The organism is Marinomonas sp. AWM4_232 (assembly GCF_056158325.1).
In genome coordinates, this window is record NZ_JBSWTA010000001.1 from 4,009,344 (window position 1) to 4,066,512 (window position 57,169).

60 protein-coding genes, 2 pseudogenes and 1 riboswitch (1 of these 63 running past the window's edge) are annotated in these 57,169 nt (G+C 44.9%); of the genes and pseudogenes, 20 read left to right on the plus strand and 42 right to left on the minus strand.

What is annotated here, in order from left to right; genetic code table 11:
• Window positions 1-12: 12 nt before the first annotated feature.
• From ACXAC1_RS18995 to rsmI, 12 genes and pseudogenes are all read right to left on the minus strand, one after another.
• Window positions 13-654: a hypothetical protein gene (locus tag ACXAC1_RS18995; protein ID WP_475063570.1), complete on the minus strand. Its 642-nt coding sequence runs from the start codon at window positions 652-654 to the stop codon at window positions 13-15.
• Between the two features lie 135 nt (window positions 655-789).
• Window positions 790-1,374 (minus strand): HNH endonuclease, encoded by a 585-nt coding sequence (locus ACXAC1_RS19000; protein WP_475063572.1) that lies wholly within the window; start codon window positions 1,372-1,374, stop codon window positions 790-792.
• 112 nt (window positions 1,375-1,486) lie between these two features.
• Window positions 1,487-2,125 (minus strand): LysE family translocator, encoded by a 639-nt coding sequence (locus ACXAC1_RS19005; protein WP_475063574.1) that lies wholly within the window; start codon window positions 2,123-2,125, stop codon window positions 1,487-1,489.
• Between the two features lie 9 nt (window positions 2,126-2,134).
• Complete coding sequence (locus ACXAC1_RS19010; RefSeq protein ID WP_475063575.1) at window positions 2,135-3,049, minus strand: hypothetical protein; 915 nt, start codon at window positions 3,047-3,049, stop codon at window positions 2,135-2,137.
• The gene (locus ACXAC1_RS19015) at window positions 3,046-3,930 is read right to left on the minus strand and encodes an ion channel (RefSeq protein WP_475063577.1); all 885 of its coding nucleotides are present in this window, start codon (window positions 3,928-3,930) and stop codon (window positions 3,046-3,048) included. The genes ACXAC1_RS19010 and ACXAC1_RS19015 overlap by 4 nt, the downstream gene beginning before the upstream one ends.
• Before the next feature lie 321 nt (window positions 3,931-4,251).
• Window positions 4,252-4,374 (minus strand): annotated as a pseudogene (locus ACXAC1_RS19020) (IS91 family transposase); the annotation flags it as partial.
• A gap of 598 nt (window positions 4,375-4,972) precedes the next feature.
• Window positions 4,973-6,130 (minus strand): 2-iminoacetate synthase ThiH, encoded by a 1,158-nt coding sequence (gene thiH / locus ACXAC1_RS19025; protein ID WP_475063579.1) that lies wholly within the window; start codon window positions 6,128-6,130, stop codon window positions 4,973-4,975.
• Window positions 6,127-6,900, minus strand: a complete 774-nt coding sequence (locus tag ACXAC1_RS19030; RefSeq protein WP_475063580.1) for a thiazole synthase — start codon at window positions 6,898-6,900, stop codon at window positions 6,127-6,129. Before ACXAC1_RS19030 ends, thiH begins: the two co-directional genes overlap by 4 nt.
• A 1-nt stretch (window position 6,901) precedes the next feature.
• Entirely contained in the window at window positions 6,902-7,099 is a 198-nt protein-coding gene (gene thiS / locus ACXAC1_RS19035) for a sulfur carrier protein ThiS (RefSeq protein WP_475063582.1), read from the minus strand.
• Window positions 7,080-8,234: a thiamine phosphate synthase gene (gene thiE / locus ACXAC1_RS19040; protein ID WP_475063584.1), complete on the minus strand. Its 1,155-nt coding sequence runs from the start codon at window positions 8,232-8,234 to the stop codon at window positions 7,080-7,082. The genes thiS and thiE overlap by 20 nt, the downstream gene beginning before the upstream one ends.
• Complete coding sequence (thiC, locus tag ACXAC1_RS19045) at window positions 8,235-10,226, minus strand: phosphomethylpyrimidine synthase ThiC (protein WP_475063586.1); 1,992 nt, start codon at window positions 10,224-10,226, stop codon at window positions 8,235-8,237.
• Window positions 10,227-10,360: 134 nt separating this feature from the next.
• Window positions 10,361-10,465: riboswitch (TPP riboswitch) on the minus strand.
• A 63-nt stretch (window positions 10,466-10,528) separates the two neighbouring features.
• Window positions 10,529-11,383, minus strand: a complete 855-nt coding sequence (gene rsmI / locus ACXAC1_RS19050) for a 16S rRNA (cytidine(1402)-2'-O)-methyltransferase (protein WP_475063587.1) — start codon at window positions 11,381-11,383, stop codon at window positions 10,529-10,531.
• Window positions 11,384-11,418: 35 nt separating this feature from the next.
• On the opposite strand from rsmI, the gene ACXAC1_RS19055 reads away from it, so the two are divergent.
• The 3 genes from ACXAC1_RS19055 to ACXAC1_RS19065 are packed head-to-tail and all read left to right on the plus strand — an operon-like array spanning window position 11,419 to window position 14,201.
• On the plus strand, window positions 11,419-13,254 hold the full coding sequence (locus tag ACXAC1_RS19055) for a penicillin-binding protein activator (RefSeq protein WP_475063588.1): 1,836 nt from the start codon (window positions 11,419-11,421) through the stop codon (window positions 13,252-13,254).
• The gene (locus tag ACXAC1_RS19060; protein ID WP_228191357.1) at window positions 13,214-13,597 is read left to right on the plus strand and encodes a YraN family protein; all 384 of its coding nucleotides are present in this window, start codon (window positions 13,214-13,216) and stop codon (window positions 13,595-13,597) included. The genes ACXAC1_RS19055 and ACXAC1_RS19060 overlap by 41 nt, the downstream gene beginning before the upstream one ends.
• 10 nt (window positions 13,598-13,607) lie before the next feature.
• On the plus strand, window positions 13,608-14,201 hold the full coding sequence (locus ACXAC1_RS19065) for an SIS domain-containing protein (RefSeq protein WP_475063590.1): 594 nt from the start codon (window positions 13,608-13,610) through the stop codon (window positions 14,199-14,201).
• 1 nt (window position 14,202) lies between these two features.
• Here the strand turns inward: ACXAC1_RS19065 and ACXAC1_RS19070 are convergent, their stop codons facing one another.
• From ACXAC1_RS19070 to zapE, 8 genes are all read right to left on the minus strand, one after another.
• Window positions 14,203-14,589, minus strand: a complete 387-nt coding sequence (locus tag ACXAC1_RS19070) for a ClpXP protease specificity-enhancing factor (RefSeq protein ID WP_133559996.1) — start codon at window positions 14,587-14,589, stop codon at window positions 14,203-14,205.
• Between the two features lie 60 nt (window positions 14,590-14,649).
• Complete coding sequence (locus ACXAC1_RS19075; RefSeq protein ID WP_475063591.1) at window positions 14,650-15,282, minus strand: glutathione S-transferase N-terminal domain-containing protein; 633 nt, start codon at window positions 15,280-15,282, stop codon at window positions 14,650-14,652.
• A gap of 119 nt (window positions 15,283-15,401) precedes the next feature.
• Window positions 15,402-16,184 (minus strand): cytochrome c1, encoded by a 783-nt coding sequence (locus tag ACXAC1_RS19080; RefSeq protein WP_475063593.1) that lies wholly within the window; start codon window positions 16,182-16,184, stop codon window positions 15,402-15,404.
• Between the two features lie 2 nt (window positions 16,185-16,186).
• Entirely contained in the window at window positions 16,187-17,422 is a 1,236-nt protein-coding gene (locus ACXAC1_RS19085; RefSeq protein ID WP_228191361.1) for a cytochrome b, read from the minus strand.
• Window positions 17,422-18,018, minus strand: a complete 597-nt coding sequence (gene petA / locus ACXAC1_RS19090) for a ubiquinol-cytochrome c reductase iron-sulfur subunit (RefSeq protein WP_133559999.1) — start codon at window positions 18,016-18,018, stop codon at window positions 17,422-17,424. The genes ACXAC1_RS19085 and petA overlap by 1 nt, the downstream gene beginning before the upstream one ends.
• Before the next feature lie 200 nt (window positions 18,019-18,218).
• The gene (gene rpsI, locus ACXAC1_RS19095) at window positions 18,219-18,611 is read right to left on the minus strand and encodes a 30S ribosomal protein S9 (RefSeq protein WP_133560000.1); all 393 of its coding nucleotides are present in this window, start codon (window positions 18,609-18,611) and stop codon (window positions 18,219-18,221) included.
• A 15-nt stretch (window positions 18,612-18,626) separates the two neighbouring features.
• Entirely contained in the window at window positions 18,627-19,055 is a 429-nt protein-coding gene (gene rplM / locus ACXAC1_RS19100) for a 50S ribosomal protein L13 (RefSeq protein WP_055462233.1), read from the minus strand.
• A gap of 156 nt (window positions 19,056-19,211) precedes the next feature.
• Window positions 19,212-20,321, minus strand: a complete 1,110-nt coding sequence (zapE, locus tag ACXAC1_RS19105) for a cell division protein ZapE (protein ID WP_475063594.1) — start codon at window positions 20,319-20,321, stop codon at window positions 19,212-19,214.
• Window positions 20,322-20,452: 131 nt separating this feature from the next.
• Here zapE and ACXAC1_RS19110 point away from each other — a divergent pair, with 131 nt between their 5' ends.
• Window positions 20,453-20,899: a Z-ring associated ZapG family protein gene (locus ACXAC1_RS19110; protein WP_475063596.1), complete on the plus strand. Its 447-nt coding sequence runs from the start codon at window positions 20,453-20,455 to the stop codon at window positions 20,897-20,899.
• An 81-nt stretch (window positions 20,900-20,980) separates the two neighbouring features.
• On the opposite strand, the gene ACXAC1_RS19115 is transcribed toward ACXAC1_RS19110, so the two are convergent.
• Window positions 20,981-21,742, minus strand: a complete 762-nt coding sequence (locus ACXAC1_RS19115; protein WP_475063598.1) for a Nif3-like dinuclear metal center hexameric protein — start codon at window positions 21,740-21,742, stop codon at window positions 20,981-20,983.
• On the opposite strand from ACXAC1_RS19115, the gene ACXAC1_RS19120 reads away from it, so the two are divergent.
• Window positions 21,741-22,808 (plus strand): S1C family serine protease, encoded by a 1,068-nt coding sequence (locus ACXAC1_RS19120; RefSeq protein WP_475063600.1) that lies wholly within the window; start codon window positions 21,741-21,743, stop codon window positions 22,806-22,808. The two genes, ACXAC1_RS19115 and ACXAC1_RS19120, sit on opposite strands and share 2 nt — an antisense overlap.
• On the opposite strand, the gene ACXAC1_RS19125 is transcribed toward ACXAC1_RS19120, so the two are convergent.
• From ACXAC1_RS19125 to ACXAC1_RS19170, 10 genes are all read right to left on the minus strand, one after another.
• A complete protein-coding gene (locus ACXAC1_RS19125; RefSeq protein WP_475063602.1) occupies window positions 22,805-23,344 on the minus strand; it encodes an SRPBCC family protein in 540 nt (179 codons plus the stop codon). The genes ACXAC1_RS19120 and ACXAC1_RS19125 overlap by 4 nt on opposite strands.
• 9 nt (window positions 23,345-23,353) lie before the next feature.
• Window positions 23,354-24,664, minus strand: a complete 1,311-nt coding sequence (hisD, locus tag ACXAC1_RS19130; protein ID WP_475063603.1) for a histidinol dehydrogenase — start codon at window positions 24,662-24,664, stop codon at window positions 23,354-23,356.
• A gap of 6 nt (window positions 24,665-24,670) precedes the next feature.
• On the minus strand, window positions 24,671-25,309 hold the full coding sequence (hisG, locus tag ACXAC1_RS19135; RefSeq protein ID WP_475063605.1) for an ATP phosphoribosyltransferase: 639 nt from the start codon (window positions 25,307-25,309) through the stop codon (window positions 24,671-24,673).
• Window position 25,310: 1 nt separating this feature from the next.
• Window positions 25,311-26,573 (minus strand): UDP-N-acetylglucosamine 1-carboxyvinyltransferase, encoded by a 1,263-nt coding sequence (murA, locus tag ACXAC1_RS19140; protein ID WP_475063607.1) that lies wholly within the window; start codon window positions 26,571-26,573, stop codon window positions 25,311-25,313.
• A gap of 18 nt (window positions 26,574-26,591) precedes the next feature.
• Window positions 26,592-26,828: a BolA family protein gene (locus ACXAC1_RS19145; RefSeq protein ID WP_133560009.1), complete on the minus strand. Its 237-nt coding sequence runs from the start codon at window positions 26,826-26,828 to the stop codon at window positions 26,592-26,594.
• 110 nt (window positions 26,829-26,938) lie between these two features.
• Window positions 26,939-27,211 carry an STAS domain-containing protein gene (locus tag ACXAC1_RS19150; protein WP_475063609.1) on the minus strand — a complete coding sequence of 91 codons (273 nt, stop codon included), beginning with the start codon at window positions 27,209-27,211 and terminating at the stop codon, window positions 26,939-26,941.
• 1 nt (window position 27,212) lies between these two features.
• Window positions 27,213-27,836: an MlaC/ttg2D family ABC transporter substrate-binding protein gene (locus tag ACXAC1_RS19155; RefSeq protein ID WP_475063610.1), complete on the minus strand. Its 624-nt coding sequence runs from the start codon at window positions 27,834-27,836 to the stop codon at window positions 27,213-27,215.
• Window positions 27,836-28,297 (minus strand): outer membrane lipid asymmetry maintenance protein MlaD, encoded by a 462-nt coding sequence (gene mlaD / locus ACXAC1_RS19160; RefSeq protein ID WP_475063612.1) that lies wholly within the window; start codon window positions 28,295-28,297, stop codon window positions 27,836-27,838. The genes ACXAC1_RS19155 and mlaD overlap by 1 nt, the downstream gene beginning before the upstream one ends.
• Window positions 28,298-28,299: 2 nt before the next feature.
• Complete coding sequence (mlaE, locus tag ACXAC1_RS19165) at window positions 28,300-29,079, minus strand: lipid asymmetry maintenance ABC transporter permease subunit MlaE (protein WP_475063614.1); 780 nt, start codon at window positions 29,077-29,079, stop codon at window positions 28,300-28,302.
• Window positions 29,079-29,873 carry an ABC transporter ATP-binding protein gene (locus ACXAC1_RS19170; protein WP_475063616.1) on the minus strand — a complete coding sequence of 265 codons (795 nt, stop codon included), beginning with the start codon at window positions 29,871-29,873 and terminating at the stop codon, window positions 29,079-29,081. The genes mlaE and ACXAC1_RS19170 overlap by 1 nt, the downstream gene beginning before the upstream one ends.
• 164 nt (window positions 29,874-30,037) lie before the next feature.
• On the opposite strand from ACXAC1_RS19170, the gene ACXAC1_RS19175 reads away from it, so the two are divergent.
• The 9 genes and pseudogenes from ACXAC1_RS19175 (at window position 30,038) to yjgA (ending at window position 37,008) form a co-directional block, all read left to right on the plus strand.
• Window positions 30,038-30,994 (plus strand): calcium/sodium antiporter, encoded by a 957-nt coding sequence (locus tag ACXAC1_RS19175; RefSeq protein ID WP_475063617.1) that lies wholly within the window; start codon window positions 30,038-30,040, stop codon window positions 30,992-30,994.
• 3 nt (window positions 30,995-30,997) lie between these two features.
• Complete coding sequence (gene lptC, locus ACXAC1_RS19180) at window positions 30,998-31,576, plus strand: LPS export ABC transporter periplasmic protein LptC (RefSeq protein WP_475063619.1); 579 nt, start codon at window positions 30,998-31,000, stop codon at window positions 31,574-31,576.
• A complete protein-coding gene (gene lptA / locus ACXAC1_RS19185) occupies window positions 31,560-32,075 on the plus strand; it encodes a lipopolysaccharide transport periplasmic protein LptA (RefSeq protein ID WP_475063621.1) in 516 nt (171 codons plus the stop codon). The genes lptC and lptA overlap by 17 nt, the downstream gene beginning before the upstream one ends.
• Before the next feature lie 4 nt (window positions 32,076-32,079).
• Entirely contained in the window at window positions 32,080-32,805 is a 726-nt protein-coding gene (gene lptB / locus ACXAC1_RS19190) for an LPS export ABC transporter ATP-binding protein (RefSeq protein ID WP_475063623.1), read from the plus strand.
• Window positions 32,806-32,882: 77 nt separating this feature from the next.
• Window positions 32,883-34,367, plus strand: coding sequence for an RNA polymerase factor sigma-54 (locus ACXAC1_RS19195; RefSeq protein WP_475063625.1), 1,485 nt, complete (start codon window positions 32,883-32,885; stop codon window positions 34,365-34,367).
• Window positions 34,368-34,379: 12 nt separating this feature from the next.
• Window positions 34,380-34,829 carry a PTS sugar transporter subunit IIA gene (locus ACXAC1_RS19200; RefSeq protein ID WP_475063627.1) on the plus strand — a complete coding sequence of 150 codons (450 nt, stop codon included), beginning with the start codon at window positions 34,380-34,382 and terminating at the stop codon, window positions 34,827-34,829.
• 10 nt (window positions 34,830-34,839) lie between these two features.
• Window positions 34,840-35,109 carry an HPr family phosphocarrier protein gene (locus ACXAC1_RS19205; RefSeq protein ID WP_133560021.1) on the plus strand — a complete coding sequence of 90 codons (270 nt, stop codon included), beginning with the start codon at window positions 34,840-34,842 and terminating at the stop codon, window positions 35,107-35,109.
• A 4-nt stretch (window positions 35,110-35,113) separates the two neighbouring features.
• Window positions 35,114-36,465, plus strand: a pseudogene (mgtE, locus tag ACXAC1_RS19210) (magnesium transporter).
• A gap of 12 nt (window positions 36,466-36,477) precedes the next feature.
• Entirely contained in the window at window positions 36,478-37,008 is a 531-nt protein-coding gene (gene yjgA, locus ACXAC1_RS19215) for a ribosome biogenesis factor YjgA (protein WP_475063629.1), read from the plus strand.
• Between the two features lie 8 nt (window positions 37,009-37,016).
• Here yjgA and ACXAC1_RS19220 read toward each other — a convergent pair whose 3' ends face one another.
• The 7 genes from ACXAC1_RS19220 to ACXAC1_RS19250 are packed head-to-tail and all read right to left on the minus strand — an operon-like array spanning window position 37,017 to window position 46,119.
• Entirely contained in the window at window positions 37,017-37,850 is an 834-nt protein-coding gene (locus ACXAC1_RS19220; RefSeq protein ID WP_475063631.1) for a carbon-nitrogen hydrolase family protein, read from the minus strand.
• 7 nt (window positions 37,851-37,857) lie between these two features.
• Window positions 37,858-41,688 (minus strand): YhdP family phospholipid transporter, encoded by a 3,831-nt coding sequence (locus tag ACXAC1_RS19225; protein WP_475063633.1) that lies wholly within the window; start codon window positions 41,686-41,688, stop codon window positions 37,858-37,860.
• 13 nt (window positions 41,689-41,701) lie between these two features.
• Entirely contained in the window at window positions 41,702-43,156 is a 1,455-nt protein-coding gene (gene rng, locus ACXAC1_RS19230; RefSeq protein ID WP_475063635.1) for a ribonuclease G, read from the minus strand.
• A complete protein-coding gene (locus ACXAC1_RS19235; RefSeq protein WP_475063637.1) occupies window positions 43,149-43,742 on the minus strand; it encodes a Maf family protein in 594 nt (197 codons plus the stop codon). Before ACXAC1_RS19235 ends, rng begins: the two co-directional genes overlap by 8 nt.
• A gap of 8 nt (window positions 43,743-43,750) precedes the next feature.
• On the minus strand, window positions 43,751-44,224 hold the full coding sequence (gene mreD, locus ACXAC1_RS19240; RefSeq protein WP_475063639.1) for a rod shape-determining protein MreD: 474 nt from the start codon (window positions 44,222-44,224) through the stop codon (window positions 43,751-43,753).
• A complete protein-coding gene (gene mreC, locus ACXAC1_RS19245; protein WP_475063641.1) occupies window positions 44,221-45,039 on the minus strand; it encodes a rod shape-determining protein MreC in 819 nt (272 codons plus the stop codon). Before mreC ends, mreD begins: the two co-directional genes overlap by 4 nt.
• A gap of 36 nt (window positions 45,040-45,075) precedes the next feature.
• Window positions 45,076-46,119: a rod shape-determining protein gene (locus ACXAC1_RS19250; RefSeq protein WP_475063643.1), complete on the minus strand. Its 1,044-nt coding sequence runs from the start codon at window positions 46,117-46,119 to the stop codon at window positions 45,076-45,078.
• A gap of 240 nt (window positions 46,120-46,359) precedes the next feature.
• Here ACXAC1_RS19250 and gatC point away from each other — a divergent pair, with 240 nt between their 5' ends.
• From gatC to gatB, 3 genes are read left to right on the plus strand one after another with little or no spacing between them, the layout of a single operon-like run.
• A complete protein-coding gene (gatC, locus tag ACXAC1_RS19255) occupies window positions 46,360-46,647 on the plus strand; it encodes an Asp-tRNA(Asn)/Glu-tRNA(Gln) amidotransferase subunit GatC (RefSeq protein ID WP_199460820.1) in 288 nt (95 codons plus the stop codon).
• A gap of 12 nt (window positions 46,648-46,659) precedes the next feature.
• On the plus strand, window positions 46,660-48,120 hold the full coding sequence (gene gatA, locus ACXAC1_RS19260; protein WP_475063645.1) for an Asp-tRNA(Asn)/Glu-tRNA(Gln) amidotransferase subunit GatA: 1,461 nt from the start codon (window positions 46,660-46,662) through the stop codon (window positions 48,118-48,120).
• Window positions 48,121-48,122: 2 nt separating this feature from the next.
• Window positions 48,123-49,568, plus strand: coding sequence for an Asp-tRNA(Asn)/Glu-tRNA(Gln) amidotransferase subunit GatB (gene gatB, locus ACXAC1_RS19265; RefSeq protein WP_475063647.1), 1,446 nt, complete (start codon window positions 48,123-48,125; stop codon window positions 49,566-49,568).
• A gap of 60 nt (window positions 49,569-49,628) precedes the next feature.
• On the opposite strand, the gene ACXAC1_RS19270 is transcribed toward gatB, so the two are convergent.
• Window positions 49,629-50,873, minus strand: coding sequence for a GGDEF domain-containing response regulator (locus ACXAC1_RS19270; protein WP_475063649.1), 1,245 nt, complete (start codon window positions 50,871-50,873; stop codon window positions 49,629-49,631).
• A gap of 100 nt (window positions 50,874-50,973) precedes the next feature.
• On the opposite strand from ACXAC1_RS19270, the gene ACXAC1_RS19275 reads away from it, so the two are divergent.
• Window positions 50,974-51,246 (plus strand): YkgJ family cysteine cluster protein, encoded by a 273-nt coding sequence (locus ACXAC1_RS19275; RefSeq protein ID WP_475063651.1) that lies wholly within the window; start codon window positions 50,974-50,976, stop codon window positions 51,244-51,246.
• 85 nt (window positions 51,247-51,331) lie between these two features.
• On the opposite strand, the gene rlmM is transcribed toward ACXAC1_RS19275, so the two are convergent.
• Genes rlmM through ACXAC1_RS19290 form a run of 3 tightly spaced genes read right to left on the minus strand, consistent with a single transcriptional unit; the run spans window position 51,332 to window position 54,185 of the window.
• The gene (gene rlmM / locus ACXAC1_RS19280; RefSeq protein WP_475063653.1) at window positions 51,332-52,384 is read right to left on the minus strand and encodes a 23S rRNA (cytidine(2498)-2'-O)-methyltransferase RlmM; all 1,053 of its coding nucleotides are present in this window, start codon (window positions 52,382-52,384) and stop codon (window positions 51,332-51,334) included.
• Window positions 52,385-52,389: 5 nt separating this feature from the next.
• The gene (locus ACXAC1_RS19285; protein WP_475063864.1) at window positions 52,390-53,079 is read right to left on the minus strand and encodes a pseudouridine synthase; all 690 of its coding nucleotides are present in this window, start codon (window positions 53,077-53,079) and stop codon (window positions 52,390-52,392) included.
• Window positions 53,079-54,185: a GGDEF domain-containing protein gene (locus tag ACXAC1_RS19290; RefSeq protein ID WP_475063655.1), complete on the minus strand. Its 1,107-nt coding sequence runs from the start codon at window positions 54,183-54,185 to the stop codon at window positions 53,079-53,081. Before ACXAC1_RS19290 ends, ACXAC1_RS19285 begins: the two co-directional genes overlap by 1 nt.
• A gap of 450 nt (window positions 54,186-54,635) precedes the next feature.
• On the opposite strand from ACXAC1_RS19290, the gene ACXAC1_RS19295 reads away from it, so the two are divergent.
• Together ACXAC1_RS19295 and ACXAC1_RS19300 are read left to right on the plus strand one after the other, a co-directional pair.
• The gene (locus ACXAC1_RS19295) at window positions 54,636-56,195 is read left to right on the plus strand and encodes an ABC transporter ATP-binding protein (protein ID WP_475063657.1); all 1,560 of its coding nucleotides are present in this window, start codon (window positions 54,636-54,638) and stop codon (window positions 56,193-56,195) included.
• On the plus strand, window positions 56,192-57,169 hold the 5' portion of the coding sequence (locus ACXAC1_RS19300; protein WP_475063659.1) for an ABC transporter permease. It continues 90 nt past the right edge of the window; only the first 978 of its 1,068 coding nucleotides appear in the window; the start codon lies at window positions 56,192-56,194; its stop codon lies off the right edge, out of view. The genes ACXAC1_RS19295 and ACXAC1_RS19300 overlap by 4 nt, the downstream gene beginning before the upstream one ends.

Genomic DNA, 57,169 nt, shown 5'->3' on the forward strand with positions numbered 1-57,169 from the left:
TATTTTCATCACCTACCATTTGATAATTAGTGGCAACTCTGGGCGAAAGTCTTTGGATAACCCGCTACTACCAGCATCTAAAGTCATCACTATTAGATGCTCGCTTCCAAGCTCGACCTGAAGCCTGTCTGTACTTTGTAGCGCACGTAGTGTTTCTGAAGCCTCTCCTCGCAGGACAGATAGTTGAACATTGCTAATAGTTTTGAATTTTCCTACTTTTTTCTTTTTGCTAACTGGGTCAATAAAAGGCACATAAATGCATAACGGCTCTTCCAATATTTCAGAATTATTTCCAATAAGAAATGCATTTGGAGGCTCAAAATAATCTGGTTGATATTTCCAACCGCTAAATGGTATGTCAACATTAGTGCCACTTGTACGAGTTAGAATAATTCCAAATGGCGATGCTTCGCTTTTTTTGATTCTCTCTTGAAATCTCAGGTTTTTAGCCGGGCCATTTTCGGATTCTTCACTATCACGAACATATAGAATTTCGAGCATTCCATTCGAAAACTCAAAGCGTCTATTTGAAGTTCCTTGGCCTTTGTGGTCTCGACTAAAACCCTCGTTCAACCCCATAGATACTAAAAGATCACCAGCTTCTCTAGGCTTATCAGTGAGTATAAAAAAATGGTCTAGCTCTAGGTTCAGCACTCAAATCTCCTGAGAATATAACGCCCTGTTAAGGTGTGAGCAACACAATACCAATGCCGCCGCATACCACCTTAAACACTAAACACAACGCATAGCAAAAATGCCAAGCGTTGCGAATCACCCTTAAACAGTTTGTTAGCCAAAATGCTTTTTGCGATGACAATTTGGACATAGAGCTTCTGCATTTTCCACAGAGTCTTCACCCCCTTTGGAAAGAAATACCTTATGATGAACCTCTAAGTAGGGCGTTCCATCTTTGGAGCGTATAAAAGGAGCTCGCTCACCACAACACTCACAGTTACCTTTTGCTCGTTCAAGAACCTCCGCTACAACATCAGGGTTTCTAACAAACTCTGCTTGATACGTCAGTCTCATGGTAGGCTTTTTCTCTGCCACATTTAGCCTTTTTTGACGCTTAGCTGTGTCAGATAAAGAAGATATCACCTGATCATAAAACGAGTTTCTGGCTTCTTTCTGTTCTTTGATACTAATAAACTCCACCGGAAGCTTTTTGAGAACAGCTTTCATCTGGTTTGTTGTGTATGTTGCCGGTGGACAATTAGCAGCCAGTGCAAATGTATATTTTAATGGATATAGCTCTCCGGAGATTAGTAAGAACCAATCAACTCGATTTAGGGTCTGCGTCCAGGGGCGAATATTGGCTTTATACTTTTCAGTACCAACTAAAAGCTGTTTCATTGTTATTGCTGGTGCTGTCATTATGCCTCCTTTTGGTTAACGCTAAGCTAGCGGGCAGTGACGTAGCGGCATAATGGCGAAGCGCCGCTGCGTTACTGTCCCAGTGACCGAAGGGAACGTGTTAAGCGCCTTGTTAGCTGCTTCGCATTAACGCCAATTTAGCCCCGAAACCAATAAAGACAACACCAGTAATTGAATTTAACCACGCTTTGAACTTTCGATTATTTGCAGCTGTTTTTACTCGTGATAATGCCAGCACCATGATAGAGAACCAAATAAGATTGACTAAGGAGTGCGCTGTGACAAGAGCGTAAGCGCTAAATGCAGTACCTTCTAATGAAATGAATTGAGGAAAGGCAGCAAGATAAAACATGGACACTTTTGGATTAAGAGCGTTTGTTATAAAGCCTTCCAAGAATGCATTGTGGATAGAAACCTTATTTTGATTCTGTGAAAATAGCTCTAATGGTGGATCAGCAGGCTGGTTAAAAGCACTTCTAATTGATTTGATACCTATCCAGATTAGGTAAGCGGCACCTAGCAATTTGAATACAGTGAAAGCGATTGCTGATTGGACCAAAAGAATCGAAATGCCGAATATGGATAGCGAGCCGTGTAAATAAAATGCCGCCACGAAGCCTGCAACGTTTGCAAACCCAGCCTTTTGGCCCGAAAGAGCAACGGTTTTAGCTACGAGGAAGCCATTGGGGCCAGGTGATATGACAAGCAGTGTTGCAACCGCGATGAATGTGATGATGTTGTTTAATTCCATATTTTCTCCTTAAAAAATGCGACGCATTTGGCTATCCGCGTTGACGCACTTGTTAGCCTCATTTCTAAATTCGTTGAGATATGAAGACAATAACTTTTTGCCTTTCATAGATGTACTGGAGTAGTGATTTGGATTCATAATCATATTTAAAACGTGGCGTTCATGGGTACTTTCGCATCTAACGTCTGGGCACATGATTCTGAGAGATTCCACATAACGCAATAATTCATAAGTTGACACAAATTCATCAATCGTTTTGTCAAATAGGTATGTTCTAACAGACAGTTGTTCGACAGAAGGAATAGAAATTATTCTTTGCAAGACGTCACGCCACGCAGAAAGAATTGTGTCAACCTTGGTTCCAGTAGCTCCTCCGCTTCTGTAAATGGATTTACACTTTCTAAGTGAGAGAAACGTTTCTGCCTCAGCCTTCTCTAAAAGAAACTCTTTTTCTATTTCGCGAGACAGCTGGATTACATTAAATATAACTCGCCCCTTTCTTGCGAAGTACTTAATAAAGTAATCCCTTGACAGTACGAATAGGTAGTCTGCGAGCCACCAAGAGGCCCCATAACCAATAGGGCTGCCCAGAGCATTAATAAGGCTTTGTCTAGAGCGCTCCATTTCTTCTAGAGGTGGGGGAACTAAATCGCATTTGGAAATAAATTCAATAAAAGCTCCACCCCTATCGTACATCACCTTTGACTCGAGCTTTAAATGTTGAAGGAACAACGAACCATGCAACCTCATAGATTCAAGCTGACGTGGCGTATAAACAGAAACACTATACCCACGATCAGTATACTGAATTATGGAATTTTTCTTATTTTCCGGCTTGCAAATAACAAGCAAATCCTTGTCGCTTTGTCCGTCACTACCGCCAGACACCTGAGATCCAAACAATACTACAGATAGAATGCTCACGCTCTTATCACCCTAGAACTTATCGATGTAAGAAACAGTGAAATGACTACTATTCCCAATGTAACCTCACCGGCAACAACAAGTTTACCAAGTTGTGTGGTTGGGGATATGTCACCATAACCAAGAGTCGTTAGAGTGACCAAGGTGAAATATACAGAATCGATAAATGAACATATAACGCCGCCACCGAAAAACTCCATTCGGAATGTGTAATTTATGCCGGACAATAATAAGACAATAGAAACAAATGTAAGCAGTACTCTGTATAACTTCAGACCATAACCAGAAGTTAGAAAATCAAAAACGTGAATTAGCTTTTTCAACATGAATGTGGGCAAATTAATCCTCTTGCGTCTTAATTGCGAATTGAGGTGCGCATTTTCTGCTCGATGCATCATGTAAAGGCTCTGTTTTGCCCTGTCTGGCTGCCTTTCATTGTTTAGGTTTTTATATAGACTATGGTATAGGTTAGCCGCTATATTTGTATCTGCCTTTAGATCAAAATTTTTCTTAAAGTAAGCTGGGTCAATAAGGGTTCGTTCAAATTGGGACTTATTGGTGTTTGTGTCGATAAATGTGCAGTCGATAAACTCACAGTCAATGAATTTAGAGCTGAGCAGCAAGCAACCATCGAAAACGCAATACACAAAGCTGACATTACGAAATTCAGTATCCTTAAATGATACGTTTTTATATGTTTTTTTCTTCTGCTTCAGAATCTTTGATGGATCCGGATTGAAATGTTCTGGGAAATACAGAACATCTTCAAAAAAACCATGATCCGGATCCTCTTGATCCAAAAACTCCTCTTTATTCAGAAATTCATCAAGAGAGTTCGTTCTAGTAGGTGTTCCAGAAATTGAAAACTTATTTGCGGCCATTATTTATGCTTGCTTTGATTCTCGTTTAAAAGGCTAACAATTAAGGGTTATACGGCAGCGTAGCTGCGGCTATAACCCACTGTTGAACGGCCGCGTTGTCTATATAGGGGATTTGCTTTTTTCATGGTGGGACTTCCCTGTTAAATAACTCGCTAAAACCAAAGATCCTCTGGTCTATTCCGCATCAGATCGTCTTTGATCGCCGATATATTGGTTCTTAATGTACCCATTTGTAGCGTGATTTCACCAGAGAGGCAAGCGATTCCCTCAGGCCTTATGACCTGATCTGTGTTTACACTCTGATCTCACTATGTGCTAACTCTAACTGCCATTGTCCCATGGTAGCATGACGCGAGGCTGTTCCGTCACGTTACTCTCAGTGACGTCACCAAGATAAGTAACAGTACGTTCTCCACAAGCAGGGCAAGAGCAACTTGATTCCGAACTATTGCGATCAGATGAAAAATTCACGAGATTTAGGCTTGGCGATTTACCTCATAAATGCAGGTTTGGTCGCGGGTACAACCCGCTCCTACAAAATAGATATTAGCAACGTTCCATGTGTTTGATTCGCGCTGACGTTCGAAGGGAGGAACGACCTGAGATTTGCGCAAGCGAATTGAATTACATGGAATGGGGCCGCGAAGTGGTTTCCGTGTGCCGAAGCGGAGATTTAGTAACCTAGAATTACCCCCTAGTTTGCAGGTTGCTCCCTCGCGCAGCGAGGTCGTACAAGAGTTCAAAGCTGTCGTTTTCGAACTATTGGGGGCAGATAAAAATTCACGAAATTTAAGCTTGGCGATTTACCTCATAAATGCAGGTTTGGTCGCGGGTACAACCCGCTCCTACAAAGTGTAGTTTCCTTAGCAACGTTCCGTGTGTTTGTTTCGCGCTGACGTTCGAAGGGAGGAACGACCTGAGATTTGCGCAAGCGAATTGAATACATGGAATGAAGCAGCGAAGCAGATTATGAGCTCCGAAACTGAGATTTAGCAGCCCAGAGTATGCCTAGGCTGCGGATTTTTCCCTCGCGCAGGGAAGCTTACATGTTTAGGGAGATGTCCCAGTCTTTCCAGACGACTTCGCGGCCTTGGGCGCGGATGGCGTTGGCGATTTCGGTGACGCTGCGTTCGTCGCTGATTTCAAATTGCTCTAGGGCTTCTTTGGCGTCATCGGCGTAGCCGCCCGGTTGAGTTTTCGATTCTGCGCTCATGGTGGTGAAGCCCATGCGTGCGGCGTGGTTACGAAACTCCGCCGACTCTCGGGTGGAAAGGCTCATTTCCAAGTCCGCATCAAAGAGTCGCCATGCGGCGATAAGTTGCACTAGTTCGAGATCGGAGATCACGGATTTCGGTACGATGCCACCAGCACAGGGGCGAATGCGCGGGAATGCAACGCTAAAACGTGAACGCCAGTAGCGTTTTTGCAGGTGTCTTAGATGGTGCGCCATCATGATGGAGTCGGTGCGCCAGTCGTCCAAACCAAGTAAAACGCCTAAGCCGATTTTATGGACCTTGGCTTGGCCGATACGATCCGGTGCGTCTAAGCGGTAGTTAAAGTCAGACTTGTTACCCCGTAAATGATGCTCAAGGTAGGTACTACGTCGGTAGGTTTCTTGGTAGACCAAGACGCCATCGAGGCCGAGTTCTTTGAGTTGCGCATACTCTTCCATTTCCAATGGCTGCACTTCCATGGAAAGCTGGCTAAAAGCGGGCTTAAACAATGGCAACATGCGCTCGAAGTAAGGCATGGAGACTTTTTTGGTTTCGCCCGTCACCAGCAAGATATGGTCAAAACCCTTTTTCTTGATGGCGTCGATTTCTCGTTCAATCTGCGCTTCGTTCAAGGTTAAGCGCTTGATGGCATTGCTCATGGAAAAGCCGCAGTAGGTGCATTCGTTGGCGCAGGTATTAGACAAATACAAAGGCGCAAACAAGCTGACTGTCTTACCAAAACGCTGCAACGTCAGGCGTTCACTCTCTGCTACCATCTCATTGATAAATGGCTTGGCGGCTGGGGAGATCAAGGCGGCAAAGTCATTGATATCACGCTTAGGTTTGGCCAGTGCTCGACGCACGTCTGCTTCGGTGGCGTTTTGATGCTGAGCGGTAATGGCGTCCCAATTTAGCGCTTCGAGTTGTGCGCTAAATTGGCCTTCGACCGCTGGGCTTTGATGCAAGACTCGTATGGCGCCACTCATACCAGCTCCTTGAGGAACTCGGTGAAAGGACTAGACGCTTCGGCGGTATGTTGCACTTTACCCGTACCCGATTCATAGGCCGTTCGCCCTGCTTCCACCGCCAGTTTAAAGGCTTTACCCATCATTTCAGGATGGCTAGCAACCGCCATGGCGGTGTTAACCAAGACCGCATCCGCGCCGGCTTCTAACGCAGCGGCAGCATGAGACGGTGCGCCAATGCCCGCATCAACAATCACAGGCACAGTGCTTTGCTCAATAATGATGTCGAGGAAGGGTTTAGAGGCCAAACCTTGGTTCGAGCCAATCGGTGCACCTAGTGGCATCACACATTGTGCGCCCACTTCTTCTAGGCGTTTGCACAGTACTGGGTCCGCATGAATATAAGGCATCACCACAAAGCCTTGGCGCACTAGCTCTTCGACCGCTTTAAGGGTCTCAATTGGATCTGGCATTAGGTAACGTTGATCTGGGTGGATTTCCACTTTGACCCAATTCGTCTCTAAGGCTTCTCGGGCCAATTGGGCAGCGTAGATAGCTTCTTTAGCATCGCGAGCACCAGAAGTGTTTGGCAATAGCTTTACACCCAGTTTTTGCAATGGCTTTAGAATATTGTCAGAGCCGGCTTTTAAATCCATACGGCGCAAGGACAAGGTGGTCATTTCACTGCCACTTGCCAAGATGGAAGCAATCATCTGCTCTTGGTTGGCGTATTTGCCCGTACCGGTAAATAAGCGTGATGAAAAGGTATGACCTGCAATCGTTAATGACATATTAACCTCCTGCAATGGATTCAAAGATATCGATACGGTCGTTGTCTTTTAATAGGCAATCCGACCACAGACTGCGTGGCACCACTTGTTGATTCACTGCCACCGCGACCCGCTGTTCAGTACTGACATAGCTTTCTAGTAAAGCGGATAAAGTGCTGTGCTCAGACTGAACTGGCTCATCATTCACATACAGTTGCATCAACTTCTCCTTGTACATCATTGAGCACCGCCTTTAGCAAAGATTGTGTTGCGGTTTTTGGATCGTCCGCACGGGTAATCGCGGTCACCAAGGCGATGGAATCCACGCCTGTGGCTTTTACTTTTGGCAAGCGTTCCGCATTGATACCACCGATGGCCACTGTTGGGTAAGCACCATTGATCAGCTCAACATATTGGCCTAAACGGGTTAAACCTTGTGGCTGAGACGGCATATCCTTAGTCACAGTTGGAAAAATGTGACCAAGGGCGATGTAGCTTGGCTTGAGGTTAAAGGCACGCATGATTTCAAAATAACCATGAGTGCTTATGCCAAGACGTAAGCCGGCCTGCTGGATCGCCGAAAGATCCGCCACTTCAATGTCTTCTTGCCCCAAATGCACACCGTAAGCGCCCAGTTCAATAGCCAGTTGCCAATAGTCATTGATAAAGACTTGCGCGCCATGTTGCTCGCCTAAGGCGATGGCTTGTTGGATCTTTTTCCTCAGATCCTTGTCGTCAGCATCTTTGATACGCAATTGCGTAGTGGTCACACCCTGTTCTAATACCAAGGCCAACCATTCCACGGTATCTACCACTGGGTAGAGGGTAAACAGCTCTTTGCGAATGGGGCTAAACTCAGCCTCGCCAGCGATCACATGGTCATCGGCGAAGCTGGTGCGTGGGAACCAAGTACGATCTTCCGGCCAACCCGCCCCCGCAGCACGGGCTTGTTGTGTTAACCATGCGAGCGCCAAGGTCATGGCATCTAAATGTTCGTAGCCTTGCTCAATAAAACACGCCAACGCCACGGCAAGATCGTTTTGGTTTATCTTGGTCAGTTTATCAGCTTGAAAATGGGCAATACGCTGACCTGGCAGCTGAACCGTAATCTGATTATTTAGGCATTGGGCCTGATAGATATTGCTTTCTGCCTCGAGCTTACGAACAAACTGCCAAGTTTCCATTGTTGTTTTCAGCGTTAATTCGCCGTGGAGCAGTTCAATACAGCACTGATTCTGAGTTTCATCGGTTGTGGAGTGAAACACTCGACACCCAAGGTGTTGAGTGTTATCCAAAACAGATGATTTAAACCCAGCGTCACGAAACGCTATTTGTTTAACATCTGTTGAGATCATCTATTTTTCACTCACTAATTCTTGTTGCTCTAGCTTTTCGGCAGCCAGCTTATCAGTGGTTAACTTGTCTGTGGTCAAATAGACATCACTGCCTAGCTCTTTGAACTGCTCAGACATCTGCTGCATACCCTCTTCTGCCGTTACGTCCACCGCTTCGATCTTCTCAAGGCCTGCGGCGTAGTCACGTACTTCTTGAGTGATCTTCATCGAACAGAATTTCGGACCACACATCGAGCAGAAGTGAGCCACTTTACCGGACGCTTGTGGCAAGGTTTCATCGTGGTAAGAACGTGCTGTTTCTGGGTCTAGAGACAGGTTGAATTGATCTTCCCAACGGAATTCAAAACGTGCTTTAGACAAGGCATTATCACGCACTTGTGCGCCTGGATGACCTTTGGCCAAGTCCGCCGCATGGGCCGCGATCTTGTAAGTGATCAGACCTTGCTTCACGTCTTCTTTGTTCGGCAGACCCAAATGCTCTTTTGGTGTGACGTAACATAGCATGGCACAGCCGTACCAACCGATTTGCGCGGCACCGATACCAGAGGTGAAGTGGTCATAGCCGGGGGCGATGTCTTGCGTCAATGGGCCTAAGGTGTAGAACGGCGCTTCGTGGCAGTGCTCAAGTTGCAGATCCATGTTTTCTTTGATCAATTGCATTGGCACGTGTCCTGGCCCTTCGATCATCACCTGAACATCGTAGTCCCATGCAATCTTCGTTAGTTCACCAAGGGTACGCAGCTCCGACAGTTGTGCTTCGTCGTTGGCATCCATGATCGAGCCTGGACGTAGTCCGTCACCTAGCGAAAGAGCCACATCATAGGCAGCACAGATTTCACAAATTTCTTTGAAACGTGTGTAAAGGAAGTTTTCTGTATGGTGCGCAAGACACCATTTCGCCATGATGGAACCGCCACGAGAGACAATTCCCGTTAGGCGTTTCGCTGTCATTGGCACGTAGCGTAGCAAGACACCACAGTGGATGGTGAAGTAATCCACGCCCTGCTCAGCCTGCTCGATCAAGGTATCGCGGAACACTTCCCAGTTTAGGTCTTCGGCAACACCATCTACTTTTTCAAGAGCTTGGTAAATCGGTACCGTACCGATTGGTACGGGCGAGTTACGTAGGATCCATTCACGGGTTTCGTGGATGTTTTTGCCAGTCGACAAGTCCATCACGGTGTCTGCGCCCCAGCGCGTTGACCAGACCAATTTCTCCACTTCTTCTTCGATAGAAGACGTCACCGCCGAGTTACCAATATTGGCATTCACCTTCACTAGGAAGTTACGGCCAATGATCATAGGCTCAGTTTCTGGGTGGTTGATGTTGTTAGGGATGATGGCGCGACCTTCTGCCACTTCTTTACGCACGAATTCAGGGGTAATTTCAGTTTGCAGGTTAGCACCAAAGCTGTGGCCCGGGTGCTGTTTTAGCAAAAGCTCAGATTTGATCGCCTGTAGGTTTTGGTTCTCACGGATGGCGATGTATTCCATCTCTGGCGTAATGATGCCTTGGCGCGCGTAGTGCATTTGCGTGACACATTGACCCGCTTTAGCTTTACGCACTTTTGGTAGGTGCTTAAAGCGCAATTCGTCTAGCTCATTATTGGCTAAACGCTCTTGAGCGAAGTTTGAGCTGGCGCTTTCTAGCACTTCAGTATCGTTACGGGCTTCGATCCATTGTTTACGTAATGCTTTTAGACCCACATGAACGTCAATGTTTTCTGCAGGATCGGCGTATGGCCCCGCAGTATCGTAAACATAGATTGGCTCGTTTGGCTCAAAAGTCAGATTGTTAGGGTCCGAGCCAATAGGCGTATCGGTTAAATTAATCTGACGCATGGGCACCTGGATCGATGCATCGGAGCCTTGTACGTAAATACGTTCGGAGGATGGAAAAGGAGTAGCTTGCAAAGACTCGATAAACGCTTTGGCTTCTAGACGGGCAATTTCACGAGTTTTCTTATTAGGTTTTGCAGGTGTAGTCGACATTAGCAGATTCCCATTATTGTATGTTTGGAAAAAATGCTTGTCAGGAGGTCACGTACTTCCACGTACGCGCGGCTGTTTTAAGACCTATTGCCCTTTGTGGACTAGGTTAAAACAACGCAATTTTAGCAGAAAAGAAATGATGCTTTCTTGTTCCCTTCGCAGGTATTAGCCTGATCAGGTTCTGCGGATCCCGCATTAAAATGCGATCTCAGCCAATTAAGGCACTCCGACAAGTTGCACATCAGTATACGCGTTTGTTTGCTTCTGTAAACAAACAAAGATTGAATGATTGGTTAGTAAAATTACGCTTCGTTCATCGCAAGCGCTTGCTTGTACAAAGCGTTTTTCTTCTCACCAGTGATCTCAGCAGCCAATGCTGCCGCTTGTTTTACAGGCAATTCTTTGAGCAATATTTTTAAAATTTTAAGAGCCTCGCTGTTGTCTTCTTCCTGTGCAGGCAAAGACACCATCATCACGAACTCACCACGAGTTTGGTTGCTATCGTCTTGTAAAATACGCTTAATTTCTGAAACTGAGCCTGATATAAATGTTTCAAAAGTCTTGGTTAATTCACGTGCCAAGGCCACTTGAGCTTGCTCACCCCAAACCGCTTCGAGGTCTTCTAAACAGTCCAAAATACGATGGGTAGATTCATAGAAAACCACGGTACCAAGACTTGGCATCCAGCTCGACATTTCGTCGCGACGAGATTTACTTTTTGCTGGCAAAAAGCCGACAAAGCTAAAACGGTCTGTTGGTAATCCTGATGCACACAGTGCGGTAATCAATGCAGATGGGCCTGGAACAGGCACAACTTTGTGCCCTTCTTGACGTAAAAAGTTCACCACATGATAACCAGGATCAGAGATCAATGGCGTGCCCGCATCAGAGATCAAGGCCACGTTTTTACCGTCACTTAACAAGGAAGCAATGTAGGACGCCTTATCGCGCTCATTGTGGTCATGTAGAGCAAACAGCTTTGTATCGATACCAAAATGATTCATCAAACGTTTGCTATGACGGGTGTCCTCTGCAGCGATAAAGTCAACTTCTTGTAAAACTCGTTTTGCACGATCCGTAAAATCGTCCAGATTACCGATTGGGGTCGCTACAATGTAGAAGGTTCCTCTCACATCATTATCAGACTGTGTTACCATGATTCCTCTTTAATAGGCTTAAGTATTGCGTGCATATGAGTTTGTTTAGATCCCGTATCATACCACTTTCCTTGGTGACATTGTCTCTAATTGGTTGTGGCGCCATTGAAACATCCATGCCTGATCAAGGCTCAACTAAAACCGTTGCTGAGCAGTCAGGGGATTTATCCGATTATCAATATGCGATAGCGCAAGCTCAGGCACAAAGTTCGCCTCAGGCGGCCGCGCCATTTTATTTTGCCGCAGCGAAAGCGCTTTTCTTAGACGAACAGTACCTTGAAGCGAGATCATTGCTTGAAGGCCACGTTATTTCCATTAGTAACTCAAGCCAGTTTGAAGGCATGCTACTAATGAGTGATATTGCATTGGCATTAGATACACCTTTGCTGGCATTACAGATGCTTGGTCAGGCTTCACAGCTAAGTGCAGCGCAGCGACTAGAAAACAACACTGAGCTATTACGACATCGTGCGCGCGTGATGGCTTCATTGGATAATTGGCCCAATGCAGTGAAGGACTACATGCAATTAAGCCTTCAGTTACCTGTGGATGCACAGCTAAACAATCAAGAAGAGCTTTGGTTTGCGATTCAAAACTTAACCGACAATGAAGTAACTTATCTTCAGGTGAGTAGCAATTTACCGCTACTAGATGGATGGTTAAACGTTTCTAATATCTTACGTGATCAATCCATGACCGTTGAACAGCAAGTCCAAGCCTTCAAGCACTGGCAATCTGCTCATGCAAGCCATCCCGCTGCAATCAATCCGCCACGAGATTTCCAAATAATGGCTTCCTTAGAAGACCATATGCCGAGCTCTGTTGCGGTATTACTGCCAATGAGTAAAGAATTAAAAGTTGCTTCAGAAGCTATTTTAGACGGTCTCTTGCAACAATATTATGCCAACGCTGAAGTGCAGCCAGCTCTACATCTTATTGATACCGACCGTTACGCCAATTTCGCTGATGCCTACGCAGCAGCAAGTTCTACTGGTGCGGAGACCATTATCGGCCCCTTACGCAAACAGAATGTTAGTCAGTTACCACATTTAGTGACCGACATCCCCACCGTTGCACTGAACCAACTTGAAATTAATACCCTGACGCCGAACCTTTACCACTTTTCATTAAATGTTAAAGACGATATTCGTGAGCTCATCGCATTCGCCAAAAAAGAAGGGGCAGAAAACTCCGCCATTCTTACAACCCAGCCTACTTGGGCACTACGTCAAGGCGATCAATTTAAAGGGATTGCGCAGCAACAAGGTCTGCCAGTATTAACTTCTCTCTCCTATGAAGACACTCCGACAGGGCGTGCAAATGCTGTGAAGCAGTTGCTACAAGTGGATGAAAGTGAGGCGCGAATTCGCCGTATACGCCAGTGGACAAATCAAGATATCGAGTCCACACCTCGTGCCCGCCAAGATTTAGATTATGTGTACTATGTCGGTAAGCTTGAAGATGCAAAGCAGATTCGCCCATTGCTCAACTTTTACTTTGCTGACGACATTCCAATGCTGGCTTCGCAAACCATTCATGATCGTTCACCCAGCTCAACGACCAAAAACGAAGATATTGAGCGTATTGTGTTCAGTGAGCTGCCTGCCATCCTAGAACAACAAAGCAGAGGTGGAAGCAGTCAACCTCTAGTCCTACAAAGGCTGACAGCACTGGGGAATGACAGTTACTTGATTGCTAAGCGACTGGCATTATTCACTAATGTTCGGTCTGCTAAAGTATCTGCTAAGACAGGTATTATCACCCTAGAAAATAATGGCATGTTCAACCGTCGACCAAATATTGTGACGTATAAGCAAGGAGCGCTTATCGATGCTAAGGAAAGTTATTTCACCCACAAAGAAACAGAGTGATGGCGCTAAAGCTGAGCGACTTGCAGAGCAATTCCTCGTTCAGCAAGGCTACCAACTTATTGATAGAAATGTTCACTGCCGCGCGGGCGAGCTGGATTTGATAATGCGATCCCCTTGCAGACAGAGCATTGTATTTATTGAAGTCAGATACAGAGCTAGCAAAGCACGTGGCAGCGCCAGCGAAACAATTACAAGACAGAAATTTCAGCGCTGTTTAAAATCAGCTGAATTCTGGTTAATGAAACACAACTTGCAACAAAGCCAATACCAAATAGATGTGATTGCTATAGATGGGGAGCTTTCCCAAAGCAACATTCATTGGCTGCAGGCAGTACAGGTATAAGCAGTTATTTATGGATTATCAAGAAGCGATCTATACGCAATTTGCGCAAAGTTTTGAGTCACAGCAATATGCACTGGAAACCTTACCAGCACACATAGAGCATGCAGCCATAGTGCTATTTAATAGCATTGCTAATGGCGGAAAAGTGGTTGCGGTTGGCAATGGGACTGGTTCGTACATTTCTCAGTATTTTAGCACGCTGCTACTTGATCGAATGGATCGTGAACGTCCAGGCCTGCCAGCCGTGTCACTGACCAGTAACGGCAACGCCCTGTTAGCCATTACGCACAATGACAGCTATCACGACGTATTCTCGAAACAGATCACTGCGATCGGCAACCCTGGCGACGTATTATTTGTCGTCGCAAACAAAGGCAATACTTCGCCTATTATTCAGGCCATTCAAGCTGCCCATGAGCGCAAAATGAGCATTGTCGCATTAACGACACCGGATGCTAAAAATGTGTCTGCGCTGACTTCACAAGATGATACCGAGATTAAAATCAACTTAACGGGTACATCTCGAGTCCAAGAATGCCAAACAACTGTTGTCCACACATTAGTAGACTTACTTGAACGCCAGTTGTTTGGCTATGAAGATTAATCTACTTCACGACTTTTAACGTGAAACCTTTTTGTGGTGGCTCTGGTGGCGTTGGTTCAGGCTCTGGAGTCACTTCAAAGGTTTCAGGTGGGAATACCATTCCGTCATTATTTTCCTTCGCATATAACGCTATCGCTGCTGCCATTGGCACAAAAACCTGCATTGGCTTACCGCTAAAGCGCGCTTCAAATGACACCCCTTGCTTATCAATATGTAGATGCCTAACCGCACTCATACTGATGTTCAAGACAATTTGACCATCATTAACAAATTCTCTTGGCACCACAGCACCTTCAAAGTCTGCGTCTACCAATAAATACGGCGTTAAGTCGTTGTCTGCGATCCACTCATATGTCGCATTAAGTAGATATGAACGTTTCGGAATCATTCTTTGCACTCCTGAAAATAAAAAGGGGCTTCACGCCCCTTTTGAAAACTTGATGTGCCGTTAGTCTAGGCGCATTTCCTGTTCTGCTTCTGACAGACTTTCTTTGAAAGACTCACGATCAAAAACCAGATCCATATACTTGTACAAGCCCGGCGCTTGCGCTTTTTCGATATCTACGCCCAATACCGGAAGACGCCACAAGATCGGAGCCAAGCAACAATCAACGATCGTGAACTCTTCACTCATGAAGTAAGGTTTCTCTTCGAAGATTGGCGATACACTGATTAAGCTTTCACGCAGCTCTTTCTGCGCGCTTTCAACCGCATCACGATCTTTACTCGTCAAAATCGTGTCGACCAAACCAGCCCAGTCACGCTGAATACGATACATGTACAAACGACTGTCTGCACGTGCGACAGGGTATACAGGTAACAACGGAGGATGAGGGAAACGCTCATCTAAATACTCCATCATTACATTTGGCTCATAAAGCACCAACTCACGATCAACCAATGCTGGCAACTCATTGTAAGGGTTGATATCTGCCAATTCCTCTGGCTTGTTGAAAGGATCAACATCAATAATATCTACGGTTACCGCTTTTTCAGCCAAAACGATTCGTACGCGATGGCTGTAGTGATCTTCTCCATCAGAGAAGAACGTCATTGAAGAGCGCTTTGCAATAACACCCATGTATAACCCCTATTCAATAAACAACGAAAACCCCATTAAGGGGTTAACTTAACAAACTACGATGTAAATGTCCCTCTTGAAGGAGGGACATTTTGGGCAAAACAACAATCACTTTGTGTTTAGTGAATTTCGCGCCAGTATTCTTTGTTCAATAGGTATGCAAAGATACCAAATAGAACGATGAATAATAACACTTTTATTCCTAAGGATTCAGCCTGTAAACGACTTGGCTCCCCCATATACACTAAGAAATTGGTAACATCGTAAGCAACTTGATCAAACTCTTCTTCTGAAAGTTGACCTTCTGTTTTCTGCACCACGACATTACATTGTTCTTCTGTCAAAATATCGCCAGTTAGTGTATCAAATTTTGGCTTACCATGCTCGTCCATCGCAGGCGCTTGTGCACAAGTCATATGACGAACTCCTTGTAGGTGTTCTAAGACGTTTGGCATCCCAACACTCGGGAACACCGTATTGTTGACACCCCAAGGACGTGTTTTATCTTCGTAAAAAGACTTCAAGTAGGTATAAACCCAATCATGACCACGCAGGCGAGCTTCAAGCGTCAAGTCTGGCGGCGTTGCACCAAACCACTCTTTGGCATCTTTTGCATCCATCGCATTATCCATTAGGTCACCAATTTTCTTACCCGAAGGCAATAAGTTGGCTTCGAATAAATCCGCCGGAATACCCAAATCCGTTGCAGCTCGCTCATATCGTGCATAGCCCATTTCGTGACAGCCAGCACAATAGTTTGAGTAAACCTGCATCCCTCGTTGTAAAGAAGCTTTATCGTGTAAATCTGGCGCCATATGCTCTAGGTGAACAGCTGAACCACCTGATGCGAAGGTCATCGCTGAGGCAAATACTAACGCCGCAGTTGCGAAAATCTTTTTCATGCTTACACCCTCTCCGGCACTGGTTTTGTACTTTCCCACTTGGTATAGAAAGGCATCAAGATGAAGTACAAGAAGTAAACCACTGATGCAATCTGTGCCACCGTTGTTCGACCTTCAGTAGAAGGCAATACACCGAGTACACCGAGCACAACAAAACTGATACAGAAAAGAACTAACGCAACCTTACTCATCCAGCCTTTGTAGCGCATAGATTTTACTGGACTACGATCTAACCAAGGCAATACAAACAGGATAGCGATTGCCCCCCCCATCGCCACAACCCCCCAGAATTTCGCATCCAAGCCAAACAATGGGTATGTCACCGCACGAAGAATCGCATAGAACGGCGTGAAGTACCAAACTGGCGCAATATGCTCTGGAGTTTTCAGCGGGTTAGCCGCCTCAAAGTTTGGTTTTTCTAAGAAGTAACCACCCATCTCTGGGAAGAAGAAAATCACTCCACAGAAGACAAATAGAAACACTGCAACACCCACGATATCGTGCACTGTGTAGTACGGATGGAACGGAATGCCATCAAGAGGAATGCCGTTTTCATCTTTGTGCTTCTTAATATCCACACCTTTCGGGTTATTTGAACCCACATGGTGCAGAGCCAATAAATGCAGCACTACCAAGGCCACTAATACCAACGGCAAAGCAATGACATGAAGTGAGAAGAAGCGGTTTAGCGTAATGCCTGAAATCAAGTAATCACCACGTACCCACTGCGCCAGATCTGGACCAATCATCGGGATCGCACTAAACAATGAAATAATTACCTGTGCACCCCAGTAGGACATTTGCCCCCATGGTAATAAGTAGCCCATGAATGCTTCAGCCATTAGAGCCAAGTAGATCGCCATACCGAACAACCAAACTAGCTCGCGTGGCTTCTGGTATGATCCGTACAGCAAACCACGAAACATATGCAGATACACAACAACAAAGAACGCAGAAGCGCCAGTTGAGTGCATATAACGAATTAGCCAGCCATACTCCACATCACGCATGATGTATTCAACAGAAGCAAATGCCCCTTCAGCTGATGGGTTATAACTCATGGTCAACCAAACACCGGTTAGTAGCTGATTCACCAAAACTAGTAGTGACAACACACCAAAAAGATAGAGAACATTTAAGTTCTTTGGTGCGTAGTATTTGCTCATGTGTTTTTCAAACGCTTGTGTAACAGGAAGTCGCGCATCCACCCAAGCCATGAAATCTTTCATAACAGCCATTATGCGTTACCCCCAGCGTCAACACCGACTTCGATAACCGTATCACTAATAAACCGATGTGGTGGCACGACCAAATTAGTCGGTGCCGGCACACCTTTGTATACACGACCAGCAAGGTCAAAGCGTGAACCATGGCATGGGCAGTTGAAGCCCCCTAACCATTTATCACCTAAATCTTCAGGAGCAACTTCTGGGCGGTAGGTTGGTGAGCAACCCAAGTGAGTACAGATCCCAAGTAGGACTGCAAATTCAGGATTGATTGAGCGGAACTCATTTTGAGCATACTCTGGCTGCTGCTCCACTGCAGAGGCTGGATCTGCTAATTGATCACTCAGCTTGGACAGATCGGCTATGTTTTGCTCAGTTCGACGCACCACCCATACAGGTTGGCCACGCCACTCAACGATCATTTGCTGACCTACTTCTAACTTACTAATATCGGCCTTCACCGGTGCACCAGCTGCTTTTGCTTTGGCACTTGGATTCCATGAGGCAACAAAAGGCGTTGCAATTCCCACTGCTCCCACCGCTCCTATCGCGCTAGTCGCTCCCAGTAGAAATCGACGACGGCCCTTATTTACGCCGCTTTGACTCATTATGGTTCTCTCCCACCAATTTACTGTCAACAAGCCCAAATCCACAAAAATAATAAGGATTTGAATACTTTAAAGGATGTTATGGGAAAGGTATTTTGGTGACAAGGCAACATTCTTGCACAATCACAAAACACTGATTTGAGACATAAAAAAACGCCTGCGAATGCAGGCGTTTTGAAGAATACGAAGCGTAGTAAAAATTAACGCTTAGAGAATTGTGGACGACGACGTGCTTTACGTAGACCAACTTTCTTACGTTCAACCTGACGAGAGTCACGAGTAACGTAACCAGCAGAACGTAGAGTGCGACGTAGTGTCTCGTCGTATTGCATTAGCGCACGAGTAATACCGTGACGGATAGCACCGGCCTGACCAGAGATACCACCACCGCTTACAGTAACGTAAACGTCAAATTTTTCAGTTGCTTCAACTAGTTCTAGTGGCTGACGAACAACCATGCAAGAAGTTTCACGACCGAAGTATTGCTCTAGAGAACGGTTGTTGATAACTAGGTTACCAGAACCTGCCTTTAGGAATACACGAGCAGTAGACGTTTTACGACGACCTGTACCGTAGTATTGAGTAGCTGACATAATGATCTTCCCGTATTAGATGTTAAGTTCTTGTGGCTGTTGTGCTGTGTGTGGATGCTCAGCGCCAGCATATACTTTCATTTTCTTGTGCATAGCACGGCCTAGAGGGCCTTTTGGAAGCATGCCTTTAACAGCGATTTCAAGAACGCGCTCTGGAGCGTGATCAATCAACTTCTCAAAGCTCATAGAACGTAGGCCACCTGGGTAACCAGTGTGACGGTAGTAGTTCTTGTCAGAAGCTTTGTTACCCGTTACACGTACTTTCTCAGCGTTGATAACAACGATGTAATCACCAGTGTCAACGTGAGGAGTGTATTCTGCTTTATGCTTACCGCGAAGACGGCGAGCAATTTCTGTAGCCAAACGACCAAGAGTTTTGCCTTCAGCATCAACCACGAACCAGTCGCGGCGTACTTCAGCAGGTTTTGCAGTAAAAGTTTTCATTAAAAAACCCTTTATCATTTACATGCTGTGCGCATGTCAATACCTATTATTATTGGTTACGCTGTCGGGATACGACTGCATAACTTACACATACTCAAAAATTAGAGCGCGCGAATTATAACCAAACCGCACGCAAAACTAAAGCGCTTTTTCTAATTAAGGGCGATGTTCTAACATTAAGTATTCTTCGGATTGCATCTCTAACAATCGACTGACAGTACGGTCATATTCAAAGGCTAGACGTGTTCCCTGATAAATATCTGGGATCGCCACTTCAGCAGAGAAAATAACTTTTACATGTCTGTCGTAGAATTCATCAATTAAGTTAATAAAGCGACGTGCCATATCGTCACGTGCCGAGTCAAACTGAGGTAAATCTGAGATGATGATAGTGGAGTATAGCTTTGCTATTTCAATGTAATCTACTTGGCTTCTTGGACCATCACAAAGCGCTTTAATATCAAACCATGCAACATCTTCATAGCTACGTAACAATGGGATAGAACGACCTTCAATCTCAACCGCCCCGCCTTCATTCACCGAATCACGGTTAACAACCAAACTCGAGAAACGCTCAGAGATAGCGTCCGCAGCATCTTGGTTCAACGGAAAATGATATAACTTAGCTTGCTTTAATGTACGAAGACGATAATCAACACCGCCGTCTACATTCATCACCTTAGTATGCTTGTTGACTAAATCAATCGCCGGCAAGAAACGTGCGCGTTGTAGGCCATTCTTATACAAGCCATCTGGCTCGATATTGGACGTTGCCACCAAAACCGTTCCATTGAGAAACAACTGCTCTAACAAGCCAGCTAAAATCATCGCATCCGTAATATCCGTTACAAAAAACTCATCAAAACACAACACCTGCGCTTTCTCTGAGATTTGTTTACCCACAATTTCAAGAGGGTTTTTTGTATCGTGCAGTTTACGTAGTTCTTGATGAACCATTTGCATAAAACGGTGGAAATGCAAACGCAACTTACGCTCAATAGGCAAACATTCGAAAAACGTATCCATTAAATACGTCTTACCACGCCCTACACCACCCCAGAAATACAAACCTTGCTCAACCTGAATCTCTGGCTTTTTCTTTTTAAGAAAACCAAACAGGGACTTCTGCACCTTAGGAGGCTGCTCGCCTCTTGCTACAATTCTGTCGAACAAATCTTGCAATGCTTGGACTGCTTCTTCCTGTGCAGGGTCATAGTTAAAGTCTGGACGTTTAAGGTCTTCCTGATATTTCGATAGCGGGGTCATTGTTTGCGTATACACCATTGCGTGAGAGATTGTCGTTATATTATCAAATACATAAAGAAACCTCACTATTCCCTATATTTCCTATGGTGTATTTCCGATATAATTTAGTAAGTTGTATTTGGGAGTAAACCATGGAACTAGAAGTATTCGATATCATCGTTTTTGTTACTGGCATCATTACAGGATTAGCTGGGGCAATCATTTTTCGCGCCTTAAGCAAAAAAAGCGCTAACGACATAAATAAATCAACCGGCGCTACTATCGAGGCACTACAGCAAGAAATGGAACGTCGACAAGTACTAGCGGATGATCACTTTTTGCAACTGCATGCTCACATATCTGCTGCAGAGAAAAAACTTGCTGATGCACGCAAAGCAGTACTTGAAGGCGCAACCACACTTGCGACTGTCACCTTAGAAAAACCCGAAAGTACCCCTACTGATTCTCAAGAAGCCTCTGACGATGTCACCACTCCCCCGCGGGACTATGCCTCGAAGTCAGATTCTGATGAAGGCATGCTGAGCGAAAACTATGGCTTGCATCGTAAATCAGTCGAGGAGCCTACTAGGGCCCTTTAAGCCTTAGCCCTCTCTATAAAGAAGCCTACTCACTGAGCAGGCTTCTTTACGTTTAATACAAGTCTAAAGAAAATGTATCGTTTATGCTGGATTTGGCACATCCACAAATTCGCAATCCACGCCCCAATGGTCAGTGATATATTCTGCCAAAGCTCTTGGTCCAAAGCATTCTGTGGCGTGATGGCCCGCGGCGCAAAAATGGATGCCCTCTTCTCGCGCTATATGTATCGTTTGCTCAGAAACTTCGCCAGTAATAAATACATCAGCCTTAGCTGCTAGCGCTTTATTAATATAGCCCTGGGCACCACCAGTACATAACGCCACCTCTGAGATCATTTGCTCAGACACCGATTCAAAGAGCACATCTCGCCCAACGGTTTCTTTCACTAGTTGATGAAATGCTTCAGGCGCCAATGGCTGCTCTAGAGTCCCAACAACACCGATACTTTCTTCCAGAGACTTTTCCATTTCCAACGGACGCAAAGACTGAAGCCCCAAACCGCGAGCCAAATTCGCATTATTACCGACCAATAAATTCGCATCCATCGGCAAATGATAACCAAACAAATTAATATCTTGCTTAATCAACCGTGACAAACGTCGATATTTCATACCAACGATTTCTTGGGACTCACCTTTCCAGAAGTAGCCATGATGAACAATGATGGCATCTGCTTGACGCTTCACCGCTTCTTCAATCAATGCCATGGATGCAGTAACACCTGTGACAATTTTTTTTATCTCGCCTTTGCCTTCCACTTGCAAGCCATTAGGCGCATAATCTTTAAAAGAACGAGGCTGAAATAGCGCCGTCAATTTACTCTCAAGCTCTTTTGTATTCATGTTTACTCCTAAATCACTTCTCCAACCACATGTTCGAAGCCATCTAACATGGATATTTCTTGGGCTATGGGTTGGCACACTTTTTCTATTTTGGCAGCAACACCAAAAAGATAATTCACTGAGCTTTGCCAATGCTGCCGCAAAAACTGCAAATGCCGTCGTCAACATTTATACATTCACTAGCCAAGAATCCCCATTTAGCCGGAACAGCAGTCAAAAAATCACAAACCTTGGCTCTGGGGTTATTATATCGGAAGATGGCTATATTCTCACAAACCACCATGTCATTCAGGGTGCCAGCAGTATTATTGTATCGCTGAACGATCAACGCCAAACTCGAGCAGATCTCATCGGTAGCGACCCAGCAACAGATCTAGCGGTTCTGAAAATTGAACTAACAGAGTTAACACCAATCCATCTGGGCAATAGCGACTCTTTGAGAGTCGGCGATCAAATCTTGGCGATTGGCAACCCTTTTGGGATTGGTCAAACAGTCACGGCAGGTATCGTCAGTGCAAAAGGACGCGACAGCATTGGACTAAACACTTATGAAAACTTTATTCAAACAGATGCCGCGATCAACCCAGGTAACTCTGGCGGAGCATTGGTAGACCTAAAGGGCAAATTAGTCGGAATTAGTTCTGCCATCTATTCAAGTTCAGGTGGCTCCCAAGGCATCGGCTTTGCAACACCAATTAATGATGCCGTTAAGATAATGGAGTCCATTATCCAGCACGGTAGCGTGGTACGCGGCTATCTAGGACTACAGGTTCAAGAAAACTCCCCTCAAGTTGCTATTGCTTTAAACCTCGCCTCAGAAGAAGGGCTAATCGTAACGAGTGTCACACCACAAAGCCCAGCTTTTAAAGCAGGTATTCGCCCTGGCGACATATTGACCTCAATAGAGAAGCACACTGATCTAAGTGCTCATAGAGCACAACAATTGGTGTCGCAACTGACACCCGGAGAGAATGTGACCATTAAGGGATTACGCGGGACCCAAAGCTTCATCACCAAAGCTTTAGTGGAGCAACTGCCTGCAATGCAGGCAGTTGATAATAACTAGTTGCCAGCTAAAGCGGATAAACTTTTCTCTATGTTGCTTCCTGCAATATCGTTCGCGAAAAGAGCAAGGTAAGGACCTAAAAAGCCCGCATCAAGCTCACCCTCAATAATCCATCGAAGATGAGTACTACCGTCCGCGTTTGCTTTGATCAACAAAGTGTTAGGAATCGGTTTCGTTTTTTGGTTTGGCTGAACCGAAAAAGCAATAGAGTCAGTCGTTACTGAGGTAATAACCAACTCCCCTTGCTTAGTGGTTGCTTCGTCATACTGCATCAAATAGCGAGTCTGAGAAGAGATAACGCCTTCATCCGACTGAAGTACCAATTTACCCGACTCAACAAACATCCATTGAGTCCATGCACTAGAACTGTACAACCGCTCCTGCAAGAGATCATATTGCCCTGCTGGAACATCAATGCTTCGTTCGATTTTGTAGTCTGATGGTAAAAAGAAACCGATCGAAACAGCGATCAAAATAACCACTGCCGCAATGCGGGTCACTAAACGAAGTGAAATTAGCGCCTGAGTTGGCTGCATAATATTCGCCTAGCCCTTATCAATCATTCGGAATTCAGCAGACACAGCGTGCGCTTCTAGTGATTCGCCACGAGCCAATGGTGAAGCGATTTTAGCAAGCTCACTTGCCCCCTCATGAGAACAATAGATAATTGAGCTACGTTTCTGGAAGTCGTAAACCCCCAATGGAGAAGAGAAGCGAGCGGTACCAGATGTGGGCAATACGTGGTTTGGACCAGCACAGTAATCACCCAACGCTTCAGGCGTGTAACGCCCCATAAAAATCGCACCCGCGTGACGAATTTTACCAACCCACTCTTCTGGATTCTCAACTGAAAGCTCTAAGTGCTCAGCCGCCACAATATTAGCTACTTCAATTGCTTCTTCCATCGAGCCCACATGTATCAAAGCACCACGACCTTCAAGAGAGGTTTTAATAATCTCTTTGCGCGACATTTCTTCGATTTGACGCTCCATGGAAGCATGAACTTTCTCGATGAACTCAGCATCTGTACTAATCAGGATAGATTGAGCATCTTCATCGTGCTCTGCTTGAGAAAACAAGTCCATCGCAATCCAGTCAGGATTAGACTGACCGTCACTTACCACAAGAATCTCAGACGGACCTGCGATCATATCGATACCACAAGCACCGAAGACCATGCGCTTAGCCGTTGCAACATAGATGTTACCAGGACCAACAATCTTATCGACTTTAGGCACTGTCTCTGTGCCGTAGGCCAAGGCAGCAACAGCTTGCGCACCACCTACGGTGATAACTCGGTCAACCCCAGCAACGTGAGCTGCCGCCAGAACGATATCATTCACAACATTATCTGGGGTCGGAACAACCATTACGATCTCACCGACACCCGCAACCTTGGCTGGCATAACATTCATCAGAACAGAAGAAGGGTAAGCAGCCTTTCCGCCTGGCACATATACACCGACGCGATCCAAAGGCGTAATCTGCTGACCAAGCACCGTACCCGTAGATTCTTCATACTGCCAAGAAGGTTGAATCTGACGTTCATGGTATGATTTGACACGCTCAGCAGCTTTCTGAAGCGCCTCAACAATCGCCCCATCAACACGGCTCGCCGCTTTCGCTAACTCATCTGCTTCAATAACCAATTCGGCCGCAGTTTGTACAGAACGGCGATCAAAGCGGTTCGTCAGCTCAACCAGTGCCGCATCACCCTCGGTACGAACACGATTTACAATTTCTTCAACACTTTTCTGAACACTTGCGTCAGACACGCTTTCCCATGAAAGCAGCTGATCTAGGTCCTTACGAAAGCCCTCATCTTTTGATGAAAACTGTCTAATATTCAATTTCATAAACGTCTAAGCCTCAGCTGAAACTGCACCATTCAACATATCTAAAATAGGCTGAATGTGCTCATACTTCGTTTTATAAGCTGCTTTATTTACTACTAATCGGGTACTGATATCTGCAATCAAATCACGAGCTTCAAGGCCATTAGCGCGTAGCGTATTACCTGTATCTACAATATCTACGATTAGATCAGCCAACCCCATAATCGGTGCAAGCTCCATCGCCCCATAAAGCTTGATAACATCCGCTTGAATACCTTGCTCAGCAAAGTACGCTTTGGCCGTTTTAGTAAATTTCGAAGCGACTTTTAAACGGCGATTCGGTAGATCTTGCCCCTGAACTCCAGCCGTCATTAAACGACACTTAGAGATTTTCAGATCAAGTAACTCATAAAGATTCTTCGTATTCGCTTCCATTAAGACATCTTTACCCGCAACACCGAAATCGGCTACGCCATGCTCAACATAAGTCGGCACATCGGTTGCGCGCAAAATCACCAGCTTAATGTTTTCGTGATTGGTATCAAAAATAAGCTTACGGCTTTTACTGATGTCTTCTAGCGGATAAATATTTGCTTTCTCAAGCAGAGGAAGCGTCTCTTTCAATATGCGCCCTTTGGATAACGCAATCGTTAAGGTTTCGCTCATGTTAATTCAGAACCCTTGAAATCTTTGCACCCAATGCACCAAGCTTTTCCTCGATACACTCATAACCACGGTCAATGTGGTAAATTCGGTCAATCTTAGTGTCCCCTTCTGCAACCAATGCAGAAAGGACTAACGAAGCAGACGCACGTAAGTCAGTCGCCATAACTGGCGCCCCTTTTAGCGCATCTTTGCCGCGTACAATCGCCGTATTACCGTTCACTTCGATGTCAGCGCCCATGCGAACCATTTCGTTCACATGCATAAAGCGGTTTTCGAAAATATTTTCGATCACACTACCAACGCCCTCAGCAACAGCATTTAATGCCACAAACTGCGCTTGCATATCAGTTGGGAAAGCTGGGTATGGAGCGGTTGAGATATTTACAGCTTTAGGGCGACGACCTTCCATATCAAGCTCAATCCAATCATCGCCACACGTTACCTTAGCACCCGCCTCTTCTAATTTAGACAGTACCGCTTCTAAACTGCTGACATCAGTATCAGTGACACGCACTTTGCCACCAGTAATCGCACCAGCAACCAAGAAGGTTCCTGTTTCAATACGATCAGGCATAACGGAATAAGTCGTACCACCTAGGCGTTCAACACCCTCAATAGTAATGGTGTCTGTGCCATGTCCTGTAATTTTTGCACCCATCGCAATAAGGCATTCTGCCAAATCCACCACTTCGGGCTCACGTGCAGCGTTTTCTAGGATAGTAGTACCCTCTGCCAACGCTGCAGCCATCAATAAGTTTTCTGTGCCCGTCACTGTTACTTTATCAAAGAAAATACGAGCACCTTTCAAACGACCATCTACGCTGGCAATAATGTTGCCGTTATCGACAACAATATCTGCACCCATTGCTTCCAATCCACGCAAGTGGAGATCAACAGGTCGACTACCAATTGCGCAACCACCTGGCAATGACACAACAGCACGACCAAAATGCGCGACCAAAGGCCCCAAAACAAGAATGGAAGCACGCATTGTCTTCACAAGTTCGTATGGTGCGTCACAGTTATCCAATGAAGAGACATCTAACTCAACATTCATGCGCTCATCAACCACAACACCACATCCCATGGAGCCAAGTAGCTCTAACATAGTGGTAATGTCATGTAAGTGAGGAAGATTTTTGATCGTGATAAGATCTTTAGTAAGCAGTGTCGCTGCAAGAATCGGCAAAGCAGCATTTTTTGCTCCTGACGCTCGCACCACACCATTCAGAGTGTTACCGCCAGTAATTAGCAATTTATCCATTCATTTCTCTCTTAATTTTTAAAGACTTGCAAATTGAGCTGGTGTATACGTTTTCATCGTAATGGCATGAATTGCACCAGAAGATATTGCGTCTTGTAAATGAGAGTAAACAAGCTGCTGTCGTTTCACTGCGTTTAGGCCTTCAAAAGCCTCAGCAACAATTGTGATTTGGAAGCTGCAGTCAGCACCGTCAGTCGTTACCTGGCTGCCTTCAATTTTTGATTCTAATAAAGCTTTCACTTCGGAGGCGTTCACAAAAACTCCAATTTCTATTCAATGTTCTATGACAACTATTGTACCCCAGCCAACTCAGAATTTGTCAGCTTTATAACGCAAAAACAGGAGTTTCCTCCTGTTTACGTTTTCTAGTCGAACTGAAATATCTTCTGTACACCATAGAGTTTAAACATTTCTTTAAACTCTGCTCGACAACCCAATAAGGTCAGAGCCTTGCCAGAACGCCTTATTTCAATCAACAAGGCAATAATTGGGGCATTCATTGACTCTAGTCCAGAAAGATCAAGGGATTGATCGCTTGAGTACTTCACCCCAACCAAACTTTTCTTAATCTTTAATAATTCAGTCGCATCATAGCGTCCCACTAAACGCCAAACAGCATCCGCTGTCTGCAACTCCATTTTATTCCCCTCCAGACGCCAATGAAGATTGCCAAGCTGCAATAGCTCGATCAATATCATTACCATTCTGCTGCATCATCACCCCGAACTGCTTACGAAAGGTCAGACCGAAGTTGATGTTATTGATCACCACGTTGCTTAACATCCATTGCTTAGCAGATTTAGGCTCCATGTAAAACGCAATATCAACAGGACTACCATCGCTAAGCTGAAATTTAGCGTCTACACGTACTTCGCGTCCTGGTTTTTGTCGTGCCAGCGGCAAAACCGTCAAGCGGCTTGGGTCAAAGTCTATCACCGCAGCACTGTATGTTTTCAGCAACGTACTCTCGGTTACAGAGACAAACTCACTAATCTGTTTTGGCGATGCTTGGCGATAGTACTTACCCATTACTTTTTTAGCTAAATCATCAAAATCCACAACCGGCGCTATGATTTCCCTCATAACCGATCTCAATTTCTGCGGATCACCCTCAAGAACATCTCGCTGATCCACTATTTTGGTCTTGAAGCCACCTACAACTCGAAGCACCTCTTCTCGAGCACCCTCAGGGTTTACGGCAGCAAATGTGTGCGAAACCCACAATAAAGACATCAAAAATATACCAATGGCTTTAATACGCATTACTCATCTCCCCCTGCACTCATTAGAAATTGACCAATCAGGTTTTCAAGAACCAGTGCAGATTGAGTATCGTAGATTTCATCTCCATCTTTAAGCACGTCTTCCTCAGCCCCAATTGAAATTCCTAGATATTTCTCACCAATCAAACCACTTGTCAGAATTGCGATAGCACTGTCGGTAGGAATGTTATCTACTGTAGCATCAATACTCATCGTCACTTTAGCCATGTAGTATTGCTTGTCATATTCAATACTCTCTACTCGGCCTACGGTCACCCCAGCGATGGTTACTTTAGCCCTATCTGTCAGACCACCGATATCATCAAAGTGTGCTTGTATCGTATAGCCGTTAGATTTCTCATTAAATGCTAATCCACTGACCTGCATGGCGAGATAAACAAAAGCAATCACACCAAATAGCATAAACAAGCCGACTAAAACGTTTGCTTTCGCATCCTTCATTATCAAAAATCTCCAAACATTGCTGCGGTTAGCAAAAAGTCTAACCCTAAAATAGCCAATGACCCCAACACCACAGTTCGGGTCGTCGCACGACCAATTCCTTCTGAGGTTGGCTGACAGACATAACCCTGGTACACAGCAATCCATACGATCGCGATAGCAAATACCAAAGACTTCATCACACCATTCATGATATCGGTATTAAAGTATACGGACTGCTGCATGCTGCTCCAAAAAGAGCCTTCATCCACTCCAAGCCACTGCACTGACACCAGCATCCCAGCCCAAATTCCCACGGCTGAAAATATTATCGCTAGAATGGGCATACAAGTTACGCCTGCCAATAACCTTGGCGCAATAACCCGTCGTAGCGGATCTATGCCCATCATTTCATAACTGGATAACTGCTCAGTTGTTTTCATCAAACCAATCTCAGCAGTCAAGGCTGACCCTGCCCGCCCAGCGAACAGCAACCCTGTTACCACAGGTCCCAATTCACGCAGCAAGGTTAAGGCAAGTAGCTGCCCCACTGCCGACTCAGAGCCATAATTGGTCAATATGGAATATCCCTGCAACGCGAGCACCATTCCAATAAAGGCACCTGAGACAATAATAATGATCAGCGACAGCACACCAACCGAATAAATTTGTTTAAAGTAGAGCCTAATGGCCTCATCCCAGCGAACAGGCAATCGAAACAAAGATTGAAATAGAAAAACACCTGCCTGCCCCACCGACTCGATGTATTTGTGTATGGCAAGATATATTGTCTTCACTGACACTAAGCCTCTAACAGTTGTGTTTCATAATTAGGTGCAGGGTAATGAAAACCTACAGGCCCATCTGCTTGCCCTTGCAAGAACTGAACAACCCTGGGATCTGAAGACTGCCGGACCTCATCAGGCGTACCCGCTAAAATGACTCGTCCTGCCGATAACAAGCAAACATGATCGGCAATACTAAGCGACTCTTCAACATCATGAGACACCAAGACACTGGTTATGTTCGCAGCACGATTAAGACGTTTAATCAATTCCACTAACACGCCTTTAGAAATAGGATCCTGACCCGCAAAAGGCTCATCATACATAACTAGATCAGGATCTAATGCGATCGCTCTTGCTAGCGCAGCTCTGCGCGCCATACCGCCAGACAACTCAGCTGGCATTAGATAAGCTGCACCACGCAAACCAACACTTTGCAATTTCATCAGCACAATATCGCGTATCATCGCCTCGTCAAAATCGGTATGTTCCTGCAGTGGTAAAGCGACATTTTCGTAAACACTCATATCACTAAATAACGCACCACTTTGAAACAACATGCCCATTTTTCTGCGCGCCTCAAACAGCTCTTTCCTGGATGCCTGCGCCACATCTAGACCAGCCACTTCTACAGAGCCCGAGCTAGCTTCAATTTGACCACCAATCAAGCGCAAAAGCGTTGTTTTCCCTACACCGCTTGGCCCCATAACTGCAGTAATTTTGCCCTTTGGTATTTGCAAGGTAATGTCTTCGTAAATAGCACGACCACCTCGATGAAAGGACAAATTCTTGACGTCAACATAGACTTCCACTGATGACTCCTTGAATTAAAATCGAACGGATACTAGCACCGTAAAAATGTAAAAGATACGCCATCAAAACCAGCTTGTAACGCCAGCCTCTTGAAATCCTTCAATAAACCACATTAAATGGTGCGCTTTACGATCCTCTCTCACTGTCTTTAGGTATTTAGCGAATGCTCATGTTTTCCTTAGCACTGATTACTGGCCTTATTTTACTCGTTATCAGTTCAGACAAATTTATTGAACACGCCGCATTAGTTGCTGAAAAGCTTAATGTAAGCCCTATTGTTATTGGTATTACATTAGTTGCTTTAGGTACCTCTGCTCCGGAAATGGTCGTGTCGACCATTGCCGCATTAGACAATGCACCAGGCATTGCTGTGGGGAATGTCATTGGCTCAAACATTGCCAACATTGGTTTAGTTTTTGGCGCAACGCTATTGTTGGCCGCTGTTCCGATCAATGGCAGCTTAGTGAAGAAAGAAATCCCTCTAGTCCTTGGCGTCACTCTGCTTGCAGGTTTTCTCATGATTGATCAACACCTATCTTTTATTGATGGTGTAGTGTTGATTATTGCCTTTATTGGCGTCCTCTTCCTATTGCTAAGAAATTCAAAAAACTTAGAGGAAGAATTAACAGGCGATTTACCTGAAGACGATGGCGGTAGCGTGGCGCGCTCTTTGTTAATTGCCGCCATCGGCTTAGCCGTTCTTATTGGCAGCTCTAAGCTACTAGTATGGGGAGCCATCGGCATTGCCTCAGCATTAGGAGTGTCTGATTTAGTCATCGGCCTCACCATTGTCGCGATTGGCACCAGCCTACCAGAATTGGCAGCTTCCATTACTAGTGTACGAAAAGGACACCACGACATAGCAATCGGCAATGTTTTAGGCTCCAACATATTCAATTTAGCGACAGTACTTCCTTTACCTGCATTGATTGCACCGGGCATCATTGAAAATACGGTAATTGAACGAGATTACTGGTGGATGTTTGGTTTTACCCTTTTATTTGCATTTGCTGTTATCATCTACTCAAAGCACCGCACAGCAAGCATCCCTCGATGGTTAGCATTGCCACTTCTAGGCGGATACGGTGCCTACTTGTACCTGTTAGCAATCTCTGGCTAGATCATGCAAACATCAATTAAAAAGTTTTTTCGACACAAAGGCATCGCTGGCTTTCTAGCCATCGCCCTTGTATCAATAGCGGTTTTCTTTATTGGAAACCGCCCAACACTCTACATATTGGACGAACAAAAATTATCTGACGCACCTGACTTTTTCTTGGAAGACGTCACCGCTCGCTCTTATAACCAAGATGGCAAGTTACAAGAAGTACTGCAAGCACAAACGGCCAACCACTACCTTAGAAATCAAACCACGCTAGAGCTTCCGGTCGTGACCCGCTACACAGAAAACTTAAAATCTGTTACCTCTGCAGAAAACGGCCTATTAAATGATCGAGAAAACACGGTCACATTCAATCACAACGCCAAAGTAATTCGCTACGCAGACAATGTTGAGACTGGTCGCATTCATGCGGATACACTAGTTTTCAACAACGACGACCAAACGATTATCAGTCATGGGAACAGCGAACTCATTACGCCTCAAGGCACTACCAAATCTGCTAGCATATTTTTCAATCTTACTGACAATACCGCAACCTTAAATGGAGGCGTTTCAGGACACTATGAAGTTTCAAAGTAACAAACATCTTATAGCTTGGGGACTAATCAGTCTCGCAAGCAGCGCTGCCTACAGTTTGCCAAGCGATCTTTCACAACCAATTAATATTGAGGCCGATAAAGCAGCATTTAACCAAAAGGAAGGCACTGCTAACTACAGTGGAAATGTTGTCGTCATTCAGGGCAGTATTCGAATAGAAGCACAATCTCTCACTATCAACACAAACCCCGAAACCGGTGAGTTTGAGTCATTAGCCGCGAAAGGAACACCTTCACTATTTACTCAACAGCTAAATGAAGCTGGCGATCAAATGAAAGCAACTGGCAACACATTGAATTACAACGTTGCGAACGGGCAACTGGAAATCCATAAAAACGGCTACCTCCAGCGCGGCGAAGACGAAATTTCAGCCGACTTTATTCATTATATATTGAATAACGGCACTTTTAATGCTGAAAACCGTGGTAGTGGTCGCGTTAACATGACCCTGCAACCCGTCCAAAGCGAACAGGCAAACTAGACACATGGCGATTCTTGAAGCAAAACATTTAGCCAAAAGCTATAAAAAACGCCAAGTAGTGAAAGACGTTTCACTAGAAGTTCGTTCCGGCGAAGCTGTCGGCTTGTTAGGACCTAACGGTGCAGGTAAAACGACTTGTTTTTATATGATCGTTGGTATGGTTTCAAATGACCTAGGCGGCATTTTCATTGATGGCGAAGATGTCACCAAAGACGCCATGCACAGTCGCGCTCAAAAAGGCATTGGTTATTTACCGCAAGAAGCCTCTATCTTCCGTAAAATGACAGTAGAAGATAACCTTCTCGCGATACTTGAGACGCGAAAAGATCTCACTAAGGCAGCACGTATCGCTAAAATGGAAAGCCTACTTGAGGAGTTCCACGTCACCCATATTCGCAAAAATCTAGGTATGGCTTTATCGGGCGGCGAACGACGCCGCGTAGAAATTGCACGCGCTCTGGCCATGAACCCTAAATTTGTCCTATTAGATGAACCTTTTGCCGGTGTCGACCCAATATCGGTTGGTGATATAAAAGGCATCATCAAACACTTACAAGCCAGTGGAATCGGAGTACTGATTACGGATCATAACGTTCGCGAAACATTAGACATTTGTGATAAGGCTTATATCGTTGGCAATGGCCGTATCATTGCATCAGGCGAAGCCGAGGCCGTTATAAACAACGAACAAGTTAAGAAAATCTACCTAGGCGACGACTTCAAACTATAAGCCCCCTTATTTTTCCTATGAAAAGGGAGTACTATGCACAAGTCATTCCAAATACTTAATTATAAAAGAGTTGCGCTATGAAGCAGTCCCTGCAACTTAAAATCGGACAACAGTTAACCATGACGCCACAACTGCAGCAGGCAATTAAATTGCTGCAGTTGTCGACTCTTGATTTGCAACAAGAAATTCATGAGTTTCTTGAATCCAATCCATTATTGGAATTGGACGAAGAAGAAGGTTTTCAAACTGAGAGCGATTCACGTCAAACTGAGCTTAGTACGTCAGGCGAATCCAATAACGAAAGCTCCGAAATCAGCTCCGAGACACCTCAGCTCGAGTCTGAGTGGACGGAAAGCATCCCTAACGAACTGTCTATAGACAGCAATTGGGATGACACATACCAAAATTCTGCAGCTGCAGCTGATACCCCAGCTTTTGAAGGCGAACAAGATCTCGACGGCAGAAATGCTCTGTCCGAAGACATGCAAGACCACTTAATCTGGCAGCTTAATCTGACTCATATGTCAGACCGTGACATTGAAATTGCTTATGCAATTATTGATAGCGTGCAAACAGATGGCTATCTATCAATGAGCTTAGAAGAGATTTTCCAGGCTTTAACCGTCGAACTCGAAGATCTAGAGCTTGATGAAGTGACTGCCGTGCAACACCGCTTACAACGCTTCGATCCTGTTGGTGTTTGCTCACAAGATTTACGTGAATGCCTGCTTGTACAACTGGAAGCTTATCAAGAACACCCTCTTTATCGAGCGACTTTTAGCGTGGTCGATCAACACCTTGCCTTGCTTGGCAACAGAGACTACGCGCAACTTAGCCGTAAGACCAAGCTTAAAGAAGAAGCACTGAAAGAAGTTATCACCCTAATTCAGCAACTCAACCCGAGACCTGGGTCGTTGATTGATACCAGTGAAACAGACTATGTTATCCCTGATGTTACCGTGAAGAAAAACAATGGCGTTTGGCAAGTAGAGCTAAACAACGACGCTCTGCCACCGGTTAAGATTAACGAAACCTACTCGGCTATGGTGAACTCCAAAGCATCAAGCGATGATATTTCCTATATAAAAAATTCTTTACAAGAAGCTAAATGGTTTATGAAAAGCCTACAGAGCCGCAACGAGACTTTACTAAAAGTTGCTAGCTGCATTGTATCGAAACAAGTTGAGTTCTTTGAAATTGGCGAAGAAGCCATGAAACCTATGGTTTTGCATGACGTTGCCGAAGAAGTAGGTATGCATGAATCCACTATTTCACGTGTTACAACGCAAAAATACATGCATACCCCCCGAGGCATTTTCGAACTGAAATACTTCTTCTCTAGTCATGTAAACACTTCATCTGGTGGCGAGTGTTCGTCCACAGCCATTCGTGCCATGATTAAGAAGTTGGTAGCAGATGAGCCACCTAAAAAGCCATTAAGTGACAATAAACTAGCAACTATTTTAGCCGACCAGGGCATTCAAGTTGCTCGACGCACTGTTGCAAAGTACCGTGAAGCGATGAACATTCCGCCATCAAACGAGCGGAAGCGACTGATTTAAAGGCCAGCAAATATGTCAGTTAAAAATTTAGTAAAAACAGATCTAGTGTTTGCGAAACAACAGATCTCTAGTAAAAAACGATTGTTAGAGCAGTTAGCCGAATCAGTTAGCGATCGACTACACTGTAACGCAGATGAAGTTTATGACGCCCTGCTCGGACGCGAAAAGCTGGGCAGCACAGGCATTGGCAATGGCATTGCGATACCGCACTGCCGTCTTGAGCAAGTAAACAGTGCTACGCTGGTATTAATGTCACTAGAAGAGCCAATTGATTTTGACGCAATTGATCGACGTCCCGTTGACCTAATTTTTGCCTTATTAGTTCCGCCACATCAGTGTGACGAGCACTTAGCCACTCTCGCGCAGATCGCGGAACTAGCACAAGCAGAACAGAAGTTAAATCAATTGAGAGAAAAACAAAACAACGAAGACTTGTTTGAAGCGTTTAACGCTTTACTGTAAGGACACCCTCATGCTGGAACAATCAGTCGAAATTATCAATAAATTGGGGCTTCATGCTCGCGCGGCTGGCAAGTTGGTAGAAACAACAAGCCGATTTACATCTGACATCACGATCGAGAAAGAAGGCCGAAACGTTGATGGAAAGAGCATTATGGCAATGATGATGCTTGCCGCTGCGAAAGGTACGACCATAAATGTGAAAGTAAACGGAGAGGACGAGGCCGCAGCAATGGAAGCCATCATCGAACTTATTAATGATCGATTTGGAGAAGGCGAATAGCCGAATGAGCGATCAGTCCACTTTAGAACACTTACAGACGGTTGCCGAATCTCTTGAATCCGGCGCCACCATGCAAATTCGTTATTTGCTCAATGGTGCTCTACCTGCACAGGACGTTGCTCGCCTTCTAGAATCTTCCCCCCTAAAGAGCGTAAACTTCTTTGGGAACTGATTGATCATGCTAATCAAGGAGATGTCTTACAATACGTCTCAGAAGAGATTAGTGTTCAATTCATGAAGGACATGGATACCGAGCGTTTATTAGCGGTATCTGAACACTTCGACAATGATGACTTAGCAGACATCCTGCAACAGCTTCCTGAAACCTTGGTTAAGGAAGTGCTGGCCTCCATGACCGCACAAAATCGTGCGCGCATGGAATCCTTAATGAGTTACTCTGAGGATTCGGCCGGTGGCTTGATGAACACCGACACGATAACGATTCGGCCAAATATTACTATCGATATCGTGTTCCGTTTCCTACGACGACACTCGGAACTCCCAGAAATGACTGATAACCTATTGGTTGTCAGTAGATCCGATCGCTTTCTGGGGACTCTCCCCCTGCGCAAACTCCTAGTAGCCGATACGGACACCATAGTCCGTGACATCATGGAAACGGACTGTGATGTCATTTATGCCCATCAAAGCGCCGCCGAAGTTGCGCAGCTTTTTGAAAAGATGGACTTGGTCTCTGCCCCTGTCATTGATCCGGAAACAAAAAAACTACTTGGTCGCATCACCATTGATGACGTCGTAGACGTTATCCGAGACGAAGCAGAACACTCGATGCTACAAATGGCTGGTTTAGATGATGACGAGGACACCTTTGCCCCCATCATGCAAACCACTCGACGTAGGGCAGTTTGGCTTGGCATCAATTTGATTACTGCATTTATTGCTTCTTACGTTATTGGTCTTTTCCAAGACACACTAGATAAAGTCGTTGCACTAGCGATTTTAATGCCGATTGTTGCGAGCATGGGAGGCATTGCAGGCTCACAAGTCCTAACACTTGTAATTCGGGGCATTGCCTTAAACCAAATTGGCTCATCGAATGCTAGATGGCTCTTGAACAGAGAGGTCGTCGTTGGCTTGATAAATGGTGTATTATGGGCCTCCGTAATCGCTTTGCTCACAACCGTATGGTTTGGAGACATTAAAATTGCTTACGTCATAGCTGGCGCGATTGTTATCAACCTTTTGTTTGCTGCATTGACAGGTACATTGTTACCCATCGCATTGAAAAAGCTTGGTATTGACCCTGCTTTAGCGGGAAGTGTTATTTTGACAACCGTGACCGATGTGATTGGCTTTTTGTCTTTCTTGGGCTTAGCCACACTCTTTTTACTATAGAACGATTTAACCATGACAGATTTTGAACACTACGAAGACAACGAAGAAGAATACAAGAGCAAAACTCAAGTAAAAAGAGAAATGGAAGCTCTGCAAGACTTAGGTGAAAAGCTCACCAACCTAAGCGCTGGTCAACGCAAAAAAGTACCTATGTCAGACACCCTACGCGCTGCACTTGAAGAAGCTGATCGTATTAAGCAATGGGGCGCAAAACGTCGCCATTTACAGTACATTGGTAAGGTAATGCGCACAGAGGATGCAGATGCTATCGCAGCACGTTTGGAATTATTTGATAGTACGTCAGCCGCAAACAATAAGCGCTTTCATCAACTAGAAGCAACACGTGACGCACTGATTGGCGAGAACGGTAAAAGCATCCTCGACCAGTATATCCAAGCAAATCCAAGCGTAGATATTCAACAATTACGCTCACTAGTAAGAATGGCAGCAAAAGAAGCAGAACAAGGTAAAGCGACCACTCAACGTAAGAAACTTTTTAAACTCTTGCGTGAAGTACAAGACGCTCAGTTAGGCCTGCTTTAGTAGTCATATTACAAACGGCGATGCTTCAAACAAGGCATCGCCGCTCTCACTTCTCTTAGATATTCTGTATCTACTTTGAAGTAAATACTTCCCTGATCACTTTCATTCATGCTACCAAGCAACTCACCCCATGGCGAGTATGCGACGGTATGACCATAGGTTTGGCGTGTTTCATTGTGCCAGCCGACTTGATCAACACCGGCAACGTAAAACTGGTTCTCTATGGCCCTCGCTTGCAGCAACGTATGCCAATGAGCTTCGCCAGTTTTAAATGTAAAAGCAGATGGTACTACAACTATCTCTGCCCCCAGTTCAGCTAGACAACGATAAAACTCAGGAAACCTCAAGTCATAACAAACACTTAATCCCAAATTAACGCCATCAATCTGCACAACAACAGGGGTCACTTCACCAGGCTCGATGAAGCGTGATTCTCGATAAGATGAGGCTTTATCCGCAACATCTACATCAAACAGGTGAACCTTATCGTAACGGGCAACCTGTTTACCATCCGGACCAACTAATATGGACGCCTGCCTAACACGCCCATCAGAAATCAAGTTGCCAAACTGATCATGGGCCATGGGATGTGAGCCTATCAGCACAAAAATATTGTGTTCGATAGCAAATCGCCCGACAGCTTCAAAAACCTTTGTGGTTGCATCTGACAACGCCACTTCTCGCATTTGCTTAGCATCAAACAAGAAAACGTTCTCGGGTAGCACTATGAGCCTAGGCTGATTCACCATGGCTTGCTCCATCAACAATAAAGCCTGCCTAAGATTTGCCACACAATCCTTAGTACTGGTTAACTGAACGCAAGCAACACCTAGACTAGCCATATTATGGTTACCTTATTGGGGAATATTTGACTGGAGTAACCTTAGGATCACTAAAAGGGCCTTCAATCTGATATTGAATACTCGTTACTTTCGAAAGCTGATCACCAATTAACTTGTCCGTTATATATAATAGGCCCGCAATCTGAGGCGTGGCCAACAGCAACCCCGCAACAGGCAATGTACTACTAATGGGGATAGTTGCCGTAAGGCGTTCACTTAAAGTCTCGTCAACAAGGTTGGCTGTCCCCTGAAGAGAAATTTCTGCTGTGGGAGAGACCACACGAACTGGATCCGAAGTGGTTAACATCCCATTAGCGATCGATAAATCCCCACTAAATCGATCGAAAGGCGTACCCGGTTCATATAAGTCAGAGAAATCAAATGTCAGTCGTTTGGCTAGAGCATCCACGTTGAATATACCCAATAATCTTAAAAAAGGTGGCAGCTGATCAACCTGATTAAAGTTTCCTTTTTGTACATTAAAATGGATTCGTCCGGCTAAAGACAAGCGATCAAAGGAAAGCAGCGAGTCTTCCCAACTAAGCAAAGCCCCCATTTGATACTTGTTCGAACTTAAGAAAGGAGTTGATGAGAATTTTTTTGTCAATTCTCGAGCATTTTCACCTTCCGCATTAATAGTCAATTCAACATTTTGTTCGTCGCCCCCCTGCCAGAAAATTTGCCCTACAAAGTCTCCTTTAGGCAATTGCGTGGTTATATTATTGATACGTACTTTATTTCCTAGGTTCTCAACGTTAGCCGACCAATCTCCATAAGGGCGATTATCAACAAAAACTTGATCGACCTTCAAGACCATAGAAGGTACTATGCTTGGTTGTATTTTAGTCTCTTGTTCACTTGTAGTCGTAGCTTCCGTAGCGGTCAGCCAGTTTAAATAGTGAATATGCAGCTCAGGTTCAGCATTCGTCTGATTCAGTACTCCATTGAACTCATCTGAGGTCACCGATAATGGGTGTCCATCTTTTGCACGAGTATAAGAAACTTTTACATTATTAAATTGATTTCTTTCATTTACAGGAAGTGAATCGACAAGGAGATCAAGAGATCGAATCCAGTCAGGTAACTTCGTCGGTAAGCTTTCACCTACCCCAACACCTGACTCATTAAGTTCTTCTTCAGAGGTTTTTTTAAAGTCCTCAACAATAGGCAGCCAAGTGAACCAATCAAATTCATCAAACTGACCGTAAATAGATAAACCCTTTTCTATCTTTTGGTCCTTAGGGAGAGGCTTTGCAAGAGAAACATGCCCTCCCTGAAGCCCATTAGAATCCGCCAGAATTGAACCATAGAGCCAATCTTGAGAGGACACATCAACCAACACCTCATCATTCAGCGCGGCAATATGAATATCAGTTGGCACCGAACGGCTAGATGCTTTTGCTGCTGGAGCTGGCAATGCCAGCTTCACACCCGTTAAATCGGTTTTAAGATAAATATCTACCTGTCCGGGCTTACTGCGCCCAATTTCAAGCTCTCCCGAGTAACTGGTTTTACCTTCCAGTCTTGATAAAACAGGCTTAGGAACATTTCGCCACAACGCCACCTCATGAGCATCTATGTCGCCCAAAAGCGCTCCACTAACTATAAAGACACCGTCTTCTGCGAGCTGAGATGTCAGCCTCAAGTGACTTTTCCCACCTAAAGTTTCTATATCAAACTCTGTATCATACAAACCTTTGCTGGATTGATAGTTCAGTTTTCCAGACTCAACGTCAAAAGGTAAATCCGCCTGGGCAAGCGTGACCTTGTTTTGCTGAAACGTTAAGTTCAAATCAACAAAGGGCTCTAACTCCTTACTTAACGGAACTTTCAAATCAAAGTAACCTGCAACACCACCCGTTATACGCCACCCTTCAAACGGAGCTAACACACTATTCTTCAATGGCGTTTTTTCTAATGCCTGCAAAAGTTTTGGCGCGCTATCTTGTATCTGACCACGCACCATCACTTGGTTTGCATCATCACCAATAAAAGGCACACTGACTTGCAGGTTAGTTATCGGCAAGCCTGCAAAGTTCGCTTGATTTACAAGAACATTGACGTCATTTTCCGTCACCAAAACATTACCAACGACGGAATTCGCTGATGGCCAATTTGGGTCAAATGTTAATTTGTCTAAGACAGTATCAATAGAAAGGCGCAGGTGAGGGGCACCTTGCCCTGCGACAAGCCCCGTTCGAAGCAACAAATCAACATTGCTTGCTTCACCCTGCCCCAATGCTTGTTCAAGCCAATTGTCTAATTCATTCGACAGAACCTTAGGAGGGACAAACAAAAGACCATCACTCTTAGAAATATGCTGAGCATTTATATCAAGCATTAACTCATCATCACCTACCCCACCCTCCAGCGGCTGCTCTAATCTAAAACGCCCTTGAACAGTAGCTCCTTGATAAGCGAGGTTTAAATCATCGCCTGTGACAACAAATGCATGATCTAATCTTTGCCAAGCCACTTCACCACTGGAGCGCTCAACCTGCCAAGCAGAATCGTATACTGTCGGAAAAGCGAGAGTGTGATTTCGTCCTTTAAATTCAACGCTACCTTGAGTGTCCGTTAACGAGAAAACTCCGTAAATATGATCCGCCGCCGGAATACCATTATGACCATTCACTTGAGCATCTACTAAATTACTTAGGTATTGAAAACGCACACCTTCAGAGCCTTGCCAAATCCTTAAAGAAGCATTCTTCGCCTCTCCTCTAGGCTCAAGGCCTGAGAGAATACTATGTAAGCGCCACTCACTCGGAACAAACCTCAGCGCCGCTTTACTGGCGATTTCAGCGTCCATTTTATTGAACACCGCAAAGGTTCGATTTCCATCTGACTCCCATTCCGCTTTTATATCTATTCCTTCGTACAAACGCCCAGAGTCGTTAAGAGCAAGATCCGCTACAGTAATAGCAACAGCCTCATCATTGTATTTCAGGCGCCAATCTGCCTTAAGAAATAAGGATTCATCATTTTGAAAAGCCAGCTTCGCCCTACTATCTTTTGCCTGAACTGATACCCCTTTGTTTGGCTGATACGTTAACCAATATTCACCCGCCATTGACACAGATTGCAACGGCTCAAGTGCCGCCAAGGCCAACCAGCCCGTTGGTAGAGTAATATCCGGAACCGAAATATAGCCTTGGACCTGCTGCTCAAGGAAATTGGTCAAATCCCGACTAATCTGCGCTCGCATCTGAATGGGCTGCTCGATATCATTGATGAAAACGTCGGCTTTAAGAAAGGTCTTTGTAAAACGTTTGCGCAACAAAGTAGCTGGCATCAAGATACTCAGCTCATCAAATCTTGGACTGTTAAGAGTGAAAGACACATCTAACAAACTAACTTGCTGCTGCTCTGCCGCATAGTTAAGCACACGAGACACAGCGATATCGGTGCTAGAGCTAGCCGAGGGCGAGGTCTCCAGGCCTTTCAAGGTAATATTGCCACGCTCATCTTCCTGAAGAAGAACCTCCACACCAGACAACACTACATTTTGAAACTGTGGAGAAAGGGTAAAGAGCGTTTTGGGGATATCAAGCTCTAAAGACAAGTACTCTAAGTTAATCGCGTCAAGTTGCTCAGGAGCATCAAAAGAAATATTGGTTGCCCTAAACTCAACATTAATACCTTTTAACTCACCTATTAGATCCCCTACACGTACTTTCATACCCGTTAGCTGAGTTAGATTTTTTTCAATCTGAGGCTGATAAATATTGATTAAGGGGAGCGTAAATTTTGCGAGCAAGACAGTACCTGCCAAGATTACACTGACAAGCACTGCCCCCCAAAATAACAATCGCGTGGCTGTCCCTATTGCTCGCATGCTAAAAACTCCGTTAGCGTAGTACTACATCATATTGATCTTGAGTATAAACAGGGTCGATTTGAAAACGAATTGTTTTACCAATGAAGGCCTCAAGCTCTGCAATTGCAGCGCTTTCTTCATCTAAAAAACGCTCTACCACAGAGCTGCTAGCAAGCACAGTGTAGGTTTGCGAGTTGTAAGCTCTGTCAGCACGCATTATTTCACGAAGCACTTCATAACATACTGTTTCAGGTGTCTTTACGAAACCGCTCCCTCGACAAGATCGGCAAGGCTCACATAAAACCTGACCCAAGCTCTCTCGAGTTCGCTTGCGCGTCATTTCAACCAGCCCAAGCTCTGATACGCCTGTAATCTTGGTTTTAGCGTGATCCGACTCAAGCACTTTTTCCAACATACGCAATACCTGACGCTTATGCTCCTCGTCTTCCATATCGATAAAGTCGATGATAATAATACCACCTAGATTACGAAGTCTTAGTTGACGACCAATTGCTGTTGCAGCTTCTAAGTTGGTTTTGTAGATGGTTTCTTCTAAGTTACGACTACCAACAAAAGCACCTGTGTTCACATCAATTGTGGTCATGGACTCTGTTTGCTCAATTAACAAATAACCACCTGATTTAAGCTGAACTTTTCGATCTAAGGCGCGCTGAATTTCATCCTCAACACTGTACAAATCAAAAATAGGACGTTCACCGGGATAGTACTCGATGCGATTCATCAGTTCTGGAATAAAGTCTTCCGCAAAAGCTCGCAGCTTGGCAAAGTTCTCCTTAGAATCAATACGGATTTTCTCTGTCGTTAAGCTGACTAAATCACGCATAGTTCTTAAGTGAAGAGGCAAGTCTTCATATATAATGGCGGGCGCCTTACTAGAATGAATTCGTTTTTTTACTGATTGCCACAGTCTAGTTAGAAAATTAATATCCGCTAGAATTTCTTCCTCTCCTGCACGCTCTGCTGCAGTACGAAGAATATATCCGCTGGTTTCATCGCGATCCTCTAGCGCCTTAGAAACCAACTGTTTTAAGCGATCCCGCTCTTCTTCATTTTCTATTCTTTGACTCACTCCCACATGCGCTTGATCGGGCATATAGACTAAGTATCTCGAAGGAATAGACAGGTGAGTGGTTAATCGGGCACCCTTAGTACTGATTGGATCCTTCGTTACTTGAACAACTAATGATTGCCCCTCGCGCAAGTAATCGCCAATTTGATCACTTGCATTTACTGAATCACGGTCGGCCACTTCAGAAACATGTATAAAAGCAGCTCGCTCTAAACCTATGTCCACAAAGGCTGCCTGCATTCCTGGCAACACCCTTACCACTTTACCTTGATATATGTTTCCTACGATGCCTTTGCGACTAGATCGCTCTATATAAACTTCCTGCAGGACACCATTTTCAACCAGCGACACGCGTATTTCCATCGGGGTGACATTGATTAAAACATCTTCACTCACGAATATTCTCCTTCAATGGGTTCACTCCGAATTCGCTCAAAAGTTTAGCTATCTCATAGATAGGCAAACCCACTACAGCTGAGAAAGAACCAGACATATGTGTCACAAACATACCTCCAATCCCTTGAATTGCATAAGATCCAGCTTTGTCACAAGGCTCACCCGTTAACCAATATTGCTCAACTTCAACATCACTTACTTCGCGGAGGGTTACATTTGATACCACATTACAGGTAGCAACACGATTCATGCCACCATTACAAACACATAAAGACGTCATTACTTGGTGCGTTCGACCAGATAGTTTACGCAGCATCTTTTTAGCGTGCACTAGATCACGAGGCTTCCCTAAAATTTCATCATCAATAACAACACTAGTATCAGATGCTATGAGAATATCCGCATGATCCACACCTTCAGCCACAATGGCTTCAGCTTTTTCACGAGCCATACGAATAACATACTCAGCGGGTGGTTCTTGAAAAAGAGGGGTTTCGTCTATATCAGCAGGCCTAACAGCGAAACTCTCAACCAGCTGGGATAAGAGATCTTGGCGACGAGGAGAAGCGGAAGCTAAAATAATCATAACCGACCTTATCGAATAAAATACAATCTACGGATACTCCTGAGCAAGACAAATACCCAAGGCCATAAGATGGCAGAGACTATCGCTGGCATAAATATCATCAAGGTAGGCTCAGCATCACCCGTGTAGTGATCAACCCAAAAACCAACGAGCTGATTGATTGAAATTAATAAAAATACAAAAATACTTTGCTGCCAACGTCGATACATACGCAAACGTTTGTACAACGTAGCGCAGGCAGCCGTAATAATTACATAGGTTAAAGAATGTTGACCTATGACTCCACCCTGAAGTAAATCAACTAACAAGCCAATGAACCACGCAATACCAACACCCACTTTAAATGGTAAAGCGATTACCCAGTATAAAATAACCAACAAAGTCCACTCAGGTTTATACCAAACTAAATGAGCCGGAAACACTAACCCCTCAAGCATCAGAGCAATAGCAAATGTTAGTACAAAAGCCAGGGATGACTTCATTGCTCCACCTCATTATTTCGCTCAATGAGCATAACATGACGACTGCGACCTAACTGAGCCAATGGTACGACATCGACATCAGCGTAAGGCTTACCAGAGACATGACGAACCGCTCGAACAACGCCAACTGGGTAACCGACAGGGAAGCGATTTGCCAAACCACTTGTTGTCAATATGTCACCCTTCTTAATATCCGCAGTGTGAGGTACGCTCATTAGCTCCATACGTTTTAAATCACCTGTACCACGCAGAACACTTCTTAAACCAGTACGGGCAAGCTGTACAGGAACAAAATGGCTGGCATCAGCAATCAATAAAACGCGACTGGTGTATGCAGATGTCTCGACAACTTGACCAAGCACTCCCGTTGCATCAAGTACCGGCTGCCCAACATAAGCCCCATTTGAGAAGCCCTTATCGATGAGCACTTTATGACTATAAGCGTTTTGATCAAAACCGATGACCTCACCCATAACAACTTTTTCATCCACCTTTTGAGAGGCGTCTAGCAACTCTCTCAAACGAACATTTTCCGCTTTTAGTGCATTAAAACGTTGTAATTGGCCCCGTAACAGAAGTAACTCTTGATTAAGAGACTGGTTTTGAGCGACCAAATCTTCTCTACTATCAAGATGCATTTCTGCCCAACTGATCATTTTTTGAGGCGTACTCACAACAACCTGGATAGGAGTGACTAACCAAGTCAAGTAAGGACGAATGGGACTGAAAACTTTGTAATGTAAATCTCCAACAATCATTGTAAGTGACACAATAACTAGGAACACAAAACGAGTGCTGGAGACTTTACCAGACAAGAATGCCGAACTACTAATGGGATGCGCTCCTACTTATCAGTCGCTCTCAGGAGAGAACAACTCAGAAGCGTGCTTATCCATCATTTCTAACGCCATGCCGCCACCGCGCGCAACACAAGTTAGAGGATCATCAGCAATAATAACTGGAAGGCCGGTTTCATCACTAATTAGTCGATCAATTTCTCGTAGCAAGGCACCACCACCTGTTAACACCAAGCCAGATTCAGCAATGTCTGCAGCTAGTTCTGGTGGGGATTGCTCTAAGACCCCTTTCACTGCTTGTACGATTTGCGCTAATGGCTCTTGCAATGCCTCAAGTATTTCAGTGCTCTTTAATGTAAATGAGCGGGGAATACCTTCCGCAAGATTTCGGCCACGAACATCAATCTGAAGCTCATCGCCCGTGTGATAAGCCATGCCAATTTCGGTTTTAATACGCTCTGCCGTCGCATCACCGATCAGACTTCCGTACTGGCGACGTACATAGGTCGTAATAGCCTCATCAAATCGGTCGCCACCAACACGAATCGACTCTGATGTTACAATACCATTTAAGGAAATGATGGCAATTTCAGTGGTACCACCACCAATATCGATAACCATAGAACCAGATGCTTCCGCAACAGGAAGGCCTGCGCCTATCGCCGCCGCCATAGGCTCCTCGATAATAAACACTTCTCGGGCCCCTGCTCCCAGAGCGGATTCCTTTATCGCACGACGCTCAACTTGTGTGGATTTACATGGCACACAAACTAGAACACGAGGACTAGGCTTTAACATGCTGTTTTCATGTACTTTAGAAATAAAGTATTGAAGCATTTTTTCGGTCACATGAAAGTCGGCGATAACGCCATCTTTCATGGGACGAATAGCAGTAATGTTTCCTGGTGTACGACCCAACATGCGCTTTGCGTCAGAACCTACGGAAGCAACAGTTTTTTGATTACCATTGTGACGAATTGCTACAACAGACGGCTCATCCAAAACGATTCCACGATCGCGCACGTAAATAAGGGTATTAGCTGTCCCCAAATCTATGGATAGGTCGCTTGAGAACATTCCCCTAATTTTTTTAAACATGAATTTCTACACCCTGAAAAGATCCATTACGAATAGTCAGAAAATGTAACAACCAGCTGTGTTTTGAGCAAGCCGAAACCACATAATTATGCGATTTCTTTACTCATATATCTTTGTTTATTGGCGCTTTTTCACTCGCAGGCAGAATAATTCATATTTTTTTACCGTTCGCTTTCTACCGTGCGCCAATGGCGCTACAATGATCTCCATTTTTCGAAAACCGATATAATTAGGTGAAACATGTCTCTAGAAAAGCAAGACGTGCTCAAAATCGCGCACCTTGCTCGCTTGTCGTTAGATGATAACGACGCCGAGCAATACCAACATTCACTCACGAGTGTTTTGGACTTGGTTGAACAAATGCAATCTGTCGACACCGATGGTGTTGAGCCACTTTCTCACCCACTGGAAGCAAAGCAGCGTCTTCGTGACGATGTGGTGACAGAAGAAAATCGCCGCGAAGCCTTCCTTGCCAACGCACCTCAAACTGAAGCGGGCCTATTCTTGGTTCCTAAAGTTATCGATTAAGAGCTTACAGACATGGTTGATCAAAGCATTGCCTCCCTCGCAAAAAAACTGCGAACAAAAGAAATCTCCAGCGTTGAATTAACGCAAGACTACCTAGCACGCATTAAGAAGCTTGATGGTCAGTTAAATAGTTTCATCACTGTCACAGATGAAATCGCCCTTGCTCAAGCTGAAGCCGCAGACAAGCTGATTGCTTCCGGCTCTACAAGCTCCCTAACCGGCGTCCCGATTGCTCACAAAGATTTATTCTGTACTGATGGCATCTTAACGACTTGTGCATCAAAAATGCTGCATAACTTTGTACCGCCTTACGAGTCCACTGTAACGGGTCGTATGCTAGCATCCGGCGCGGTCACGCTAGGCAAGACCAACATGGATGAATTCGCGATGGGCTCATCGAACGAAAACAGCCATTACGGCGCCGTGAAAAACCCATGGAACCTAGATAAAGTCCCTGGCGGCTCTTCAGGCGGTTCTGCCGCTGCTGTAGCGGCTGGCCTATGTGTTGCTGCCACCGGTACAGACACAGGCGGCTCTATCCGTCAGCCCGCTTCGTTCTGTGGCATCTCTGGCCTGAAGCCGACTTACGGCCGCGTTTCTCGCTTCGGCATGATCGCTTACGCATCAAGCCTTGACCAAGCAGGGCCAATGGCGCGCTCAGCTGAAGACTGTGCTCACATTCTTCAATCAATTGCTGGCTTTGATGCGAACGACTCAACCTGCGCTGAAGTCGCGACTGAGGATTATACAGCTAATCTTGAGGCCCCACTTGAAGGACTAACGATCGGTTTACCAAAAGAGTACTTTGGCGATGGCCTTAACAATGACGTTGCAACAGTGATTCAAGACGCCGTTAAAGAATTCGAGAAGCTAGGCGCTAAGGTAAAAGAGATCTCTCTTCCCAACCTAAATCTAAGCATTCCGTCTTACTACGTGATCGCACCATCGGAAGCCTCTTCTAACTTATCTCGCTTCGACGGCGTTCGTTACGGCTACCGCTGTGAAGAGCCAAAAGACCTAATGGACATGTACAAGCGCTCACGTGGCGAAGGCTTCGGTAAAGAAGTGCAAAAACGTATCATGGTCGGCACTTACGCCCTATCTGAAGGTTACTACGACGCTTACTACCTTAAGGCACAACGTATCCGTCGCCTAATCAAAGAAGATTTCGTTAAAGCGTTCGACGAAGTAGACGTGATTATGGGCCCTGTTGCACCTACTACAGCATTTGGTATTGGCGCAAAAACCGATGACCCAATTGCCATGTACCTAGAAGACATCTACACCCTATCTATTAACCTTGCTGGTATTCCTGCGATGTCTATTCCAGCTGGCTTTGCTGAAGGCATGCCTGTTGGCCTACAGATCATGGGTAACTACTTTGCTGAAGCCAAGCTGCTAAATGTTGCGCACAAGTTCCAACAAGCAACGGATTGGCATACGAAAAACCCTAGCTTGGCAGAAGGAGCATAATCATGAATTGGGAAGTTGTCATCGGCTTGGAAATCCACGCCCAACTATCGACTCAGTCAAAACTATTCTCTGGTGCAGCAACTAGCTTTGGCGCTGAACCAAATACCAATACAACCCTTGTTGATTTAGGTATGCCTGGCGCACTACCTGTTTTCAACAAAGAAGCGCTTCGCATGGCCGTTATGTTTGGCCAAGCAGTGAACGCTGAAATCGGCATGACATCTGTTTTTGCGCGCAAGAACTACTTTTACCCTGACCTTCCAAAAGGCTACCAAACCAGCCAGATGGATCACCCTATTGTCGGCAAAGGTCACTTAGATATCACACTTGATGACGGCACAGTAAAACGTGTTGGCATCACCCGTGCGCACTTAGAAGAAGACGCGGGCAAATCTTTGCACGAAGATTTCCAAGGTATGACAGGCATCGATTTGAACCGCTCAAGCACACCGCTGCTTGAAATCGTTTCTGAGCCAGACATGCGCTCTGCAAAAGAAGCCGTTGCTTACGTTAAGATGATTCACTCAATCGTCACGTACCTTGGTATCTGTGATGGCAACATGGCCGAAGGCTCGATGCGTTGTGATATCAACATCTCTCTACGCCCTAAAGGCCAAGAAGAATTCGGCACTCGCACAGAGATCAAAAACGTTAACTCGTTCCGCTTCATTGAGCGCGCTATTTACACAGAAATCGAGCGCCAAGCCGACATCCTTGAAGATGGCGGCAAGATCACTCAAGAAACACGCCTGTACGATCCGGACAAAGACGAGACGCGCAGCATGCGCAGTAAGGAAGACGCGAACGACTACCGCTACTTCCCTTGCCCAGATCTATTACCTGTAGAGTTGACACAAGAATACGTGGACGAGATCGCAGCGAACCTTCCAGAACTACCAGCTCAAAAAGCAGAGCGCTTTATGTCTGAGTACAAGCTAAGCGAATACGATGCTGGTGTTCTATCAGCAACACGCGCGATGGCCGATTACTTTGAAGAAGTAGCCAAAGTTGCCGGCAATGCCAAACTGGCTGCAAACTGGGTAATGGGTGAACTAAGTAAGTACCTAAATACTGAAGGTAAAGAAATCACTGAGTCTGCTGTAACCGCAGAGCAGCTTGGTGGCCTACTGGTTCGCATTGAAGACAACACCATCAACGGCAAAACCGCTAAGAACGTTCTTCAGTCCATGTGGGAAGGTGAAGGTTCAGCAGATGAAATCATCGAAGCAAAAGGTCTGAAGCAAGTAACAGACACTGGCGCTATCGAAAGCATGATTCAAGGCGTGCTGGATGCCAATGCCGCTCAAGTTGAGCAGTTCCGTGCATCGGATGAAGACAAACAGAAGAAAATGATTGGTTTCTTCATGGGGCAGGTCATGAAAGCATCTCAAGGTAAGGCTAATCCTGGAATGGTAACGCCGATCCTGAACAAACTTCTCAAAGGTTAACATCTACCCCCTGAGCCCAAGATTAGCAGGGCTTAGGGGAGTTCATCCAACCCTTTAACCCTAGGCCACTTGACTATTAAGAGGCTCAATTCGATTCCGACCTTTTCCTTTTGCTTGGTAAAGGTACTCATCAGCCACGCCTAGTGTCTCAGCAAATGTATCGCATGCCTCCATGCATACTCCAACGCTACATGTCACCGCCATACGCTTCTCGGTGAACAATGTTGTCCTTACTTCAGTCATGAAATTCAATACATCACACTGCAAACCAAACCTCTCTTTGGTTGAAATAACAACAAACTCCTCTCCACCATAGCGCCCAACAAGATCTTCAGAAAAATGGTTATCAAAAATGCTAGCAAACTGAACCAGAAGCTGATCTCCAATAAGGTGTCCATGATTATCATTTACCTGCTTGAATTCATCAAGATCAAAAATACATACCTCAAAGCCTTTGAATTGACGACGACTCTTAAATAAGGCCTCCCCTTTATCAAAAAGATAGCGTCGATTAAATAAACCCGTTAAAGGGTCCAGATTTGCTTGCTGACGAATCGTCTCTAACATATCCACGGAATCCAGACTACTAAATATCCGCCAGTAAAACTCTTCGTGATAAAAAGGTTTTTTGAGAAAGTCGTTAGCCCCACTCTTAATGAATTTTGCAGACAGCAAGCCATCCCCTTCTGCTGACACACCAATAAAAACGAGACTTTGAAACTCTTTCTTTTGTCGTAAGTTTTTTACCAAATCACAGCCGTTCATATTTGGCATATGGAAATCAGAAATAACAAGCTTAATATCTGGATAGGAGCTGATAACCTCCAAAGCCTCAACACCATCGGAAGCATGAAGAACTTGAAAACGCGCCTTCTTTAGTAAAGACGAAACTAATTTTTGACACATATTGCTGTCATCGACAACCAATACCTTAGTCGTCAGATTTTTGCGCAACCTATCTATTAGCTTTTCTATTTGTCCGTAAGCGTAGCGATTATCCTTGGTGATATAATCCAGCACGCCTCTATCGAGCAACTTACTTCGTAGAGACTCATCAAAGTTACCAGTCAAAACCACCACAGGAACATCATGCGCCATCACTTCAGGGACCACTTCCCCATCAGGAGCATCAGGTAAATTTAAATCCACTATGGCAGCCAAAAAGTGAGTCCCACTTTTTAACGCCTCTTTCGCTGCAGCCAGACTTTCACACATCACACAACGAAACAGAGGATTAGTACCAATTAGTTTCGCAAGGATTTTTCTAACAACAGCAGTATCTTCAACCACTAATATGTTATACATTTCCACGCCTCTTGATTTGTTACTATCAAATTTAACAGTGATTTATCGATTTAACGTCTGTGTATTAGTTGTAAAACCGTGAATTTTTGTAAATATTAATATGAATTGTCGCCCAAACTGCGGAGCCTGTTGTATTGCTCCCTCTATATCAAGTCCTATACCGGGCATGCCGCAAGGTAAGCCTGCTGGGATACCCTGTGTACAATTAGATGAAAATTTTCACTGCAAAATTTTCAATCACCCTAGCAGACCTAAAGTGTGCGCACAATTTGAGGCAGTGGATTATGTTTGCGGTAATGAGCGGCAAGATGCCATCAGCACGTTAGAAGATATGGAGACCGAAACACTCCCCATTCATTTTATTAGGAACTAACTGAAAACCTAAACCTTGTCGCGTTGATACTAGAAAGAGACGAAATCACTCCCTCTTCCTAGTTATACCTAGCCCATTCGACACATCACTTAATCATGATGCAAACTGTGATTTCTTCACGGTCATGAAACAAGTGTTTGTATTGAATATCGTATCGTAGTTTATGCTGTGATAGCTGCCCTGCAATAAGCTCTAAACACTGAACAACTTCTTGATAGCGTTTCTTCATTGGCAACTTAAGATTGAAAATCGTACGTTGCGTCCAGCCTTCACATAGCCATTTTGCCATCAGCTCTGCCACCAAGATCGGACGTTCGACCATATCACAAACCATCCAATCTACCTTAACCGGTGGCTCAAATTTGAAGCCGTCTTCCGTCATGTGAGAAACTAAACCTGTCGCCATTAACTCCTTTTGCATTGGTCCGTTATCAACAGCGTAGGTATGAATTCCTCGCACAACAAACTGGTAAGTCCAGCCACCTGGGCACGCCCCCAAATCCACTGCATGCATACCATCGTGCAAATCACGCTCTCGCTTATCTTCAGGCACGAACTGCAGTAATGCCTCTTCAAGCTTCAACGTTGAGCGACTTGGACCTTTTGCAGGAAAACGCAAACGGCGAATACCCATCGGAAATTCCGAACGACAGGAATCAAAGCTCACACCTAAATAAGCTTGATTACCTTCCATGAAAAATACGTGATGGCGAATACCAACCGCTTTTTTACGAAGCAACCCTGCCTTTTTCCAAGCACCTAGCAATGGCTTCTGAATTTTCTTGATCAATCCCGCCAAGGCTTTTGCCTCATTGGTATCTGCTGTTTCAAGCCATATATCTTCCGCCAACGGCAAATCGCGAGCCGCCTCAAGCAACGCTTGGACTCGTCCACCCTGCTCAAAATCAACCACATCATTTACCGCAACAATTTGTCGCGCGAAAATCAAATGATTGAACGAGAGGGAGCGAATAACTGTTTCAGCCGCATCCTGCTGGTCCGTATTAAATACAATAAAACCGGAACTTTCTTGCGGCACGCCATAACCATAAATACCGCATTCAGCGGCTTTATCGGTGATTTCAGCCAAGGCATCTTTTTCGAACCCTGGACGACAGTAAATCAAAATATTTTTCATAGTATTCAGGCGTGTAGTTTAGGTAATTTAAATTTGGGCCATGTAACAGGGGAGCGCAGATACAACTCATCGTATCGCTGTCGAACCTCCTCAGTAAAGACAGCATCCTCTTCAGGCCACTTAGAAAAGTTGAAAGTTTCTCCAAGCCATTCAAAACTTAAAGAAAAGGCATGCAGATAACCTCGTTCAGCAGCATCGGCCGCGTATCGGGTATCACCAAGAATCGGGGCGCCAATACTTTTTAGCGCGACTCGAATTTGGTGTGTCTTGCCTGTTAATGGGCGTACAAAGAAGAATCTCAGCCCATCCTCGGCAAAACTAAAGAACTGAGTCACTGCAAAATTCTCAGGCGAGCTGGTCAACTTCCATTGTCCCCTTCTGCTCGCAGACATGCCGCCAGAAATGGTCCCCTGCTTTTTCTTAGGCTTCATTTTCGACACGGCAATGTATCGCTTCTCCATGACATGCTCACTGAACAGCTGACCAAAAGCTCTAGCTGCTTCCTTATTGGTGGCAAAAAGCAACAGGCCCGACGTCATCTTATCCAAACGATGCACAGGAAAAAATTGTGTACTGGGATAGGCCAGCTGTAGTCGTTGAACAAAACCAATCCCCTCTTCGGAATGAAAACTTTCACCCGCAGGTTTTACAACCACCCAGAAATCCGTATGTTGGCAAACCACATCAATAGTCATCACACTGCCTCCATATCTTTACTGGCGGACACCACCTGATTACGACCTTGATCTTTTGCTTGATAAAGAGCCTTATCCGCTCTTGCTAAAACTTGCTCATAACGCTGTGTTTCAGCAACCACCTCTGCAATACCAATACTGGTCGTCACTCGTATTTTTTTATCTACCCCATGGTCTGCCACACGCAAATCGCTGATCCTAATTCGAACACTTTCCATCAGCTTCAGCGCTTCTTCTGTTTTAGTATTAGGCATTATAATGACGAATTCTTCCCCACCATACCGACCAATCCAATCACCTTTTCGAATTGTATTTTTCATCACTGCCGCAGTTTTCTGAAGCACCAGATCGCCTGTTTCGTGACCAAACCTGTCATTAATGCTTTTAAAGTGATCCAAATCTAAAATCGCAAAACAACAAGCCTGATTACTTAGCATCGAGTCTGTAAATACATTGGCTGCTTCCGCTAAGACTTTACGACGATTATGCACTTTGGTGAGGTCATCAACTTCGGCCAGATAGCGTAAATGCTCATTAAGCTTACGCAGTTTGGTAACAACTACCCCTGCAATCAAAACAATCATACAAGCAGATGCAACAAAGGTACTCAATGCAATCAGCAAACGAACATCTAAAGATGCATAAGGGGTGGTTTTCGGTGCAAACAGCTCAATAAAAGCAAACATCATCAGGGCAAATGCGCATACAAAAAATTGAGCTTTACCTCTGTCTACCCTAAACCCCGTTACCGAATACGCGGCTAAAATAATTAATAGCCATGCAAAATGACTATCTGAGCCGTAGAACCTAAAGGTACATATGGAGACGTAGATCGCACAAGCTATTGGAAACATAACCCTAGCACAGCCAGCGTAACCCTTTATCGAGAGCAGGTAGCCGATAACGGAGACCATGGCTCCCAAAATATGGACGAAGGATTCAGCAAACCAGCCATAAACAAAAAATACCAATGCCGACATAATGCCGACCATTGCTGAGAGCAAATAAGTGATATTAACGACTTGTTTTCTATTGAGGTCAGCGTCAGCACCATTGATCGCAATCAGCGCTGCAAACCTTTGAATGTATGACTTTAAAAAAGACAATGTTTGTCCTTGGTGAGAGGGGTAATAAGCATCAAACCTACTACTAAAAAGGCTTTAAATAAAAACAGTATTTTACACCACTAAAGACTTAGAACCTATGCCTAATTCTGGACCGATCGGTCAGTTTTAGCACCAAGTTAGCGCAATTCTGACCAAAAAAACAATTTTCTTGTTTATCTAGGGCAATAATTCATGGCTTAGAAAGCTGACCATGCAGACAAACAAGTGAAAATTGCGTATTCTTCGCGACCAATTATAAGCCTTTTGATGATTATTCATTGATTGGCACAAAAATTGATATAGACATATCGAGCAGACCGATTCTAGTCAGCCAGTCGCCTTACATTTTTAAGGCGCAAATATAGCCATGGACGCTTTAACACGATGGCGAAAGCAAACTAAGCTTTCTAAATTAGAAAGATCATTACCCAAACACATAGAGTATTAACGGTGTCGGAAACATTGAAAAACCAGAGCTTGAAGCCACGCTTGGAGCTACTGAATATCACTAAACAGTACCCCGGATGCCTTGCCAATGACCAAATTTGCATGACCCTAATGCCAGGTGAGATTCATGCGTTACTTGGTGAAAACGGCGCAGGTAAAAGCACATTGGTGAAAACCATATACGGTGTAGTATCCCCTGATTCAGGCCTGATCCTTTGGGATGGTCAAGCAGTTGATATTAAGTCTCCGTCTAAAGCTCGCGACTTAGGCATTGGCATGGTGTTTCAGCACTTTTCATTGTTCGAGACGTTAACTGTCGCGCAAAACATTGAGTTGTGTTTGAGCCCTACCCAATTAGCTGACATTGGAAATCTGGCCGCACGCATCACCAAGCTGTCACAAGATTATGGTTTGAATGTTGACCCTGATCGCTATGTTCACTCGCTCTCTATAGGTGAACGTCAACGGGTTGAGATCATGCGTTGCCTAGTACAATCAGTGAAGCTGCTAATCTTGGACGAGCCAACGTCTGTTTTAACTCCCCAAGAAGTCGCTGGCTTGTTTAATGTATTAAGACAGCTGTCCAGTGAGGGGTGTAGTATTTTATTTATCTCCCACAAGCTGCATGAAGTAACAGAGATTTGTCATAATGCCACTATTCTTCGTGGCGGTAAGTTTGTAGCTGACTGTGAACCAGCTAACGAGACACCTGCAACCATCGCTAAAATGATGGTTGGTGATTTGGCAGAGCAAGATGCAGGGTATGAAAAAGCTCATGGCGAAGACGTCATTTTCTCTGCGAAGTCCCTGAACCTAGAAGCCAAACACCCCTTTGGCACGTCACTTAAGAACGTCAACTTTGAGTTACTCAAGGGTGAAATTTTAGGAATTGCAGGCGTAGCCGGCAATGGTCAAGAAGAGCTAATGTCTATTATCAGTGGTGAAGATAACCGAACTTTAAAAGGGGTATTCACACTAGATGATCAAGACCTTGGCACTTTGTCTGCTGGTGCGAGACGCCGCAACGGTTTGGCCTACGTTCCTGAAGAGCGCTTAGGTCGTGGCGCTGTTCCCGAAATGAGCTTATCGGAAAACACTTTGCTTACCCACAGTCGAGGTTTTGTGAAATCTGGGCTTGTAAATTGGAAAGCGGTCAAAGACTACGCTAAAAAACTGATCTCTGACTACAGCGTAAAATGCCACGGCGAGTTTGCAGAGGCCAAGAGCTTAAGTGGCGGCAATCTACAAAAATTCATTATGGGTCGTGAGATTGGCCAAAACCCGAAGGTTTTAATTTGTGCTCACCCCACTTGGGGCGTTGATGTCGGTGCAGCTCTTGCCATTCACCAAGCTCTCCTAGCTCTTCGTGATCAAGGTGCTGCCATCCTGCTTATCTCTGAAGACATTGATGAGTTGTTCTTACTGGCAGATCGCATGGCCGCGGTGTGTGATGGGCATCTTTCCCCAGTTGTTCGTACCGAAGCGACTTCCATTGATCAGATTGGTCAGTGGATGGCTGGTACTTTTATTAACGCTAATGATCACGCGGAGGCTACAGCATGATCCGTGTTCAAGCTCGAACTGAGCCTAGCACCCTAATGACATTCGCCTCACCGTTTTTGGCGATCGTTCTGACATTAATTTTTGGCTCTATTCTGTTTACGGCGTTAGATAAAGACCCTATTCAAGCATTGCATGTACTACTTGTATTACCTTTGTCTGATGCTTACAACATCAGTGAGATGCTGGTTAAAATGGGGCCTTTACTGCTTTGTGCCGTGGGTCTATCGCTGTGTTACCGCGCGAATATGTGGAACATCGGTGCCGAGGGCCAATTACTCGCAGGTGCACTAGGTGGCAGCGCCGTTGCTCTGATGTTTGTTAACTCCGAGTCATTCATGGCAATGCCATTGACCCTACTTGGGGGCATCCTATCGGGGATGGCTTGGGCTGCGATTCCAACGTATTTGAAAGTAAAATTTAATTCAAACTTGATCCTAACAACGATCATGTTGAACTACATTGCTTTGTATTTACTGATCTGGGCAGTGCACGGCCCCTTGCGAGATCCAGATGGCTTTGGCTTCCCTGAGTCAGCACTCTTTTCAGACGCCACTTTGCTACCAGTGTTATCTGACAGCGGCCGCGTCCACTTAGGTGTTGTCTTGGCTATCCTGCTAGCACTTTTTGCTTGGTTTATTCTCAGTAAAACTCACCTTGGCTTTAAAATTAGAGTGTACGGTGCTGATGAGCCTGCAGCGACTTATGCTGGCTACAATGCTAAAGGCATTAGTTGGTTTGTTATGTTGTTTGCTGGTGCATTGGCTGGTTTAGCAGGTGTATCTGAAGTGGCAGGCCCCATCGGTCAGCTTACTCCTAATATCTCACCAGGATACGGCTATTCAGCTATTATTGTTGCTTACTTAGGTCGACTTCATCCAGCTGGCGCCACCATTGCTTCGATCTTCTTGGCCATTTTATACATGGGCGGAGACTTAGCACAGATTGAAATGGGCATTCCCATTGCGGTAGTAGGT

What these genes read in the sequence shown, in the direction of transcription:
- ACXAC1_RS19000 (WP_475063572.1), bottom strand. Translation starts at nt 1,374, where the DNA reads ATGACAGCACCAGCAATAACAATGAAACAGCTTTTAGTTGGTACTGAA.
- ACXAC1_RS19005 (WP_475063574.1), bottom strand. Translation starts at nt 2,125, where the DNA reads ATGGAATTAAACAACATCATCACATTCATCGCGGTTGCAACACTGCTT.
- ACXAC1_RS19015 (WP_475063577.1), bottom strand. Translation starts at nt 3,930, where the DNA reads ATGGCCGCAAATAAGTTTTCAATTTCTGGAACACCTACTAGAACGAAC.
- thiH (WP_475063579.1), bottom strand. Translation starts at nt 6,130, where the DNA reads ATGAGTGGCGCCATACGAGTCTTGCATCAAAGCCCAGCGGTCGAAGGC.
- ACXAC1_RS19030 (WP_475063580.1), bottom strand. Translation starts at nt 6,900, where the DNA reads ATGTCATTAACGATTGCAGGTCATACCTTTTCATCACGCTTATTTACC.
- thiS (WP_475063582.1), bottom strand. Translation starts at nt 7,099, where the DNA reads ATGCAACTGTATGTGAATGATGAGCCAGTTCAGTCTGAGCACAGCACT.
- thiE (WP_475063584.1), bottom strand. Translation starts at nt 8,234, where the DNA reads ATGATCTCAACAGATGTTAAACAAATAGCGTTTCGTGACGCTGGGTTT.
- thiC (WP_475063586.1), bottom strand. Translation starts at nt 10,226, where the DNA reads ATGTCGACTACACCTGCAAAACCTAATAAGAAAACTCGTGAAATTGCC.
- rsmI (WP_475063587.1), bottom strand. Translation starts at nt 11,383, where the DNA reads ATGGTAACACAGTCTGATAATGATGTGAGAGGAACCTTCTACATTGTA.
- ACXAC1_RS19055 (WP_475063588.1), top strand. Translation starts at nt 11,419, where the DNA reads ATGAGTTTGTTTAGATCCCGTATCATACCACTTTCCTTGGTGACATTG.
- ACXAC1_RS19060 (WP_228191357.1), top strand. Translation starts at nt 13,214, where the DNA reads ATGCTAAGGAAAGTTATTTCACCCACAAAGAAACAGAGTGATGGCGCT.
- ACXAC1_RS19065 (WP_475063590.1), top strand. Translation starts at nt 13,608, where the DNA reads ATGGATTATCAAGAAGCGATCTATACGCAATTTGCGCAAAGTTTTGAG.
- ACXAC1_RS19070 (WP_133559996.1), bottom strand. Translation starts at nt 14,589, where the DNA reads ATGATTCCGAAACGTTCATATCTACTTAATGCGACATATGAGTGGATC.
- ACXAC1_RS19075 (WP_475063591.1), bottom strand. Translation starts at nt 15,282, where the DNA reads ATGGGTGTTATTGCAAAGCGCTCTTCAATGACGTTCTTCTCTGATGGA.
- ACXAC1_RS19080 (WP_475063593.1), bottom strand. Translation starts at nt 16,184, where the DNA reads ATGAAAAAGATTTTCGCAACTGCGGCGTTAGTATTTGCCTCAGCGATG.
- ACXAC1_RS19085 (WP_228191361.1), bottom strand. Translation starts at nt 17,422, where the DNA reads ATGGCTGTTATGAAAGATTTCATGGCTTGGGTGGATGCGCGACTTCCT.
- petA (WP_133559999.1), bottom strand. Translation starts at nt 18,018, where the DNA reads ATGAGTCAAAGCGGCGTAAATAAGGGCCGTCGTCGATTTCTACTGGGA.
- rpsI (WP_133560000.1), bottom strand. Translation starts at nt 18,611, where the DNA reads ATGTCAGCTACTCAATACTACGGTACAGGTCGTCGTAAAACGTCTACT.
- rplM (WP_055462233.1), bottom strand. Translation starts at nt 19,055, where the DNA reads ATGAAAACTTTTACTGCAAAACCTGCTGAAGTACGCCGCGACTGGTTC.
- zapE (WP_475063594.1), bottom strand. Translation starts at nt 20,321, where the DNA reads ATGACCCCGCTATCGAAATATCAGGAAGACCTTAAACGTCCAGACTTT.
- ACXAC1_RS19110 (WP_475063596.1), top strand. Translation starts at nt 20,453, where the DNA reads ATGGAACTAGAAGTATTCGATATCATCGTTTTTGTTACTGGCATCATT.
- ACXAC1_RS19120 (WP_475063600.1), top strand. Translation starts at nt 21,741, where the DNA reads ATGTTTACTCCTAAATCACTTCTCCAACCACATGTTCGAAGCCATCTA.
- ACXAC1_RS19115 (WP_475063598.1), bottom strand. Translation starts at nt 21,742, where the DNA reads ATGAATACAAAAGAGCTTGAGAGTAAATTGACGGCGCTATTTCAGCCT.
- ACXAC1_RS19125 (WP_475063602.1), bottom strand. Translation starts at nt 23,344, where the DNA reads ATGCAGCCAACTCAGGCGCTAATTTCACTTCGTTTAGTGACCCGCATT.
- hisD (WP_475063603.1), bottom strand. Translation starts at nt 24,664, where the DNA reads ATGAAATTGAATATTAGACAGTTTTCATCAAAAGATGAGGGCTTTCGT.
- hisG (WP_475063605.1), bottom strand. Translation starts at nt 25,309, where the DNA reads ATGAGCGAAACCTTAACGATTGCGTTATCCAAAGGGCGCATATTGAAA.
- murA (WP_475063607.1), bottom strand. Translation starts at nt 26,573, where the DNA reads ATGGATAAATTGCTAATTACTGGCGGTAACACTCTGAATGGTGTGGTG.
- ACXAC1_RS19150 (WP_475063609.1), bottom strand. Translation starts at nt 27,211, where the DNA reads ATGGAGTTGCAGACAGCGGATGCTGTTTGGCGTTTAGTGGGACGCTAT.
- ACXAC1_RS19155 (WP_475063610.1), bottom strand. Translation starts at nt 27,836, where the DNA reads ATGCGTATTAAAGCCATTGGTATATTTTTGATGTCTTTATTGTGGGTT.
- mlaD (WP_475063612.1), bottom strand. Translation starts at nt 28,297, where the DNA reads ATGAAGGATGCGAAAGCAAACGTTTTAGTCGGCTTGTTTATGCTATTT.
- ACXAC1_RS19175 (WP_475063617.1), top strand. Translation starts at nt 30,038, where the DNA reads ATGCTCATGTTTTCCTTAGCACTGATTACTGGCCTTATTTTACTCGTT.
- lptC (WP_475063619.1), top strand. Translation starts at nt 30,998, where the DNA reads ATGCAAACATCAATTAAAAAGTTTTTTCGACACAAAGGCATCGCTGGC.
- lptA (WP_475063621.1), top strand. Translation starts at nt 31,560, where the DNA reads ATGAAGTTTCAAAGTAACAAACATCTTATAGCTTGGGGACTAATCAGT.
- lptB (WP_475063623.1), top strand. Translation starts at nt 32,080, where the DNA reads ATGGCGATTCTTGAAGCAAAACATTTAGCCAAAAGCTATAAAAAACGC.
- ACXAC1_RS19195 (WP_475063625.1), top strand. Translation starts at nt 32,883, where the DNA reads ATGAAGCAGTCCCTGCAACTTAAAATCGGACAACAGTTAACCATGACG.
- ACXAC1_RS19200 (WP_475063627.1), top strand. Translation starts at nt 34,380, where the DNA reads ATGTCAGTTAAAAATTTAGTAAAAACAGATCTAGTGTTTGCGAAACAA.
- ACXAC1_RS19205 (WP_133560021.1), top strand. Translation starts at nt 34,840, where the DNA reads ATGCTGGAACAATCAGTCGAAATTATCAATAAATTGGGGCTTCATGCT.
- yjgA (WP_475063629.1), top strand. Translation starts at nt 36,478, where the DNA reads ATGACAGATTTTGAACACTACGAAGACAACGAAGAAGAATACAAGAGC.
- ACXAC1_RS19220 (WP_475063631.1), bottom strand. Translation starts at nt 37,850, where the DNA reads ATGGCTAGTCTAGGTGTTGCTTGCGTTCAGTTAACCAGTACTAAGGAT.
- ACXAC1_RS19225 (WP_475063633.1), bottom strand. Translation starts at nt 41,688, where the DNA reads ATGCGAGCAATAGGGACAGCCACGCGATTGTTATTTTGGGGGGCAGTG.
- ACXAC1_RS19235 (WP_475063637.1), bottom strand. Translation starts at nt 43,742, where the DNA reads ATGATTATTTTAGCTTCCGCTTCTCCTCGTCGCCAAGATCTCTTATCC.
- mreD (WP_475063639.1), bottom strand. Translation starts at nt 44,224, where the DNA reads ATGAAGTCATCCCTGGCTTTTGTACTAACATTTGCTATTGCTCTGATG.
- ACXAC1_RS19250 (WP_475063643.1), bottom strand. Translation starts at nt 46,119, where the DNA reads ATGTTTAAAAAAATTAGGGGAATGTTCTCAAGCGACCTATCCATAGAT.
- gatC (WP_199460820.1), top strand. Translation starts at nt 46,360, where the DNA reads ATGTCTCTAGAAAAGCAAGACGTGCTCAAAATCGCGCACCTTGCTCGC.
- gatA (WP_475063645.1), top strand. Translation starts at nt 46,660, where the DNA reads ATGGTTGATCAAAGCATTGCCTCCCTCGCAAAAAAACTGCGAACAAAA.
- gatB (WP_475063647.1), top strand. Translation starts at nt 48,123, where the DNA reads ATGAATTGGGAAGTTGTCATCGGCTTGGAAATCCACGCCCAACTATCG.
- ACXAC1_RS19270 (WP_475063649.1), bottom strand. Translation starts at nt 50,873, where the DNA reads ATGTATAACATATTAGTGGTTGAAGATACTGCTGTTGTTAGAAAAATC.
- ACXAC1_RS19275 (WP_475063651.1), top strand. Translation starts at nt 50,974, where the DNA reads ATGAATTGTCGCCCAAACTGCGGAGCCTGTTGTATTGCTCCCTCTATA.
- rlmM (WP_475063653.1), bottom strand. Translation starts at nt 52,384, where the DNA reads ATGAAAAATATTTTGATTTACTGTCGTCCAGGGTTCGAAAAAGATGCC.
- ACXAC1_RS19285 (WP_475063864.1), bottom strand. Translation starts at nt 53,079, where the DNA reads ATGACTATTGATGTGGTTTGCCAACATACGGATTTCTGGGTGGTTGTA.